This window comes from Proteiniborus ethanoligenes, from assembly GCF_900107485.1.
Classification (GTDB): domain Bacteria; phylum Bacillota; class Clostridia; order Tissierellales; family Proteiniboraceae; genus Proteiniborus; species Proteiniborus ethanoligenes.
The window spans coordinates 1-57,087 of sequence record NZ_FNQE01000026.1 but is presented as its reverse complement, the minus strand read 5'-3'; the positions used below and the strand labels follow the sequence as shown (position 1 = coordinate 57,087).

The following is a 57,087-nucleotide window of genomic DNA, read 5'->3' as shown; positions in this document are numbered from 1 at the left end:
AATAGAGTTAGAAAAAAGACTAGTTAAGAAAAAATTAAGAAGCTCAATACCAGAAAGTCTAGATAACATCCCATACATAAGTGATGGAAGAAGGAGCTGGCAAAGACAAATATTAAGAACAATGAGGGGTGCCTAAGATAGATTTAAACATCTCTTAAAATCAATAATGTGGAAGTTAAATCTATAATAACCAGAATCAACTATAAAATCATATAGTTTATTTATAGAGCCTAAATATTATCAAATAAAGTTAAGAGCTTTGAAATGAGATAATTACAGGCTACATCAAACAAGGGGAAAGTATAATTATTATTTTCCTACAAATTATTGACACGATCCAAAATATATTTAATCTTGACATAATTCGGCATAAGCTATAAAATGTTAAAAAGCAATGAATAGGACGAGTAAATCTTTTAAGGTCAAAAGAGATAGAAGTTCACCGGCTGAAAGACTTCTTTGATACAATAGATTGAAAACCACCTATGAGCTCAATCCTGAACAGAAATTATTAGGGATATGCGTATGCTGCGTTAAAGCAAAACCATGAAAATTAGGTGGATGCGAGAATACTTATACTCGTCCTTTTTGGACGAGTATTTTTTATATTCAATTATCTAAAATAGAGGAAAATAATAAAAACTGAGATAGCATTTGTGGAGCATGAACAATTTTAATTTATTAAGAAAAAATCATTTATATAACTACTATTATTTAAAAAATTATAGGGGGAGTACAAATTGGAAGTAATTGTAGCGAAATTTGGAGGTAGCTCCTTAGCAGATAGTAAACAATTTGCTAAAGTAAAAGATATTATTGAATCAAACAATAAAAGAAGGTATATAATACCTTCAGCACCTGGAAAGAGAAATGACAAAGATCATAAAATTACGGATTTATTGTACATGTGTTATCAGTTAGCTTCTCATGGATTAAATTTTGATGAAGTATATAAAATCATTGAAATTAGGTTTGAAGATATCTGCAGGGATCTTAGGCTAGATATTAATATCAATAAAATATTAAGGGATATAAAAGAAAAAATCCAGAATGGTGCTTCTAGGGATTATGCAGGGAGTAGAGGAGAATATTTAAATGCTATTATACTCTCAAAATATTTAGACTTTGAATTCATAGATGCTAAGGAATTAATTGTTTTTAATGAAAGTGATCAGTTTGATCCAGAAGCTACTCAAATAAGAGTTCAATCTAAATTAGAAGGAATTCCCAAGGCTGTTATTCCCGGCTTTTATGGTGCTAAGGAAAATGGCGAAATTATAACCTTTACTAGAGGAGGCTCCGATATAACAGGAGCTATAATAGCTAGAGGAATAAATTCCAAGCTCTATGAAAATTGGACAGATGTATCTGGTTTTCTAATGGCAGATCCTCGAATTGTTAATGCTCCTAAGCCTATTGAAATTATCACATATAAGGAGCTAAGAGAGCTTTCCTATATGGGAGCACCAGTGCTTCATGAAGAAGCTATATTTCCAGTAAAAAAAGCAGGCATACCTATTAATATAAAAAACACAAATTCCCCAAAGGAGCCAGGAACCATGATTGTAGATGATTTAACTCCTGTTAGCTCTACTGGGACCATAACTGGTATTGCAGGCAAAAAGGATTTTACTGTTATCTCTATTGAAAAGACATTAATGAGTTTAGAAAAAGATTTTTATAGGAAGCTAATAACTGTATTAGAAACAAATAATATTTTAATTGAGCATATGCCTTCAAGCATAGATTCCATTTCGCTTATAATTTCTAATACAGAGTTAAATTCTAAACTACAAAAGGTAATAGAAGAGATACGCATATACTGTAGGCCGGATTCTATAATATGCTATCCTAATATGGCTTTGATAGCAGTAGTAGGAAGAGGGATGATAAGGACTAAGGGAATATCTGCAAAGATATTCACAGCATTAGCTAACAAGGGAATAAATATTAGAATGATTACTCAAGGGTCAAGCGAATTAAATATAATAATTGGTATTGAAAATGCTGATTTTGACATGGCAATAGCTGCTATATATGAAGCTTTTGAAGATTAAAACAAGGAGGACTAAGCATGATAGGGATTGGCTTATTAGGTCTAGGGACAGTTGGAGCCGGTGTAGTTGAAATTTTAAATAAAAGACAGGAAGAATTAAAGGCCTTAACCGGAAAAGATATTGAAATAAAAAAAGTTTTAGTAAAGGATATAAATAAAAAAAGAGAAATAGATTTAGGGGAAAACATAATTACATCTGATTTTGAAGAAATAATAAATCATGAGGACATAAGTATAATTGTAGAATTAACTGGTGATTTAGAACAAAGCTATAGATATATTAAAAGAGCTTTAAATTCAGGTAGGGATGTGGTAACAGCGAATAAAGCGGTGGTTTCTAAACACTTTGAAGAGCTATCTAGCTCAGCTGCTGAAAAAAACCTAGGTTTTTTATATGAAGCTAGTGTTGGGGGAGGAATTCCTATATTAAAGCCCCTTCAGGAAGCCTTAACACTTAATAATATTACTGTGGTTCAGGGAATTTTAAATGGAACCTGTAATTATATTTTAACTAAAATGTTTTATGAAGGATTAGACTATGGTGAAGTACTTAAAACAGCACAAGAATTAGGATATGCAGAGGCAGATCCAACAGCAGATGTAGAAGGGTACGATACCTTGCGAAAGCTTAGAATTCTCGGAACCTTAGCCCTTCAAGGTGAAATTCGTGAGGAAGATATTTTGTTAGAAGGTATAAGTAAAATTACAGCCTTTGATATAGAACAGATAAAAAAGATGAAGTCCACAGTAAAGCTAATTGGTGAAGCTAAGGAGCTAGATGAGGGTTTTACGGCTGTAGTTCAGCCTACAATTATAAAAGAAGATTCTTACTTTGCCAATGTAAATATGGCATTTAACTCTGTAGTTTTTTCTGGAGATAATGTAGGAGAGTTAAAGTTTTATGGTTCAGGAGCTGGTAAGCTTCCAACAGCTAATGCAGTTTTAAGTGATGTAGTAGATATTATTATGGGCTCATATATAAAAAGAAACCCTCTAGGAGAAAGAAAACTTAAAAACTTAAATACAAGAATAAAGGGTGAATATTATTTAAGGATATCTTCACCTATAGAAGAAATCCTTAAAAATATTGAAAGTATTTCTAAGGAGCTATTGTCTACAAATGATAATATTGCACTTAGGACTAAGGAAATAGAATATATAGAGATAATTAAATTATTATCATCTTTAGGTGTGCATAGGGATAAATATTTTCTTGCTAGAATTCTTGAGTAAAGGAGAATAATATGAAATATATTAGCACTAGAGATAAAACAATTTCTATTTCATCAAGTGAAGGAATTATACAAGGGCTATCAAAGGAAGGGGGACTTTTTGTTCCAAGGAGCATACCTAAGCTAGATAATCTTATGGCTTTAAAAGAAATGGAATATAAAGGTCTAGCATATGTAATAATGAAGGAATTCTTTACTGACTTTGAAAACGATAGACTTAAAAATTGTATAGAAAAAGCATATGACAATAAATTTAGTACGGATCATATTGTACCAGTAATAAAGGCTGGAGATGCATTCTTTCTTGAACTCTTTCATGGACCAACCTTAGCCTTTAAGGATATGGCATTATCTATACTTCCTTATTTGCTAAAGGAGTCCATGAGGATAAATAATATACAAAAAGAAATAGCAATACTGACTGCTACCTCTGGAGATACAGGTAAAGCAGCATTAGAGGGCTTTGCTAATGTAAAAGGAATTAAGATAATTGTATTTTTCCCTGAATATGGTGTAAGTCAAGTGCAAAAAATGCAAATGCTTACTCAGGAAGGAAATAATACCTTTGTTGTAGGCATTAATGGGAACTTTGATGATGCTCAAGGTGGGGTAAAGGACATATTTAACAACAACCATTTTATAAATCTTCTTGGTAAAAACAACTATCTACTATCCTCTGCAAACTCAATTAATATTGGCAGATTAATACCACAAATAGTATATTATTTCCACGGCTATCTAACTCTTTTAAGGGAAAAAAGTATAAAGGAAAATGAAAAGATAAATATTGCAGTGCCTACAGGTAATTTTGGAAATATATTAGCTGCTTATTATGCAAAAGAAATGGGCTTACCAGTAAATAAGCTAATATGTGCGTCAAACGAAAACAATGTATTATCACAATTCATTGATACAGGTATATATGATAGGAGAAGAAGGCTTATTTTAACCTCATCTCCGTCTATGGATATATTACTGTCAAGTAATTTAGAAAGGCTTTTATTTCATTTAAGTGGAGGAGATAGTGTCTTAGTAAAGGATAAAATGGTTGAGCTTGCTGAACTAGGGTATTACAAGATGGATAATTTAGATTTAAGAGATTTTTATGGCTCCTATTCAACAGAAGAAGAAGTAGGCTTTGAAATAAATAAAATGTTTATGGATAATAACCATCTAATAGATCCACATACTGCAGTAGCATATAATGTATACCAAAAATATAAATCAGAAACTAATGATAATACAAAGACTATAATAGCTTCTACTGCTAGTCCCTTTAAATTTGGCGGAAAAGTTGTATCATCTATTGGCATAGATATAAATAATAAGGACGAGTTTGAAATAATAGAGAAATTAGGGAGCAAGACAAATGTTAAGATACCAAAAGCCATAGAAGATCTTAAAGACAAGGAAATAGCTCATAAGAACAATTGCGATAGAGAAGGTATGGAAGACATACTTAGAAAATTTTTAAAGGTAGGGATATAGTAAATGATAAATGTAAAAGTACCTGCCACAAGTGCAAATTTAGGACCAGGCTTTGATACATTAGGACTTGCTCTTAGTCTATATAATAGATTTTCATTTATAGAAACTTCAGAAGGGTTAGAAATAAATGGATGCAAGAACTACCATGCCAATGAAAACAATCTAGTATATACCTCAATGCTGAAAACCTTTGATATAATAGGATATAGACCTAGAGGTATAAGAATAGAAGCAGATACAGATATTCCTATTTCAAGAGGCTTGGGAAGTAGTGCTACATGTATTTTAGGAGGAGTTATTGGAGCCAATAAACTAGCCAATTCTCCTTTATCAAAAGATGAAATACTAGAAATAGCTACAGGGATAGAAGGTCATCCAGATAATATTGCCCCTGCGTTATTTGGAGGACTGGTTGCATCTGTTGTGGATAATAATAAAATATACTACAATAAAATTAATATAGCCAATGGAATTAAATTTGTAGCTCTAATTCCTGATTTCACCCTTTCTACGAGTAGTGCTAGAGAAGTGCTTCCTAAAAATATTTCTTATGAAGATGGAGTATATAATGTGGGAAGAGTAGCCTTACTCCTTTCGGCGTTTTCTAATGGAAGATTTGATTTGCTAAAGACCTCATTAGAAGATAGGCTTCATCAACCCTACAGAGGAAAATTAATTTTTGGCTTTGATGATATTATTGACAAATGCTATAATTTAGGCTGTTTAGGTGCATATATAAGTGGCGCAGGACCTACTTTAATGGCTATTGTATATAAGGTTGATGGGGATTTCAAAGTAAAAATAAAAGAATATCTTAATTCCAATAACTATAATTGGGATGTAAAGGAGCTATACTTAGATTTTAATGGAGCTATAGAATATTAACTGACATGTTTATTTTACTAGTATTTTCATGATATACTTTAGAAAAGGAATAGCCTGACTTAAAATAATTTACTCAAAATATTATAGTAAAATAATATTGGAGGTATGAAAATGGGTAGAAAAGTTTACAATGCAAATGGTATACCTGCAGTAGGGCCATACTCACATGCAGTAGAAGCAGGAGAATTAGTATATTTATCAGGACAAACGCCCAAAGGTTCAAGTTCAGAAGAAATAATGATAGGGGATATTGGTGCTCAAACTAAGCAATGCTTTGTTAACTTATTTGAGGTGCTAAAAGCAGCTAATCTTACACCAGATGATGTTATAAAAGTAAATGTATATCTAACAGATATGAACAATTTTGCTGCAATGAATGAAGTCTACCAAACTCAATTCAATAAACCTTATCCTGCAAGAACAACTATTGGAGTTTTAGCTTTACCTCTTGGGGCAGAGGTAGAAATTGAAATGATTGCGAAAAGGCCATAAAAAACAAATGAAAGGTTGATTAATAATGAATTTACTTTTTACACCACATAAAATAAAAAAAGTAGAATTAAAAAACAGGGTAGTATTACCACCGATGGTATGCTTTACATTTGCTGATGCGAATGGCTTTGTATCAGAAAAGAATATAAATCACTACGAAGCAATAGCTAAAGGTGGTGCTGGTTTAATTATAGTAGAAGCAACATGTATTAATAAAAATGGAAGACTATCCCCTGAACAGTTAGGGATTTGGTCTGATGATTACATAGAAGGCTTAAGTAAAATAGTCCAAGCCTGTCATAAGCATGGTGCAAAGGTTTTTATACAGCTTCATCATGCGGGGCTTAGAGTTTCTAAGGCAATCAATGAAGATACTATAACATCATCAGATTATGACGATGGTAAAATATCAGCTAGAGAGATGACAAAGGAAGAGATACAAACAATAAAAGAAGATTTTATTAATGGGGCTGTTAGAGCAGAAAAAGCTGGCTTTGATGGTATTGAATTTCATGGGGCTCATTCATATCTGTTTACACAATTTTTCTCTGAGAAGGTAAACAAAAGAACAGATGGATACGGTGGTAGTCTTGAAAACAGATTAAGATTTGTAAAGGAAGTTTTAGAAGGAGTCAAGCAAAAGGTTAATGAAGATTTTGTTGTTGGTATTAGGATGGGGTCTAATGAAAATGACTTAGAAACCAGTATTGAAATGGCAAAGAGATTTGAAGCTATGGGAATGGATTATTTGCATGTGTCTACAGGCTTTGATAACACAAAAATTAACGTAGAAATACCAGATAGTTTCCCTTGTAACTGGATAGTATATGGTGGAACAATAATAAAGGAGCATGTATCTATCCCAGTAATTGGAGTAAATTCAATAAAAACACCAGAGCAAGCTCAATATTTAATTCATAATAATTTATTAGATTTAGTAGCAATAGGTAGGGCTCATCTTGCAGACTATGACTTTACAAATCATGTAGAAGAAGGAGCTCCTATTATTGAATGCTTAGGATGCAGACCATGTAAATGGTTTACAAATGGAGATAATTGTCCTAGACATAGAAGTTAAAACAAATCTAAATATGTATTTTGTATGCTCCCTGTATAGAGGATGGAATTTTTTTACTGCCTCTTATGGGGAGCATATCAGCTTTAATAGAGAATATAATACATAGAGTAAAAACTGGCTTTTATAGAAGTTTTTAAAACGTTTTTAGATTTTACATATATATTATTTAAATATAGTTTTATATTTAGTACAATGGTTATAAACATAAATATAAAGTAGAATTTCAAAACATAAAATAGGGGGTTTTAGTATGGGATTAATAAAAGCACTTAGCTCAGCTATAGGAGGTTCTCTTGCAGATCAATGGCTAGAGATTATTGAACCAAATGATATGGGAGACAACACTGTATTTACATCGGGCGTAACCGTTAGAAAAGACGATAAAAGAGGGTCTAACAAAAAAGGTACGGAAAACACAGTTTCAAACGGGTCTATAATACATGTTTATCCTAATCAATTTATGATGCTAGTAGATGGTGGGAAAATAGTAGACTATACAGCAGAAGAAGGATATTACAAAGTAGATAATTCATCTTTACCATCATTATTTAATGGAAGCTTTAAAGATGCCTTGAAGGAATCCTTTCAACGCTTTAAATATGGCGGTGTCACTCCCACTGCACAGAAAGTGTATTATATTAATTTACAAGAAATAAAGGGGATAAAATTTGGCACACCTAATCCCTTAAATTATTTTGACAACTTCTATAATTCAGAGCTGTTTTTAAGGACCTATGGAACATATTCTATAAAGGTAACTGATCCAATACTATTCTTTAAGGAAGCCATACCTAAAAACGAAGAAAAGGTAGATATTCAAGATATAAACGAACAATATTTATCAGAATTCCTAGAAGCACTACAAGCTGCTATGAATCAAATGTCTGTTGATGGAATACGTATATCTCATGTTCCATCTAAGGGTAGAGAATTAAGCCAATACATGGCAAATATTTTAGATAATGATTGGAAGAGCACAAGAGGGATGGAAATTCAAGCCGTTGGTATAGCAAGTATTTCCTATGATGATGAATCTAAGGAGCTAATCAATATGAGAAATAAGGGAGCTATGCTAGGCGACCCATCTGTGCGTGAAGGATATGTACAGGGCTCTATTGCCAGAGGATTAGAATCTGCAGGCTCAAATCCAGGAGGAAGCGCCACTGCATTTATGGGTATGGGAATTGGAATGCAAAATGCAGGAGGCTTTATGGGTGCAGCATCTCAATCTAATCAAAATCAAATGGCCCAGCAGCAAAGCTCACAAACAGGAGCTAGCAGTACAACACAAGACAACTTAAAAGGAGAACATTGGTTTTGTACTAATTGTGGTGCAAAAAATTCAGGAAAGTTCTGCGGAGAATGCGGTACAAAAAGAGCTACCCCTTTACAATGCTCTAACTGCGGATACAAGCCAACAGGAGATGCTCCAAAGTTTTGTCCAGAATGTGGTACTAAGTTTTAGTCGGCTTTAACAATTAGGTAACTAGAAAAGGGGTGGGTCATGGCTACAAAAAGCTATAAATGTCCAGGCTGTGGTGCAGGAATACATTTTAAACCTGCAATACAAAAATTCAAATGCGACTTTTGCCTAAGTGAATATACTGAAGAAGAAATAAAGGACTTATATAAAGAAGAAGTAATAAGTAATCAAGAACAAGAGCACATGGACTCCCAGCACTTGTCTTCTTATGAATGTAACAGCTGTGGAGCAAAGGTAGTTACTGATGATACTACCTCAGCTACTTTTTGTTACTATTGCCATAATCCTGTTATTATATCAGATAGACTAAAGGGAGAATTTAAACCTAATAAGCTGATACCATTTACTATTGATAAAAAGAAGGCTAAGGAAAAGTTTTTAGAATGGGCTATGAAAAAAAGCTTTGTTCCTAGAGACTTCCGCAGTGAATCTCAACTAGAAAAAATCACAGGAATTTATTTACCCTATTGGTGGGCTGACTGCAAGGTAGATATAGACTATATTGGAGAAGGGCGAAATATTAGGATATGGCGCATCAAAGATAAAGAATATACAGAAACAAAAAAATATCAAATAGTTAGGAAAGGCCAGATAGATATTAATAATGTGGGAGAAGTAGCTTTTGCTAAAATAGAAAAAAGCTTATTAAATGGTATTTCTCCATATAATGAAAATGAAGCTAAGGAATTTTCTATGCCTTATCTTTCAGGCTTTTTTGCAGAGCAATATGATATAAGCAAGGAAGAAGTAGAGCCTAAGATTGAAGCACAGGTCAACGGATATTCAAGGAGCTTGTTGAATGAAACAATAAGTGGATTTAATTCAACATACGATATAAAAAGTCATATAAAAACAATTGATAAGAAGTGGAGCTATACGCTTCTGCCTACTTGGATATTAACTTATCTCTATAAAGGGAAAACCTATGTATATGCTGTAAATGGTCAAACTGGAAAATCTTTTGGAGAACTACCACTAAATAAAAGGAAACTGTTCAATGTATCCCTAGGAATTTTTGCAGCAACCTTTATCACTCTTTTAATAGGAGGGATAATTATATGGTAGGTACAGCTAAGAGGACGTTAATCAGTCTATTATGTATTGTGTTGTTCGTAACTGCACTTAACCCAATTATAGCCTTAGGATTAAAGCCATCAGTATATGATGAGGGAATGCTATTTACAGAAGAAGAAATTAAGGACCTAGAAGATAAAGCTAATAGTTTATCTAATAAATACAATATGGATATAGTTATCCTAACTACAAATGATGCTAAAGGAAAATCATCAAGAGAATATGCAGATGACTTCTTTGACTATGGAGGATTTGGAGTAGGAGAAAACTATGATGGGATATTGTTTTTAATAGATATGGATAATAGAGAAGTCTATATATCCACATCTGGAACAGGCATAAGTTATCTAACAGATGAAAGAAGAGAAAGAGTATTAGATAAGGTTTTCAATAGTGGTTTAGGTGATGGCAATTATTATGGTGCTACTATTGGATTTTTAGAAGAGACACAGTCGTTTCTTGAAAATGGAATACCATCAGGACAATATAACTATCCTGAGCCTGCTCCACGACCTAAAAACAGACTTACTTCTACGGACGTGATACTTAGCTTATTAGGAGGCTTAGTCTTTAGTAGTATTTTCTACTTTATAACTAGCTCAAGGTACAAAACACCAAAATCCGGCAATTCCTTTAGATTTAGAAATAATAGTATAGTTAATTTAGCACAAAAGGAAGATAAGCTAGTAGACACCTTCGTAACCTTTAGGACAATACCAAAGCCTACCAACACATCTGGTTCTTCTGGTGGGAGAAGCACTACTCATAGATCATCTAGTGGAAGAACACATGGTGGTGGTGGTAGAAAATTCTAATGATTATTTAAAGGAGGATGATATAGTGCTTGGCATTGGAATAGCTTTAGGAGTAACTTATGGAATTCTTTTCGATAATTTAGCATTAGGCATATCCTTTGGAGTTCTATTTGGAATAATTGCAGAAGGAATTAGAAGGAAAAGTCCAAACAAAAAGTCTAATGATAAAACCAATGATGGCCCAGATGATGATCAAAGCTAATTTCAAATCCTATGCAAGATTTAATTGCATAGGATTTTTAAATGTGAGTAAAACTAATGCTTTTAATATCTTAAAAATCATCTTTAAACAATTTTTCAACTGTATTCACATCATTAGTCATCTCTAAAGGACTTACAGCAGGACCTTCGAGAATTTTTCCTTCACAAGAAAACCGTGAGCCATGACAAGGACAGTCCCAGGACCTTTCGGCAGAGTTCCAGTTCAATTCACATCCCATGTGAGTACAAGTAGTATTTACTATGTGAAGCCTATTTTGTTCATCCTTATAAACGCCAGCCCTATCTCCTTTTACTTCAAATACCTTTCCTTCTCCAACTTCAACCTTTACATCCTGTGATAAGGGGGATAGTTTTCCCTTTAATAGATGCTTTGCCACATCTGCATTTTCTACTAAAAAGCTCTTTGCAGAAGCAGCAATAGTATTTCGTGATGGGTTATATACATCACTCCATGGACTTTCTCTCTTTACTATGAGATCTCTTAAGAGTAAGGAGGATGCAGTGCTATTTGTCATACCCCATTTTTGAAAGCCAGTAGCCACATATAGATTAGGCGTATTTGGGGTATAGTTTCCTACATAGGGTATGCCGTCTAAAGTCATACAATCCTGGGTAGACCATCTATAAGGAATATTTTCCACAGTAAATATATCCTCTGCAAAATCTATTAAAGCTTTATAGTGCTTATTCATATCTTCACCTTGACCAGTTTTGTGGTTCTCTCCAACTACAAGAATTAGCTCACCCTCTGGTGTACTTTGGTGTCTCAATGAGCGTGCTGGCTCTTCGGCATTTATATACATTCCTCCCGGATACTTTTCCTTTGCTCTAATTCCTATAATGTAGGATCTTTGGGTATAAATCCTTGCAAAATATAATCCATGCTTGTTATAAAAAGGATAGTGGGATGCAATAATTACTTTTTCTGCAGTTACTTTTTTTCCTTGAGAATCTGTAATAATGTAATTATCATTTTCTTCAATATCTACAGCTCTAGTCTCTTCGTATATTTTAACACCTTTGTCATGAACAACCTTTGCAAGAGAAATCAGATATTTAAGAGGGTGAAACTGGGCTTGATTTTGGAACTTAATTCCTCCCTTAATAGGTATAGGAAAAGGAATATCTTCTATATAAGAGGCTTCGATTCCCAAGGATGATGCTGCCTTCACTTCATTTTGAATTTTTTGTATATATTCATTACTTTCTGTATATATAAATGCATCTTGGAAAGTATAATCGCAATCTATATTGTTTTCTTCTGAAATTTTTTTAATTTCATGAATAGCTGATTCGTTAGCAGAAGCATATTGCTTCGCTAGTTCTGTTCCCATTTGACTTAGAATTTTATAATAAATAAGGCTATGCTGTGAGGTTATTTTTGCTGTTGTATGACCGGAAGTGCCATGACCTATACGATGAGCTTCAAGAACAGCAATGCTAAGGCCTTCCTTTTGCAATTGATATGCACACTGAATACCAGTTAGACCACCTCCAATTATAGCTATATCTACTTTTAAATCCTTGTCTAGGGTAGGATAATTTGTACTAGGTGAAGATTCAATCCAAAAAGAACTAGGAGATTTTTTAAAATTTAGCAAATTATCTGTATTCATATTGTTCCTCCAAATTTATACTTTTCTATAATTTATTCTCTACAAATGATACATAAAATATTCAAAGCATAGGGTAGATTCAAAAATTCAACGGAAAGAATACTGAAAATTGCAATAAACCTAAAATTGAATTGCATAACACTATAGGGAAAAGGTTTGCAAAATCAAAAAAAGCATATACAATTGATTGAGAAACACTGAGGCCATGCCACATCCTATTTATTTACATTAAATATTTGTTATTCCTAATATTTTCAAAAGTATATTATTTGAAATAAATTATTAAGAATATTGCAAAAATTATGTTGACAACATTATTTTATCGTGTTATATTATTGATTAATTATTAAAAAACTTCTAAGAGCATCTTAGAACATTTATAAATTAATATTTAAAAACTATGATGAAGAGCAAACTATCAAGAAAATCAATTACAGAGAGCTGGGCGAGCTGAGAACCAGTATTGATTAGGTAGGGAGCCATCACTTCGGAGTTATATGGCTGAATCTTTAGTAGGCTATACCGGTAAGCCCCGTTAAAAGGCTAGGGTTTTTGTAGGAGCTTAAGTTTAAAAATTCAACTTAAATCTATAGAACCTAGGGAGTTAATTATCGTGAGATAATTATAAAGTAGAGTGGTACCGCAATAAGAGCCTCTATATGTATTTGCTATACATGTAGAGGCTTTATTTTATATCTTTTCACAAAAGGGGGAGTTTTTTATGGATCAAAATGAAGATGGTATTATTAGGAGAAATGATATTGTAGTACTTAAATTTAAAAATAACTATAGTAGAGGTGTTTAAGAATGAATAAAAAATTATTGGTATTATTATCATCAGTTCTTGTGTTAAGTCTTTTTGTAGGATGTTCTTCGGGGACAGGAAGTAATTCAGATAAGATAAAGGTTGGTTTAAATTATGAGTTATCAGGTGGAGTTGCAACTTATGGGCAAGGTCTTGTAGAAGGTATTGAGCTAGGATTTGAAGAGATAAACAAAAACGGTGGGGTGCTTGGAAAGCAAATAGAGCCAGTTAAGGTAGATAATAAGTCAGAGGATACAGAAGCTGCTAACGTGTCAACAAGATTAGCAACCAGAGATAAGGTCGTTGCACTACTAGGACCTGCTACTTCTGGGAACACAAAGGCTGCATCGCCAGCAGCTATGCAAAATAAAATTCCTCTAATATCTGCTTCTGCTACTGCTGATGATATAACCATTGATAGCAATGGCAATGTAAGAGATTATATTTTTAAAACTTGCTTTAGCGATTCCTTTCAAGGTGTAATGATGGCAGAGTTTGCATACAATGATTTAGGCTTTAAAAATGCTGTAATATTAGGAGACTCGACAAGTGATTATGCTAAGGGGCTTTCTAAGAGCTTTAAAGAAACCTATACTGCATTAGGCGGGAAGGTTTTAAATGAAGAAGCATACCAAGCTAAAGATACTGACTTTAAAGCTGTTCTAACAAATATTAAAGGTTCAAACCCAGAAGTGTTATTTGTACCTGGATATTATGAAGAAGTAGGGCTTATTGTAAGACAAGCAAGAGAATTAGGATTAAATGTACCTATACTAGGTGCTGATGGATATGAATCACCAAAATTTGCTGAAATAGCAGGTAAGGAAGCCCTTGATAATGTTTATTATTCAAGCCATTATTCCTCAATGGATGATTCTCCAGAAGTAGTGAATTTTAGAGAAGGCTTTAAAGCTAAATATGGTAAAGAGCCAGATGCTTTCAATGCATTGGGATACGATTTAGCATACTTTTTGGCAGACTCTCTAGAAAGAGCTGGAGAAGCTAATTCTGAAAAGCTTAAAGAAGCTCTTGAAGCTACAAAAGATTTTAAAGGGGTTACAGGAGCATTCTCAATAGATGAAAATCATAACCCTGTAAAATCAGTTACAATAATCGAAATGAAAAATGGGGAACCTACTTTCTTAAAGAAATTAGATCCAAAATAAATAAAAAATCATAGGTAGTAGGGCTGATTTTCAGATCAGCCTCTGCACCTACATTAGATGGAAAGGGAGTGACGATTATGGAACAATTATTTCAACAGTTGATAAATGGAATATCACTTGGAGGGATATATGCACTAATAGCTTTAGGCTATACTATGGTATATGGAATAATAAACTTAATAAATTTTGCACATGGTGATATTTATATGGTTGGAGCATATGTTGGGTTTGCGTTAACGACCTTTTTGCATCTAGGATTTTTCCCTTCCTTACTTATATCTATGATAGTATGCAGTATACTTGGAATGATTATAGAGAAGGTTGCATACAAGCCTATACGAAATTCAACCAGAATAGCAGCACTTATAACAGCAATAAGTGTATCTTTATTTTTACAATATACTATGATGTATTTTGTAAGTCCACAAACTAGAACATTTCCTGAAGTTTTAGCAAGCAAAAGGCTAACCTTCTTTAATGGAAATGTTATTTTAGATGTTAAGAATATATATATTATTGTAATAACTGTTGTGTTGATGGTGGGCTTACAATATATTGTCCGTCATACTAAAATAGGTAAAGCTATGAGAGCAGTTTCCTTAGATAAAGAAGCCGCAGAGCTTATGGGGATAAATGTAAATAAAATCATATCCTATACCTTTGCGATAGGGTCAGCACTTGCAGGAGCGGCAGGAGTTCTTGTAGGGGTATATTATAATACTATTAACCCGCTTATGGGTGTAACTCCTGGGCTAAAGGCCTTTGTTGCAGCAGTATTAGGAGGAATAGGCATGATTCCTGGCGCGGTATTTGGTGGTTTCTTCCTTGGTATGACAGAAACTATGGTTAGCGCTTATGGCGGATCTGTTTTCAAAGATGCTGTTGCATTTGCAGTATTGATAATAGTTCTTTTAGTTAGACCAAATGGACTTTTAGGCAAGGCTACAAAAGAAAAGGTATAGGAGGGTAGAAGATGAAGAGGATTAGTAAGGGTAAGATTTTAACTTTTTTTGGTATCATTATGTTTTATATTGTTATTCAGCTACTTATTAATGTAGGAATTATTGACTCATATATACAATTAAATATTGTGCTTATAGGGATTAATATTATATTAGCTGTAGGATTAAATCTTATTACTGGATTTACAGGACAGTTCTCTCTAGGACATGCAGCGTTTATGTCTATAGGAGCATATACTTCAGCGATTTTGACTGCTAAACTAGGCCAGCCCTTTATAGTAGCAATATTTGCTTCAGGAATAACGGCAGCATTAGCTGGTGTGTTCATTGGTATTCCAACACTTAGACTGAAAGGTGATTATCTTGCCATAGCTACCTTAGGATTTGGTGAGATAATAAGAATTGTGGCATTAAATATAGATTATATTGGTGGAGCCATAGGCTTTAACGATATTCCTCAATATACTAACTGGAGCTGGGTATTTGCTATGACAGTAGTAACGGTAGTACTGATTAGACGTTTCATTAATTCCTACCATGGAAGAGCTTGTATTGCCATTAGAGAAGATGAAATAGCTGCTGAGGCCATGGGAATAAATACAACATACTATAAGATATTAGCATTTGCTATAGGAGCATTTTTTGCTGGAACTGCGGGAGCGCTTTATGCAAATTACTTTTATTTTATAAAACCTGATTCTTTTGGATTTATGAAGTCCATAGATATACTTGTTATAGTAGTCTTTGGAGGAATGGGTAGCATTGTAGGCTCCATAATAGGCGCTATAGCTCTATCTATAATTTCATTATTTCTTCAAAGCATACCTGAGCTTAGAATGGTAATTTATGCACTTATTCTGTTTGGAATAATGGTTTATAGACCGACTGGACTCATGGGCAATCAAAAGCTAAAAATATTTAGAAAGGGGGGCAAAAACAATGTCAGTGCTTAAGGTAAGTAATTTATCAAAAACCTTTGGGGGAATTAGAGCAGTTACAGATGTGAACTTGAGTATAGAAAAAGGAGAAATCATTGGCTTGATTGGCCCTAATGGAGCGGGGAAAACTACTTTTTTTAACTTGTTAACTGGAATTTATAATCCTACTTCTGGAGAAGTGGTTTATGACTTAAATAGAATAATTTCAACGAGAGATTTAAAACCATATAAAATCACCCATTATGGGATTGCAAGAACATTTCAAAATATAAGATTATTTCAAAACATGTCAGTGTTAGACAATGTGCTTATGGGATTTCACAATGGCTTAAAATATGGCATAGCATCAGCGCTGTTTAAGCTACCTTCCTATTATAAAACTGAAAAAAACACTTTTGAGGAGGCTTGTGTACTTCTTGATAAGTTTAATTTATTAGATAAAAAAGATGAGATTTCAAAAAATCTCTCCTATGGAGATCAAAGAAGACTTGAAATTGCAAGAGCTTTAGCTGCTAAACCAAAGCTTCTTCTTTTAGATGAACCTGCTGCAGGTATGAACCCTAAAGAAACAAAGGAGCTCAAAGAACTTATAACATGGATAAGAGAAGCCTTCGAATTAACTGTTATTGTTATTGAGCATGATATGTCTTTGGTTATGGAAATATGTGAAAGGATATTTGTGTTTGATTATGGAATATTAATTGCTAATGGTACACCAGAGGAAATTCAAAGAGATGAAAGGGTAATTAAGGCTTATCTAGGTGGTGAGGAACAATGCTAGAGCTTAAAGAAGTAAATGTATTTTATGGGGTAATACATGCGTTAAAGAACTTGAACATTAAAATAGAAGAAGGAGAAGTAGTAACTCTTATAGGTGCTAATGGGGCTGGTAAAAGCACTACTCTAAAAGCTATCTCCGGTATTCAAAAGCTTAAAAGTGGTGAAATAACACTAAATGGAGAGAGTATTAACAATGTAGGTGCACCTGATATCGTAAAGCTTGGCATATCACATGTACCAGAAGGAAGAAGAATATTCTCTAGAATGAGTGTAATGGAGAATCTTGAAATGGGAGCATTTACAAGAACCGATAAATCTGAAGTCAAAAAAGACTTTGAGAAGATTTTCTCCTTATTTCCTAGACTCTTGGAAAGAAAAGAACAAATGGCAGGAACTTTATCTGGAGGAGAACAACAAATGCTTGCCATAGGCAGAGGACTTATGTCTAGGCCTAAGCTTCTATTATTGGATGAACCCTCTATGGGTCTTGCGCCAATTATTGTAAAGGAGATATTTTCCATAATTAAGGAAATAAATAAAGCTGGAACAACAGTGTTGCTTGTAGAGCAAAATGCATATATGGCACTTAATGCTGCAGATAGAGCGTATATTATTAGAAATGGCGAAATCGAAATGCAGGGCGATGCAAAAACAATGCTACAGGATGAAAAAGTGAAGAAAGCTTATCTTGAAGGATAAAATAAACCTATGGTTAGCCATAGGTTTATTTTATCCTTCAAGTCTGGATTGCTAATAGATATAAGTAATAAATATTTAAAAGAAGGATTTCATGCAAGTATGTCGAAAATCTAGTATTATTGGCAAAAATAAGTATTTATTAAGGGGGAGTAATTTATGGAAGACAAAAAACTAAGGGAAGAATTAACCACCAAGTTTATTGAGCTAGGACAGTTAGCTCATCAATTAGCCAGAAATAATAGTATTCAGGATCAACAAGTAATAAAAATTTCAGATGAAATATGCCTTATTGACAAGAGAATACATGAAGCCAGCGGCAAATATGTACCTTCTAAAGAAGAGATGAGATGCCCAAGTTGCATGACATCATATGAAGATGGAGCAGTATTTTGTGGCAATTGTGGACAAAACATTAAAGAATTTTATGAATCCACTATTGAAAATTGTAAAACATGCAACTCTATAGTTAAGAAAGACTCAAATTATTGTGGTGTATGTGGTAGCAGACTAAATATTTAATAGGTGGTGAAATTAATGTACTGCAAATATTGTGGACAACATAATGCCAATGATCAGACTTATTGTCAAAACTGTGGCAGAATAATTAAATTAAATACAGCATCTTTAGAGAAAACCAGCATTAATGAAACTAAAGCTGCTTTCTGTAGGAAATGTGGTACGGCAGTATTAGATAGATATTGTATAGAGTGTGGCACCCTAGGTTATAACTTAATGTTAACTCATGAAACTAAATCAAAAGCAGTAGATATGTCTGATGCAATAGATGGACTAAAATCAAAACTACAAGACTCTCCTATTGCTGATATAAAAAGCGTAGATGATGTAAAAAACCTTGTCACATCTGTGCCAATATTTAAATCGTCATTAATATCCTCGTTGAAAATCTTAGGCATAGGACTATTAATTTCGCTAGTACTATTTTTTGCATTCACAAGAATAGAACCAGTACAAGAAATAATATATGAAATTGAAGATGCTGCTAATTATGGTTACCCAGAAGTCTCGAAGCTTAAGCCTAATTTTATTGATATGTTTAATCTTTCTTTACAATCTCCTATAAATATATCAGCAAATATTAAGGGGAATGATTATGGCGAAAAAATATCAATAGGGGCAAACATGATACTTTCTTTTAAACTGCTAATATTACTGTTGATTCCTATAATAGCAGTTGTTGTAGGTCAGTTAAAATTATTTAAAGATAAAAAAACTTCTAAAGAGAGTTTGCTGGAATATGGGCTGACTTCATTGATATTTAGCATATTTGTTAAGATAATTGCTGTAGTTAGTCAAAAATCTATAAAAATTAATGACCCTTACGATTATATGAATTTAAAATTAAGATTAGGATTTCATGATTTATGGAGTATTATTAGTGTATTTCTAATTATATTTGCATTGCATGTAATTATAAGTATGATAATAAAAAAAGACAATCCATTTGAAGCATTAAATATAAAACAATATCCAGACTTAGGCAATAGAATAAAAACTTACATTACATCTATGGGAATATTTACAGCTATTGTCTCAGCTGCAATGATATTGCTGACCATTATTTTCGCATTTAAAGAAGGGGCAGAAGTCAAGGATGTACTAATAATTATGCTGCTAGTATTACCATATGCATTTATTCATACATGGCTGTTTTCATTTGGCAATAACATGTCGGTTACATTTAAGGGTGTAAAAGGCATAGAGCCTGTAACTATGAATTTCTGGAAGACGTTTAAGGGTGTAAAGGAATTAAAGTATTACAGTGATAGTGCTATATGGGGCTATGTGTTTTTAATAATAGTATTTATCGGTTTAATATATGTTATATATAGAGTGGTAAAAGATATTGAAAAGGAAGATTATTTTAAAAAGCTTGGCTTTATTGCTGGAGCAATATCCATAATTAATATTATTTTATCCTATTTAGCTAGTTTTGGAGTAAGAATCAGCGGAAAGGGAGACGGAAGATATGGTATAGGAGATATGCTATATGAATTAGACCTTGATTTTTTAAGATATATTTCAAACTCAGGAGCGTTCAAGCAATCTTACACAATATTTAGTATAATAATCGTCACATTTATATGGGTATTTGCAATAGGGGCAATTATATATTTCTTTAGAGAAAATCATATATATTATAAAGTAAAGTCTTTCATAGAAGTACATATTACAAAATTAATGCTTGGGTATACAGCACTAATATTAGTATCATTTTACTTATTACAAACAAAGCTTTTTGAAGATATAATTGAAGTATTGATATATAGCATATTTCCGCTAGCTAGATTTTTATAGCCATAAAAGCATAACTGAAAAATATATTTAATTAGTTTGTAGTATCTCTAAGGGGATATTGTTATTAATAAATAAAAACAAGTGAGGTGCAGGGTTTTCCCTGGACCTCACTTGTTTTACTCTTATAATAGGCCTTTGTAACAAGTTCACATAAGATAAGCTTGCTATAAGGTAACTATTAACAAAAATAATTATTTTACTAGAAATAAGAGGATAAACATGGGTTCCAAGGTTGACATTTTCATCTAAATTGCTATAAAATTTAATTAACATAAGGAAGACATAGAAACTGAAAAATACTAAAATTAGCAAGAGCTATAGCAGGAAATCTAGAATATTTTTTTATAAAGCTTTAACAGAAACACAATTTTTTTTCAAACTCATCCTTGTAAATGGCATTAAATATTATATTTAAATTGTAGAAGGAGGTTAGTTATGTTAAGTAAATTTGATTATTTTAAACCGCAAAACCTTGAAGAAGCAATAGCGTACTTAAAGGAAAACCCAGGTACTAGAATTCTCGCTGGAGGCACCGACCTAATGATATTATTACGTAGAAACATAGAGATAGTTGATCATATTTTAGACATTAAATCCATCTCTGAAACAAAACGTATGGAATATACACCAGGTGAAGGCCTGTTTATTGGTGCTTCAATCACTGTAAATCAAGTAGCTGAATCAGAAATAATCCGTGAAAAATACGAGGCATTAGCACAAGCCGCTGATTCTCTAGCGTCTTATCAGTTAAGAAACCGTGCTACATTAGTAGGAAATATTTGTAATGCTTCTCCAGGTGCAGACTTATCAGGACCGCTTCTAATATTCAATTCAAAGGTTCATATCGCAGGCCCTAATGGAAATCGTACAGTAGAAATTGATAAATTTTTCACTGGGGTAAAAAGGACAGTTCTACAGCCAGATGAAATTGTTGTTGGTGTATCTATCCCAGATGTTGAAGAAGGAGATAAGAGTATATATCTTAAACAAGCTCGTATCAAGGGGCATGATTTAGGTATTGCAGGGGTGGCTATACGAATAACAGCAAGTAAAGAAGTATTTATTGGAATGTCTGCAGTAGCTCCAACACCTATAAGACTTACTAAGCTTGAAGAAATGATAGCTTCTAAGGAATTAACACCAGAGCTTGCTAATTGGGTAGAAGAAGAGCTGCGTAATCATATTCGTCCAATTTCAGACGTTCGTTCTTCTGCAGAGTATCGTCTACATGTATCTGGCGTACTTGCTAAGAAAGGCTTGACTCAGCTTTTAGAAAAGGGGGTTAATTAATATGTGTGAAAAACATAAAGGTAATTGCTTTGAGTATGTAGATTCAGGAATGCCGCCTGTAGCTGTAAACTGTATTGTAAATGGAGAAGAAGTTCATGAAATGGTTGATCCTACCATGACTTTATTGAATTTTCTGAATACTAAGCTAAAGCTTTTTGGTACAAAAGAAGGCTGTGGCGAAGGTGAATGTGGAGCATGTACTATAATAATGAATGGTAAGCCAGTTAACTCTTGCCTAGTATTAGCGGTTGAAGCTGAAGGAGCTAACATAATTACTGTAGAAGGTTTAGCTGGAGATAATGAAATATCTATTCTTCAACAAGAATTCATTGAGCATGACGCATTACAATGTGGATTTTGTACACCTGGTATGCTGATGTCAGCACGTGCTTTGCTTGATAGACAGTCTGAGCCAAGTGAAGAAGAAATCAGAGAAGCCCTTGCAGGCAACTTCTGCCGTTGTACAGGATACATTCCAATCATTAATGCTGTTAAATCAGCAGCTAAAAGGGAAAGGGAGGAGTTGAAATAATGAGTGAAAAACAATATAAACATATTGGTAAGTCCTACTCAAGAAAAGAAGCACAAGAAAAAGTAACGGGACAAGCAATTTATGTTCATGATATGGAGATTCCAGGGATGCTTCATGCAAAATGCTTACATTCTCCTTATGCTCATGCAGAAATCGTTTCTATTGATACGTCTGCTGCAGAGGCTCTCCCTGGGGTTAAGGCTGTTGTTACAGGAAAAGATGCCCCTTATAAAGTGGGCTTATATATGGTAGATAAAAACTTAATTGCAAGAGACAGAGTAAGATATCAAGGCGAAATTGTTGCAGCTGTTGCAGCTGTTGATGAGGCTACTGCTGAACGTGCTGTTTCTTTAATTAAGGTTGAATATAAAGAGTTACCAGCTGTACACACTATAGACGAATCCTTAGAAGGAAAGATTTTAGTTCATGAGGATCTTCACACATATGAACATATGGAAGGAGTTTTCTTCCCACAACCAAATACTAATATTGCAAGCTGGAACAGAACCTTAAAGGGCGATGTTAAAAAAGGATTTGAAGAAGCAGACTATATAATAGAGAATGAACTATCTGTGCCTGCAGTGGCGCACGTTCCAATGGAAACTCATGTTACTATAGCACAAGCAGATCCTTATTCAAATAAGGTTAAAATTTGGTCTTCAGCTCAATCACCTTTTGCTGTACGTCAATTACTAGCTAAATCATTAGGGATAGCTAAGAGTGATGTTCATGTTATTGTACCATATATCGGTGGTGGCTTTGGAGGAAAAGCGGGTATTCACCTTGAACCATTCGTTACTATTCTATCAAGAGCAGCTAAAGGACGTCCAGTTAAGCTAAAGGCTACTAGGGAAGAAGAATTTAATCTATTACCTACTCGTGCAGGCATGAGAACTAGGGTAAAAACTGGTGTTAAAAAGGATGGTACTATTACAGCCATGGAAGTTTACCATGACTGGGATAGCGGTGCATATGCAGATTATGGTGTAAACGTTGGTAAAACAGCAGTTTATTCTGGAGCAGGTCCATATGTAGTGCCTAACATAGAGCTACATTCTCGTACACTATATACTAACAAGGTTTTTAGTACTGCATATCGTGGATTTGGTCACTTAGAGACACATTGGGCAATAGAAAGACATATGGACATGATAGCACAAAAGCTAGAAATGGATCCATATGAGTTCAGGATGAAAAACTTACTTCGTCCAGGGACACATACTATAAGTGGAGAATTAATTTATGAATCTACTGGTAGTCCAGAGGATTGCTTAAATGCAGTTGTGAAAGAAATTGGCTGGACAGGACGAAAAACAGAAGAAGAACGTCAAAAAGAAATAAAAACTGGGAAAATTCGTGGCAAAGGCTTTGCTATGCTACAAAAAGCTCCAGCTATGCCTAGCTATACATCTACTGCAGCTATTATGCAAATGAATGAAGACGGACATGTAAAGGTTATGATCGGTGCTGTAGACATGGGGCAAGGTGCTAATACTATAATGGCTCAGGTTGCTGCTGAAGAACTAGGTATACCAGTTGAGAATGTTGAAGTTGTATGGGATGTAGATACAAACAAACATCCGTATGATTGGAACACAGTTGCTTCAAAATATACTTTCATGGGTGGTAATGCAGTTAAAAAGGCTGCAAGAAACATGGTACAACAAATGAAGGAAGTTGCAGCACAGGTACTAAGATGTCATCCGGATGAGTTAACACACGGTGATGGATATATTTATCATGTGCACCATACTGCAAGACGTATTCCATATACAAAGCTATCAATGGGTTATATGTATGAGAATGGTAATGGTATTGGTGGACCACTTATTTCCCATGGAGTTTATATGGCAAGTGGTTTAACAAACCCACATCCAGAAACAGGTCAAGGTAGACCAGGTCTAGTATGGACTTTCGGTGCACATGCAGTAGAGGTAGAAGTAGATGTTGAAACTGGAGAAGTTCATGTTTTAAGAGTTGTATCAGCATTTGATATTGGTCAAGTAATTAACAAAAAATTAGTTGATGGGCAAGTAATGGGTGGAATTCTACAAGGAATAGGCTCTGCTTTAGTTGAAGGATATAAGTTCAGCCCTGAAGGAAGACTATTAAATCCTTCATTTACAGATAATAAGATTCCTACAGCTAAGGATATTCCTGATGAAATTGTTCCGATATATATAGAAAATCCACAAACAGACGGACCTTATGGTGCTCGTGGTATCGGAGAGCATCCAATGATTTCTATACCATCTGCAATAGGAAATGCTCTATATGATGCATTAGGAATCAACTTTGATAGATTACCATTATCTCCGGAAAATGTTGCGCTTAAAATAGCAAACAGCAAGAAATAAGAGGTTAGTTATTTAAAATAAATTAAGGGTGCTGCTTTCTTTAAAATCTTAGATTGTTGGACTATAAAGATTTGCAGCACCTTTATAATTAAAGCTTTTATTTTTCAAGAATTAATTTAATTGCTATTACTATTTAGTAAATAGGAAATGGGGCGGTGGTTATAATAATGGATAGGGTAGAAGGGAGTAGAGAATCTATAAAAAGAGATTTAGCTGCTATTATAGTGGCTGCAGGCTATTCATCAAGAATGGAGGCTTTTAAGCCCTTGCTTCCCTTAGGTGAATCCACTGTTATAGAAAGTTCTATAAGTAGTTTTTTGGAAGCTGGAATTGAAAATACTATTGTAGTCGTTGGCTTCAAGGCTAATATGCTAAAGCCTATATTAGAACAAATGGATATTAAATGGGTGTATAATAAAAACTATAATGAGGGAATGTTTTCATCTATTGTTGCTGGAGTTAAATCCCTTCCTTCACATGTAAAGGGTTTTTTCTTATTGCCAGCAGATATTCCCATTGTAAGGCACCAAACAATAGATATACTTTCTCAAAACTATGACAAACATGATATTATATACCCTGTTTATAAAAATAGGCGAGGTCATCCTCCGTTAATATCTTCGAAATTATTTCCAGAGATTCTAAGGTTTGATGGGCAAGGTGGTTTAAAGGCATTATTAAAAAAACATAATGATAGTGCTCTTCATATTGAAGTTGATGATGAAGGAATACTATTAGATATGGATACATATGAGGATTATTTAATGATTTGCAAAAAATTAAAGGCCATATCAGAAAAACAACAAAAATTGCAAATGAAAGCTACCTAATTGTAGCTTTTTTTATTTTCAGAAGGAACAGGAGAGCTTTATTTTTATTTTTCATATAATATTAAATTGAATTTTATTATAAAATAGGGTAAATCTAATTTATAGTGAAAATAATAAGTGAAGGTAGGAAAGGAAACTCATGATGCGAATTAATAAATATATAAGCGATACAGGCATATGCTCCAGACGAGAAGCAGATAAAATGATTGTGGAGAAGCGAGTCACTATAAACAATAATTATGCTGAGTTAGGCAGTATAGTAGAACCAGGAGATATAGTTCTTGTAGATGGCAAGCCAATAGGTGAAAAAAAACAAGGGGTTTATATAGCTTTTAATAAACCAGTAGGCATTACATGTACTACTGAGAGGCATATTAAAGGAAATATAATAGATTTTATTAACTATCCAGAAAGAATATTCCCAATAGGAAGGCTAGATAAAGATTCACAAGGATTAATACTGCTAACAAATGATGGAGATATAGTTAATAAAATTTTAAGAGCAGAAAACAACAATGAAAAAGAATATATAGTTACTGTTGATAAGCCTATTACTCCTGAATTTGTAAAAGGAATGTCTAGTGGCGTAAAGATACTAGGCACAGTAACTAAGCAATGTAAAGTAACCCCATTAGATGATAGGGTGTTTAATATAATTCTCACACAGGGATTAAATCGTCAAATAAGACGAATGTGTCAAGCGTTTGGCTATAGAGTAGTTAAATTACAAAGAATAAGGATAATGAATATTAAGCTTGGGAAACTGAAGATAGGAACCTGGCGGAATCTAACTGATGATGAACTTAAAGGAGTAATGAAAAACTTTACAAAATCTTAAGGATATTCAATAAGCTAAATCAGAAATGGAATAATAATTTTATGCACTCAGCTTTATAAGAAATAATTCTTTATAGGCTGAGTGCCTTTTATTTTAGTTTTCACCCGATTATGCAGGACACAAAACAAAATATTGCAAAAAACAAAATATGCAAAATCATAAAGTGTTTAAACAAAACGGAGATGACCCTTACAAAGTAACTAATGGAACAAATTAACAAGCAAGTGCATTACTAAGACTAGAGTGATAATTGAAACAGGAAAACGATAACATGCAAAATTCAGAAAATTTTTTATTGACAGTAAAAAAGTCGAGCTATATAATAGCTATTATATTAAATTTCTCTAGAGAAGATTTTGAATAAATAAAGGAGGGTCTACATTATGAAGAAATTAACAAAATCATCAATTGTTTTATTAATTTTAACATTAGTTTTATCCTTATTCTTGTCTGGATGTGGACAAAGCAATTCAACTAAGGATTCTGCTAAAAAGTACTTAAGACTAGCAAAGGATGTTGAATTGGCAACTATGGATCAGCATATTGCTACAGATGAATTATCTTTTGAAACTATTTCTGCAACAATTGAAGGTTTATATACCTTAGATAAGGATGGAAATATAATTCCAGCAATAGCCTTATCAGAAGAAGTGAGCGATGATGGATTAACATATACTTTTAAGCTTAGAGAAAATGCAAAATGGTCAAATGGAGAGCCTGTAACTGCTAATGACTTTGTATTTAGCTGGAGGAGACTAGTAGATCCTAAAACTGCAAGTGAATATAACTTCATTATGGATGTAGCTGGTGTGAAAAATGCAAGCAAGATTGTAGAGGGAGAACTTCCAAAGGAAGAATTAGGAATAGAAGCTATAGATGATTATACTTTAAAGATTACCTTAGATAGACCAGTTCCATATTTTAAATCTCTTACTACCTTCGCATCATTTTTTCCGCTAAATGAGAAGTTTGTAACAGAAAAAGGAGATAAATACGCTCTTGAGCCAGAAAATTTACTTGCTAATGGACCTTTTAAAATGGTGGAATGGAACAAAGGGTACGGATATAAGCTAGATAAAAATTCATACTACTACGATGCTGAAAAAGTTAAAATTGATGGTATAGATTTTCGTATTATAAAAGATAACCAAACTGCGGCATTGAAATTTGAATCTAATGAATTAGATGTTGCAAAGATTTCATCGGAGCTTGTTGATAAATACAAATCAAGCCCAAGCTATAACCAAGTAGACGGTGGCTTCCTATGGTACATGTCATTTAATCACGAAAATGAAGTATTTAGCAATATTAATATTCGTAGAGCCTTTACACATGCCATAAACAAGGAGCATATTGCTATAAAAATACTCAATGATGGCTCTAGGCCAGCTGATTTCTTTATTCCAATAGGGTTGGCAACAGGCCCTGATGGGAAGGACTTCCGTGAAGATGGTACTACCTATGCTAAATATGACAAAGACCTAGCATTAGAATATTGGAACAAAGCAAAAGCAGAATTAGGAAAAGAGAATATTGAAGTTGAAATATTATTTGATGATGCAGAAACAATTAAGAAAATGTCGGAGTTCATCCAAGCTGAGCTTGAAACTAATTTACCAGGTTTAACTGTGAAGCTAAAAGCACAACCAAAGAAAAATCGTCTAGAGTTAATGCGTGGAGGAAACTTTGAAGCTGGAGTTACTCGTTGGGGTCCTGATTATGCTGACCCACTAACTTATCTAGAATTGTTCTTGACTGGCAGTTCTTCTAATACTCCAAATTATTCTAGCGAAGAGTACGACAATATTATATTTGATGTTAGTCGTGGTGAATTAGCAGGTGACCCAGAAAAAAGATGGGAAGCAATGAAAGAAGCAGAAAGAATTATATTAGAAAAAGATGCAATAGTTGCACCATTATTTCAGAGTGGTTATACTTTCTTAATCAATCCAAAGGTAAAGGGTATAGAAAGCCATACTGTTGGTACAACCTTTATTTATAAGAATGTAGAAATAAGTGAATAGATTTAGGCCATAGATTTGCAAATCTATGGCCTAAATTATAAAGAATTTATGACAGGTAGAAAGGAGTTGATTGATATGCTTAAATACATTCGAAAAAGATTAATTATTTCAATACTTACATTATTTATTATTCTAACGGTTCTCTTTCTATTACTAGAGCTAATGCCAGGTTCGCCATTTAACGATGAAAAGCTAAGCGATGAACAGCGTATAATGCTATATGAAAAATATGAGCTAGGTAAGCCCTTGTATATAAGATATATTTCATATTTAAAAAACGTCATACTGAAGGGTGATTTTGGGAACTCATACAGCATACAAAAAGATGCGGCTGTCTCTGATTTGTTAAAGAGCAGACTATCTATTTCCATAAAAATAGGTATACAATCTTTAATGCTAGGCTCCTTTATTGGACTTATACTTGGAATTGTTGCTGCAGTAAATAAGAACACAAAGTGGGATACTATTACTACGATTTTTGCAGTAATTGGCATATCAGTCCCCTCTTATGTATTCGCATTAGGCTTAAGTTATTTCTTAGGATACAAGTTAAAATTATTTCCCTTTACTTATGATATTTATCAATCCTTTAAGTCGAGCCTTCTTCCCACCATTGCATTATCTATGTTTGTAATTGCAACGGTAGCAAGATTTATGAGAACAGAGCTTGTAGAGGTTTTAGGGTCTGAGTACATTACATTGGCTGAGGCCAAGGGCTTGAAGATTAGGAAAGTAATTTTTAGGCATTCTGTAAGAAATGCACTTATACCAGTAATTACAGTTTTAGGGCCTATTACTGTAAGCTTGATGACAGGTTCTTTAGTTGTAGAAAGAATTTTCGGAATACCAGGAATTGGAGACCTATTAGTTACTGCAATTAGTGTAAATGATTTTAATGTAGTTATTTCAATAGCCTTTTTCTATAGTATGTTTTATATTTTGATGATGCTTATAATTGATATTTTATACGGAGTAATCGATCCTAGAATTCGTATAGCAAAGGGGGCTAATTAATTGGAAAACTTAAGACTTAGCTTTCGTGGAAACTCTTTTGAAAGAGTATTTAGGGATGAGAAAACGCAAAAGGATATAGTGTATGAGGGTGTAAGCTTTTGGAAGGATGTAAGCTTAAGATTTTATCAAAATAAAGGTGCCTTAATAGGATTTGTTTTAATAACAATAATTATCGCATTAGCTTTTATAGGACCTTATATGAACTCTCATACTTATAAAAGTATAAAAACAGAGCATATGAATCTTCCTCCTAGAATTCCAGTAATAGAAAAGCTTGGTATATTAGATGGAGAAATTGGAGGAGTAAACGTATACAAAGAAAAAGGACTTCACGATGTATATTACTGGTTTGGAACAGATAACTTAGGAAGAGATATATGGACAAGAGTTTGGGTTGGAACTCAAGTTTCCCTATATATCGCTCTTTTGGCTGTAATAATTGATATGCTTATTGGCATGAGCTATGGTCTTTTATCAGGCTATATTGGTGGGAAAGTAGATATATTTATGCAAAGATTTATAGAAATTTTAAGTGGTATTCCGAATTTAGTAGTAGTTACCTTATTTGTCATGGTATTAAATCCAGGAATACTTTCGATTTCTTTGGCATTAGTTATTACAGGCTGGATAGGTATGAGTAGAGTAGTACGCTCACAGGTATTGAAGCTAAAAGAGTTGGATTTTATTTTAGCATCAAGAACTTTAGGCTCAAGCACTCTAGACATAATTAGAAAGGATTTGTTTCCGAATATATTTGGACAAGTAATTATTATGAGCATGTTTTCAATTCCAAGTTCTATTTTTTATGAATCATTTTTAGCCTTTATAGGACTAGGGTTACAGCCACCAATGGCTTCTCTTGGAGTGCTAATTAACGATGGTTACAAATCTATTTTGATTTATCCGCATATCATTATGTTTCCAGTCATTGTATTAGCTATATTAATGCTAAGCTTCAACCTATTAGCTGATGGCCTAAGAGATGCTTTAGATCCAAAAATGAAAGAACATTAATAAGAAGTGGGTGGAATCATGAAAAAAATACTTGAAGTAAAAGATTTGCATGTATCTTTTAATACTCATAATGGAATAGTTAAAGCTATCCGAGGTGTTAGCTTTGATTTGTACAAGGGAGAGACACTAGCTATCGTAGGAGAAAGTGGCTCTGGGAAATCAGTGACAACTAAGGTGTTAATGGGCATACTTGCCAAGAATGAGGTTATAGAAAAAGGAGAAATACTATTTGAAGGCAAGGATTTGACAAAAATAAGTAACAAGGAAATAACAAATATTAGAGGAAAAGAAATAGCTATGATTTTTCAAGATCCTATGACATCATTAAATCCAACTATGACAGTAGGCTATCAAATAGCTGAAAGCATAATGGAGCATCAAAAGCTTAGTAAATCCCAAGCTAAGGAAAAAGCTATAGAGCTAATCCAGCTTGTTGGCATAAATGAGCCTGAAAAAAGATATAAGCAATATCCACATCAATTAAGTGGAGGTATGAGGCAAAGAATTGTAATCGCTATAGCACTTGCATGTAATCCAAAGATTCTCATTGCAGATGAACCAACTACTGCGCTAGATGTTACTATACAAGCACAAATATTAGATTTAATAAAGGAGATTCAAAATAAAATAGGACTATCTATTATCTTTATTACACATGATTTAGGAGTAGTTGCAAATATAGCAGATAGAGTAGCTATAATGTATGCAGGAAAAATTATTGAGTATGGAACCTCTGAGGAAATATTTTACCATCCACAGCACCCATATACATGGGGATTACTAGCTTCTGTTCCAGATATGGCAAATCAGCAAAATGAGTTATATGCAATCCCAGGAACACCGCCTAATATGCTATATCCACCTAAGGGAGATGCCTTTGCACTTAGAAGTGATTATGCTCTAAAGATTGACTTTGAAGAGGAACCTCCTTTCTTTAAAGTATCAGATACTCATTATGCAGCTACCTGGTTACTCCATGAAAAAGCACCTAAAATTCAGATGCCAAAGGTATTGAAGGATAGGATTGAAATGATGAAAAAGGAGGTAGCACTAAATGCCTGCTAATAAAGAAGTAATTTTAAGTGTAAAAAACTTAAAGCAGTATTTTAAACTAGACAGAAAAAACCTATTAAAAGCAGTAGATAATATATCATTTAATGTATACAGAGGTGAAACCTTTGGTCTTGTGGGAGAAAGCGGTTCAGGCAAATCTACAACTGGTAGAAGTATAATAAGGCTGTATAATCCAACAGCAGGGGAAGTTACCTTTTCAGGCAAAAAAATATCAGGACAAATAGATAGTGAGACTGAGAAAATGCTAAGAACAAAGATGCAGATGATATTTCAAGACCCGATGGCTTCGTTAAATCCTAGAAAAACAGTTTTAGACATAATTGCACAGGGTTTAGACATTCATAAGCTTTATAAAACAAAGGAGGAAAGAAAGGAAAAGGTATATAATATTTTAGAAACTGTTGGCTTATCTAGAGAACATGCTCACAGATATCCCCATGAATTTAGTGGGGGACAGAGACAAAGAATAGGTATAGCTAGAGCTTTAGTCCTTGAGCCAGATTTTATAATTGCAGATGAAGCCATAAGCGCCCTAGATGTTTCTATACAAGCTCAGGTAGTAAACCTATTAAAAAACCTGCAAAAAGAAAGAAATTTAACCTATATATTTATTGCACATGATTTATCAATGGTGAAATATATAAGCGATAAAATTGGAGTTATGCATTTGGGGAAGATGGTTGAGTTAGGGACAGCAGAATCCATATACAGCAATGCTACTCATCCCTATACTAAATCCTTACTATCAGCCATACCTTATCCCAATCCTATATTAGAAAGAACTAGGAAAAGAACTCATTATGATAAAAAAGATATAGATTATGAAAAAGGAGAATTTACTGAGATAGAAAAGGGACATTTTGTATTAGGAACTAAGGAAGAAATCAAAAAATGGACCTCCTAATTTCATATAAAAGTATTATAAAGGGTCATGGTTTTCTCATGTATGAACTGACCCCCATAAGTTAGACCTAAAAAATCTGACTTATGGGAGGTCACATCAGTACAAAGAAAGCTATGGCTCTTTTACATTTATCCCCAAAACTCAGGTTCTTTAATAAAATCAGAACGTATTGCTTTCTGTATAATTGTGAGATGAATCTTAGTATTATCAGTCCCCAGGCTAAAGGGAAATTTTGAGCTACAGCCCTCACATTGAATATACTCCTCATTACTTAGCTGCTCTCGGTTGTCAAATAGAAAAGGCCATACTCCATTTTCCTTACTCCAATCCTCTGTGAGAGGGGTATCTATTTTATATGTATATAAATAAGTAGCTTCTCTCTTCATTTCTAAATATTTTCCTTGGCATTTAGGGCATATCAAAGGACTATTTACATCCATAAACTACATTCCCTTCTATCAGTTTTATAGTATTATTTCCTTGATTAGAAAGATATATAATAAAGAATAAAATAATTATTTATTTTAAACTAAATCTAAATAATATATATAAATATTATTTTAAGAAATGATATAATTTATGTGAAAACATATTGATAGACTAATACATAAAGAAAGGAAGAAATAAAATGCTAAAAATAAATAATCTTTCTAAAACATATAAAGGTGGGAAAAAAGCAGTAGACAATCTTAGCTTAAATATTGAAAGGGGAGATATATATGGATTTATAGGCCATAATGGGGCAGGTAAGACCACAACTATAAAATGTGTTACTGGAATATTAGATTTTGATGAAGGAGATATCTTTATAGATGGCATTTCCATAAGAGAAAATCCAATAGAATGCAAAAAACTACTAGCGTATATTCCAGACAATCCTGATTTATATGAGAGTATGACGGGAATACAATATTTGAATTTTATTTCAGACATTTTTCGTATCTCTAAAGCAGATAGAGAAAGAAATATCGAAAAGTTTTCTAATTCATTTGAGTTAACAAAAAACTTAGGAGATTTAATATCATCATATTCTCATGGTATGAAGCAAAAGCTTGCTATTATCTCTGCGTTAATTCATGAGCCTAAGCTTTTGATTTTAGATGAGCCCTTTGTTGGATTAGATCCTAAGGCAGCTCACATTTTAAAGGAATACATGAAGGAAATGTGTCAAAAAGGTAGTGCTATATTTTTCTCTACTCATGTGCTAGAGGTTGCAGAAAAGCTCTGCAATAAAATTGCGATCATTAAAGATGGAAAGCTAATTGCTAGTGGAGAAACACAGAAAGTAAAAGGTGATAGCTCCCTTGAGAGAGTTTTTTTGGAGGTTACTGATAATGAACAATACTAAATTACTTATAAAAGCTAGTATTATTAATTCCTTTGGCTTAAATAAATTTTTAAAGGAGACCTCTAAATCTGAAAAAACAAAAATGATTTTTATAGGGATAGCTATTTTATGGGCATTCGTTGCCGTATTTGCTTCATCCTTTGCTTACTCTTATATGGTATCAGATGTTTTATTTCAGCTTGATGCATTAAACATACTGCTTGTTATAGCCTTTATAAATGTAAGTATAATTTCATTATTTATGAGTATATATAAGGCTTCAGGATATTTATTTTCATTTAAAGACTATGATTTACTCATGTCTTTACCAGTAAGCACATCACAGGTTCTTATTAGTAAGCTATTGCTACTTTATAGCTCTAATTTAATAGTATCTATAATAATAGGGTTACCACCATTGATTGTTTATGGAATAAAATCCTCAAGCACTTTTCTATACTATGTATTTGCACTTATAGCCATGTTTCTTATACCTTTTATTCCGCTTATTATAGGTTCAGGGCTATCTTTTATATTGGGAAAGATATCTACAAGATTTAAGTTTACAAATCTTATTATGATAATAGGCTCCTTTGCTTTAATTTTAATATTAATGCTAGGCTCCTTTTCAATCAATAATATATCAACAGAATTTATTCAAAGCTCTGCAGAGCTTATGGGCAGCATATCAAAGGCTTATTTTCCCATTGTATTTTTTGTTAACGCTTTAGAAAAATTAGAAGCACTTTCCTTACTTTTATTTATACTAAGTGCTTTAATCCCATTTGTTATTTTTCTTCTAATATTTGTAAATAGCTTTAAAAATATTAACTCTAAAATGAATGAGAGCTTTAAAGAGGCTAACTATAAGATGAGCTCATTAAAGGTATCTTCTTCATTAATAGCCTTATACAAAAAAGAAATTAATTTTTACTTTTCATCCTATATATATGTTGTTAACACAGGTATAGGTGTCATAATGATGACTATATTTACTATAAGCATGGCAATACTTGGTGAAGAAAAATTAGCTCAAGATTTAGAAATGCCTATGATAAGTCAATTTGTGGTTCCTGCTGCTATTGCTATTATGTCTTTATGTATATGCCTTACCTGTACAACTGCGTCTTCAATATCTCTCGAGGGGAAAAACATATGGATAGTAAAATCCTTACCTATAAAAATAATAGAAATTATAAAAAGCAAAATACTTGTCAATTTAACAGTTATTTTGCCCCTTTTGTTTGTTAATTCTCTGATTCTAGCAGTATCATTTAGGTTAACACTAATATCCTATATATTGTTTTTGGCTATACCGACGCTGTATGCTTTTTTAATCTCAATGACAGGGATAATAGTTAATCTGCACCTTCCAAAGCTAGAATGGAAATCTCATATGGTAGTTGTAAAGCAAAGTGCTAGTGTTGTTGTTACAATGCTGATAGGGATATTATCGGTGCTTATTCCTATATTTATATTTTATCTCACTGAACCTACAAATTTTAACGTTTTTTCATTCTATTTAACCATAGCTTTACTAATGGTGAATTTATTACTATGGTCTATTATTAAAGCTGAGGGAATAAAAATTTTCGCCAAGCTTTAACAATGTTTTTAACTAGTTTCCCAAACCTTGTTTATTGTGGTATTATTATATAAGTATATATTTATATGTAGTCGAAAAAAGAATTATACAATATCTTTAGTGATTCAACTTAAATATATGGTTAGGAAGGTAAAGTTTATATGACTGATATTGCTGCTAAAATAATACCTATACTTTTATTAATTTCATTGGGATGTTTTTTTAGGTATAAAAATACATTTAAACAAACTACTATTGATGAAGTAAAGAAACTAGTAATTGACATTGCATTTTCGGCAGTTTTATTTATAACCTTTTTGAATATGGAACTGAGGAAGGAGTATTTTTTAGTTTCAATTATCATATTTCTCATGTTGACCCTATTCTATTTTGCAGGAATAATGCTTAATATGATAAAGCTTATTAAACATTCCTTAATACCTTTTTTTTCATCTGGATTTGCTTTTGGTTTCCTAGGTATACCCCTATTTTCAACTATTTTTGGTGTTGAAAACCTAGGGAAGCTATCAATACTTGGTATTGGGCATGAGTTCTTCATATGGCTTTTGTTTTATACCCTTTTAAAAATAAAATTAGGAAATCAAAAATTTTCAGTGGAAACGGGAATACAAATTTTTAAATCTCCTGTTATAATTAGTATAACCTTAGGAATTATCTTAAATTTAACAGGACTTGGGACAAGCATTCATTACAATCCGATAGCAAAAGGCCTGTATACAACGATAGAGTATTTATCAAATTTATCTACTCCATTAATATTAATTATTATAGGCTATGGCTTAAGGTTTAATAAGAAATATATGAAGCAAAGCGTACTATTTATAATGATTAGATTTATAGTCATTCTGTCAATTGGATATTTTATGAAAATATTTGTTATAAATAAAATTGTTGCACCAGACTTAATGTTTGATTATGCATATTTTACTTTTTTAATATTACCATCTCCTCTTACACTGCCAATATTTGTTGGGGCTTCTAGCACACAAGAATATGAGGAATTGGCTAATAATACTGTTGTACTTAATACAGTAGTAAGTATTGTTATTTTTATCATATTTGTATTAACAATAAATATTTAATCAAATTGGTGTAGGTAGAATTTATTTCTACCTATCTTTTTATGCAAAAGAACTTGACACAATAAGCTTCAACAAAAGCTAACTTGCAGTGGAATCACAGAAGCTTTTGTGAGCATTTTAGATAATTCACATAAGAATACTATTAAAAAGAAGTAAAAACAAGATTATTAAAGTAAAGCTAGTAATAGAGTAAAAAAGTCATGAAGAAGCTATTTAATTTGACGGATTATTAAGGAAATCTAAGTTTGAGTATTTTCAATAAAATGTATAATATTAGAATATACTATATAAGTATAATAAAATAATAAAATTAGAGGTGTTTTTTAATGAACTCAAAAAGTTCTGACAGTGAAGATAGTGACAGTGATAATAATTGTGATAGCGAAGCACATAATAATTCAATATTAAAGCTATCACATTACAAGAAAGAGATAATGATTAATATTACAGATGAGAAAGGAGTAATTGGATACATTAGAGGTGTTTTACTGAATGTAGACAATATTCTTAGAGAATTAAAATCAGATGAAGTTTTAAAGGTTCTAGAATTTACTGATAAAGAAGAGGAGGAGGAAATCAAGACCTTTTATATCCAAGTATTATCAAAAGAAAATCGTAAGGATAATGCGTTTTATATTACAGAGCTTTTTATTGATAAGGAATATAGAGGTCAAGGAATAGGTAGAAAAATTTTCAAGCAGTTACCTCGATTTTTAAGTAAAAATATAAGTGAACCTGTATCTTGTATATATTTAATGCCTGGCCCCTTAGAAAGGATAAACGGGGAAGTTGAATATATAATGAATCCAAAAGATGAACAAATGATACTATTAAAGCATAAGCTTATAAGATTTTATGAATCAGTGGGATTTAAGAGGATTGGAGAAACTGATTTTTATTATAAGGAAAAGGTAAGTTAAATTAATCAGCCTATTCAGCATGAATAGGCTGATTAATTTTGTGAAATATAGTATAATAATAGACTATAAGTCTTATCTGCTTATTATATCAACTATTGAAATAAAATCAGGTATTTAATAACAAAAGGAGAGATGCAATTGAAAGACAAAAAAGAAACTATATTTACAAAACCATATATGATTATGATATTAGGACTTATAAGCTGTTTTTTATGGGGAAGTGCCTTTCCTTCAGTAAAGATAGGCTATAAACTATTTGATATTGGTGCTGAGGACACCTTTCAAAAAATAGTTTTTGCAGGATACAGATTTTTTATATCTTCAATTATGATATTTGTATTTTCATTAGTCACAGGAAGGACAATAAAAATTAAAAAAGAAGACATATCTAAGGTAGGCTTCCTAGGTCTTTTACAAACATCTATACAGTATGTATTTTTCTATATTGGTCTTTCAAATACTAGTGGTACAAAAGGTTCTATACTTGCTGCTACGACTACATTCTTTAGTGTAATATTAGCCCACTTTTTCTATGAGGAGGACAGACTAAATGCTAAAAGAATAATGGGAGTATTATTAGGCTTTGCAGGAGTAGTTATTGTAAATTTAAAGGGTGGAGCCTTTCAAGGTGGTTTTAGATTTACAGGAGAAGGGTTTATTATTATCTCTAGCCTAGTAGGCGCATTAGCAGGCATATACACTAAAAAAATAGCTAAAAACATATCACCCTTTGCCGTATCTGGCTATCAACTATTTTTAGGTTCATTGTTATTAATACTAGCAGGTTTTTTAGGGGGAGGAAGAGGACTAGTGCTCACTTCTAACAACTGGATGCTGCTATTATACTTAGGATTTATTTCTGCATGTGCCTTTACCTTATGGACAATTTTGTTAAGGTATAATGGAGTTGGGAAGGTTTCTATTTATAAGTTCTCTGTACCCTTGTTTGGAGTATTCTTATCATACATTTTCCTAGGGGAAAGACTTTTGGGGTTTAATGTAATAATATCAGTTATATTAGTTTCTGCTGGAATAATTTTAATAAACAAGGAATAAAAGAAGACTTTGACAAATTTCATTTAGGTCAAGCTCTATTATATTTAAAAATTAAAGTATAACTTTCCTATTCGTTATAAAAAAATCATAAATATATGTCTATAATGTGATAATATATTAGTAGAATAATGTGATTGCAATATGATGAAAAACAATTCAAATATTCTAAAATGTATATAAGGAGGAATATTCGTGGAAAGAGCAGTGGGTACAACCGCAAGAGGAATTAGAGCTCCTATTATAAAAGAGGGGGATGATTTAGTAAATATAGTAGTAGATTCTCTACTAAAAGCAATGAAAACAGAAAATTTTAGCATTAAAGATAGAGATGTAATAGGTATAACTGAATCTTTAGTAGCAAGAGCTCAGGGTAATTATGCTACAATACATGACATAGCATATGACATAAGTAGAAAATTTAAAGGCGATATAGCTGTACTTTTTCCAATATTAAGCAGAAATAGATTTTCTTTAATATTAAAGGGTATCGCTTTAAGTGGCAAAAAGGTTTATTTGTTTTTAAATTATCCATCAGATGAGGTGGGTAACCATATTATGGATGTCGATGTTATGGATGAACTAGGTGTTAATCCTTATACTGATATTTTAAGTGAAGAAAAGTATAGAGAGCTTTTTGGTGAAAAAGTAGAACATCCTTTTACAGGTATAGATTATGTAAGCTATTATGAAGGCATTTCATCAAATAATAATATAGAAATAATTTTAGCAAATGACCCAAGAGTGGCTTTAGACTATACTAAAGAAATATTAGTGGCTAATATTCATGAAAGAAAAAGAACAAAGAGAATTTTAAAAGATGCAGGAGCAGAAACTATATATGGTCTAGATGATATTTTAAATATATCTATTAATGGTAGTGGATTTAATCCGGATTATGGCTTGCTTGGTTCTAATACTGCTACAGAAGAAAAGGTAAAACTATTTCCTAAAGATTGTCAAGAATTAGTAACTAATATACAAAAAGCTATAAAGGATAAAACAGGCAAGCAGGTGGAAGTCATGGTGTATGGAGACGGAGCTTTTAAAGACCCGGCAGGTAAAATATGGGAGTTGGCTGACCCAGTAGTATCACCAGGCTATACTGATGGACTTAAAGGAACACCAAATGAAATAAAGCTAAAATATATTGCAGACAATGAGCTTAGCGAACTTAATGAAAATGAAAGAGAAGAAGCAATAAAACAGAAGATAAGAGAAAAAGAATCTAATTCAGCAGGTAAGGCCGAAACCTTAGGAACTACTCCTAGACAGCTAACAGATCTTTTAGGGAGTTTATGTGACCTTATAAGTGGAAGTGGAGACAAGGGTACTCCTATAGTACTTATACAAGGATATTTTGATAGCTATGCAGCAGAGTAATAGTTTACTCTGCTTTCTTTATGACTAACCAATGAGCGAGTCAAATTGTAGGTAGGCCCGCAACGAGTACCAACCTTATTGTAGGTTTATGACAAGAGTGTCCGTTAGGACCAAATTTATAATAGCGAGAGGGAACAAATAAATTTGTGTTGCGAGACTTTGATTTATTTATAATCAGGGTACACTAACAAATTTATTATCCTTAATATAAAATCTCCATAGAAAATCCCTTGCTTCTTCAGCATAATCTATACCTATCCTCTTTGTTTCTACTATATCAAAAGAAACTTCTTTTACAGAGCAAATATAAAGTCTATTTCCAGTTAAATCTTCACCATTTATATCCCTAGTTATTCCTAAGGCCTGACATAGTTTACCAGGCCCGTTAGTTAAAGCTATAATTTGAGAACCTTTCAATTTCTCATAGGGCTTATTAAATCTATTCAATGACATTGCTTCCAGACCTTCTATTGGCTCTAATCCCCTTATAAGAACTGCTTGGGCTATTTCTTTTTCTGCCGCCACTACATTAAAGCAATTATACATACCATAAATCAAATATACATATGCATGCCCTTCTTCTCCATACATGGCCTCTGTTCTAGGAGTTCTTCTACCATTATAGGTATGTGCCGCCTTATCATTAAAGCCCATATAAGCTTCTGTTTCTACTATTTTCCCTACTAACCTTTCAGAGTCAGTATTAAACACTAAATACTTACCTAATAAATCCTTCGCAAGAACTAAAGCGCTTTTATTGTAAAAACTTCGCTCCAATTTTTTCATAACATCACCTTCCTTAGGTACATTAATTTTTTTCTTTTGAATTTTAGACTAAAGACAATCTATATTAAAGAGTCTCAAAATTTGAAGGGAACCAGGGTTTTGAGACTTTGCTTACAAGGCAAGATTCTATTCCTTATATAATTATTATAGCATTTTGTAATTATAATATTAGTGAATTACCATAATCTAAATGGTATAATGATTAATGAACATAATAAAACCCTAATATTACTTGAGATTATAGGGAAAGGAGATATTTCTATGATTAAACTAAAGGGTATTGAAAAAATGAATGATAAACAAAGGCTAGACTATTTACTTCTGACTCTAGAAGGGCAATTAAGCTCTGAAAAAGATCCTCTAGCTAACCTTTCAAATGCTTCTGCACTTATATATGCTATTATAGATAGACTTAATTGGGCAGGGTTTTATTTGTTGAGGGGAGAAGAGCTAGTACTAGGTCCTTTTCAAGGGCTGCCAGCATGTAATAGAATTAAGCTTAGTGCAGGAGTATGTGGTGCGGCAGCAAGAACAAGAGAGACTCAAATTGTGCCAAATGTGCATAATTTCCCGGGACATATTGCCTGTGATTCAGCATCAAACTCTGAGCTGGTTGTTCCAATAGTAAAGGATAATAAGGTCTATGGAGTTCTTGATTTAGATAGTCCTGAATTTGATAGATTTACAGAGCTAGAAGGAGAATATTTTGAGAGATTTGTTGAAAAGCTTAATCAATACATAGATTGGAACAAAATATAATACAGAAAGTTTCTATCTAGTTATTAATAAACCCTTCCGTAATAATCATGCTGTTCAAAGCCACAGAGCTTATGAACAGTATGATTATTAAGAAGGGTTTTAATTTATTATTTTCTATTAGCCTTTTCTACAGTTAGCTTTTTTCCTTTTATTCTAAAGTTTTTTGATGGAGATAATACTTCATCAACATATTCATAAGGAATATCTACAAAAGAAAATTTATCAAATATATCTATAGCACCTATTAATTTACCGGAAAGACTAGTTCTAGATGCAATAGCCTCTACTATATGCTTTGGCTGTATTCTGTCTTTTCTACCCATGTTTACGAATAGTCTAACCATTCCTTTTTCCGCACCAGTATCTTCATAGTTATATGTATCAGCTTGAGAAAAATCATTTTTACTATTCTGAGTGACTAAAGTTTTTAATAATGCTGCTGCTATGTCTATAGTAGTTATATAGTTCTCTTGATTTTCTAGGTGAACATCTTCAAGAATTTTGTCAATATATCCTACATATTTGCCAAGATTATTTTTAGCTATAACATTTTTTAAGTCCTTTAATACATTGTTGACTTTACTTTCTTCAATATCAGATAGTGAAGGTGGCTTCATAAGAACTATTTTTGATTTAGTGTATCTTTGGATATCTTTTAATCTGTAAAATTCTCTTCCAGCTACAAAAGTATAAGCTACACCAGTTTTGCCAGCTCTACCAGTTCTACCAATTCTGTGAACATAATACTCTTCGTCATTAGGGATATCGTAGTTAAACACTGCTTCAACATTATCTACATCAATACCACGTGCAGCCACATCAGTAGCAACTAATATTTCAATAGACCCATTTCTAAATCTAGACATTACTCTGTCACGTTGTGATTGCTTCATATCTCCATGGAGTGCTTCAGCCATATATCCTCTAGATTGAAGACTGGAAGTAAGTTCATCTACTCGTTTTTTTGTGTTACAAAATACAAGAGACAGCTTTATACCCTCTTTATCAATTATTCTAGATAAAAGATCTAATTTTGATGCTTCCCTAACCTCCAAATAATATTGCTCAATATTTGGTACAGTAAGTTCTTTATGAACAGCCTTAACCAAAACTGCATCCTTTTGATATTTAGCTGTTAAATCCATTATTTCCTTAGACATAGTAGCAGAGAAAAGAATTGTTTGCCTTTCTTGTGGTACCTTCTCTAAAATCTCGTCAATATCTTCTCTAAATCCCATATTTAACATTTCATCTGCTTCATCTAAGATTACCATTTTTAAGTCTACAAGCTTAATAGTACGCCTTCTCATATGGTCCATCAATCTTCCTGGAGTTCCAATAATAATCTGTGGGCGTTTTTTTAACGCAGCTATTTGACGCTCGATAGGTTGACCACCATATACAGGTAATATTCTAATACCTTTTTTGTATTTTGATACTTCCTTTAATTCCTCAGATATTTGTATAGCTAATTCTCTAGTAGGAGATAAGATTAATGCTTGTATATTTTCATTACTTGGTTCTACCATTTCAATAGTAGGTATACCAAAAGCACATGTTTTTCCCGTACCAGTTTGAGCTTGACCTATAACATCCTTTCCATCCATTATATGAGGAATAGATTGAGATTGTATTGGTGTTGCCTCCTCAAATCCCATTTCACTTACTGCTTTTTCTATCTCTTTAGATAGATTTAATTCTCCAAAAACTAAATTCTTCATAATTCATTCCCTTTTCTCTATATTTTTATAACGAATAGGAAAGTTCTCCTTTGATTTATTTTAAAAGAACCTTCCGTCAATTAATAGTATAAACAAAAATCATATATAAAATAAGTATAATTAACTATTTTTTTCAAACTTCATGTTTAAACCATACTAATTATATTTGATTTCATTTACAATAGCAACAAAAATTATCACACTTTGTGTTTTCATAAATAAACCTTGCATATATAGTTATAAGTATATGTTATAATGTAATAGTAAAAAAAACAAACAAGAAATTCTTTTAGTAGTATTCAGGAATAGAAAATAATATTTAGCCCACCCAAATAAGGGTATAAAATATGATATACTATATTAATATTGCAATTTCACATAGAAAGTAGAGGTGGTTTAGATGAAGTTGTGTTCTATATGCAAAAAAAATGTTGCAGTTATGCTTACAACAAAAATAGAAAATGGGAAAACTGAAATTACTGGAATATGTATGGAATGTGCGAAAAAAATGGGACTTCCAGTTATAGACCAATTAATTGGGCAGATGAATATGAAACCTGAGGAGATTGAAAATATTACAAATCAAATGAATTCTATTCTTCAAAATATGGAGGATGGAGACTTTGAAAATATAGAATCAGAGAATCCTTTTTTAAGCATATTAAAAGATATTGTTCCAGATAAAAAGGAAGAATATGAGCCAAAGGCTAAAAGCATAGATTCTGAAATCAAGGAAAAAGATTCCAGTGCAAAAGCAGAGAAAAAACCTTCTAGAAAAAAGAAGAAATATTTAGATACCTATGGTACAAATTTAACAGATAAAGCAATGGACAAACAGATAGATAAAATAATAGGAAGAAATAGAGAAATAGATAGAGTTATTCAAATATTAAATAGAAGAACAAAAAATAACCCTGTGCTAATTGGTGAGCCTGGAGTTGGTAAAACTGCAATAGCAGAAGGCTTAGCAGTTAAAATAGTTGACAAACAAGTTCCAGCAAAGCTATTTGATGCAGAAATATATTTACTAGACTTAACGGCTATTGTAGCTGGAACTCAGTTTAGAGGCCAATTCGAAGGGCGTATGAAGGCTATTATTGATGAAGCAAAAGAGTTTGGGAATATAATATTAGTTATTGATGAAATTCATAATATTATGGGTGCTGGAGAAGTTCATGGAGGAGTTATGAATGCGGCTAATATTCTTAAGCCTTCACTTGCAAATGGAGAAATACAAGTTATAGGAACTACAACATTAGAAGAATATAGAAAGCATATAGAAAAGGATTCTGCATTAGAACGAAGATTTCAACCAGTTCTTGTTGAAGAGCCTACTATTGACGAAGCAATCGAAATATTAAAGGGAATAAAGGGATACTATGAAGATTATCATAAGGTTCAGATACCTGATGATGTCATAGATACAGCTGTTAGACTTTCTGAAAGATATATTTCCGATAGATTTTTGCCTGACAAAGCTATTGATGTAATTGATGAAGCGGGCTCAAGAGTAAACTTAAGAAATCAAGGATTTGTTGAGCTAGAGGTATTAAAGGAAGATTTAAAGAAGGTACAGGAGCTAAAAGAAGCTGCTGCTAATTCTGACAATTATGAAAAAGCAGCAGAATATAAAATGGAAGAGTATAGAATAGAGGATAAGATTAAGAAAATAGAAAAAGAATGCTGTGAAATCCAAGTAACCTTTGATGACATTGCTTATGTAATAGAAGCTTGGACTAAGATACCTGTACAGAGAATCACTAAAGAGGAAGCAGCTAAGCTTTTAAGCCTAGAAGATATCCTACACAAAAGAGTTGTTGGACAGCATGAAGCAATAGTGAGCTTGTCTAAGGCAATACGAAGAAACCGTTCAGGCTTTAGGAAAAAGAAAAAGCCAGCATCCTTCATATTTGTTGGACCTACGGGAGTAGGGAAAACAGAGCTTGCTAAGGCACTTGCCTGTGAACTTTTTGGTAGCGAAGAAGCAATGATACGTATAGACATGTCAGAATTTATGGAAAAACATACAGTATCAAAGCTTATAGGAGCACCTCCAGGATATATTGGCTATGATGAAGGAGGACAGCTAACTGAAAAGGTTAGAAGAAAACCATATTCCGTTATTTTATTAGATGAAATAGAAAAAGCACATCCAGATGTATTTAATATGCTTCTTCAAATATTAGAGGATGGGAGACTAACAGATAGTCAGGGTAGAACTGTTTTCTTTGAAAATACTGTTATTATCATGACATCCAATGCTGGAACGAGCTTTAACACAAGCACATTTGGATTTGCTGGAGATGGGTATGTAGCTTTAGAAAGCAGAGTAAATGACGCCTTAAAGCAAGCCTTTAGACCAGAGTTCTTAAACAGAGTAGATGAAACCATTGTATTTACGCATCTTTCTAATGAAGAACTACGTCAAATAGTAGATTTAATGCTTAAAGAAGTGGTTGGGGACGTAGAAGAAAAGGGCTTTAATCTCTATGTATCAGATGAGGCTAAGGATTTACTAGTTAAAAAAGGGTATGATCAGAAATATGGTGCTCGTCCATTAAGAAGAGCTATACAAAGATATATAGAAGATGAAATAGCAGAATTGTATTTAAAGGATAAATTTAAGGATGGATATACTATAAATATAGATGTAGAAGATGATAAGATAGTTGTAAAGTAAGCTGCTGAAAAATTCAGCAGTTTGTTTTTTAAAGACATAGCTTTTTACCTTGTAGTAGTAAATATATTATGGTAGAATTCAAAAAAACACATTAAAATTCATATAAGGAGAGTATGAATATTTATGAAAGAATATAGCATGTTTGACATATTAGGACCTATTATGGTAGGACCTTCTAGTTCACATACAGCAGGAGCAGCTAGGCTTGGAAAAGTTGCTAAATATATTGCAGGTGAAGATATCGAATCTGTAACCTTCTATCTTCATGGTTCTTTTGCTAAAACCTACAAGGGACATGGTACAGATAAAGCATTAGTAGCTGGAATTCTTGGTATGGAGCCATATGATGAAAGATTGAAAAGTTCATTACAAATAGCAGAGGAAAAAAATATTAAAGTTTCATTCCAGGAAGCGGACCTAGGGAATCAACATGAAAACACTGTAAAAATTGTATTTAATAAAAAAGAAGGAAGCAAAACGGAGGTCACAGGCTCATCTATAGGTGGAGGAAATATAATAATTACAAATGTAGATGGTTATAATGTTAAAATAACAGGAGATCATCCTACTCTAATTATTGTGCAAAATGATAAAAAAGGGATTATAAGCAGTGTTACTACATGCCTTTCACAAAACAATATTAATATAGGAATAATGAAGGTTAAAAGAAAGAAAAAGGGTGTAGAGGCTTCTATGATTATTGAAACAGATGATGAAATCACTGAAGAAGTAATATCTAAGCTGAATAGTATGGAGGATGTTATTTCTGTAAAAGTGATTAATCCAGTTAAGGAGAGGTGATAATGTGTATAACCATGGATACGAGCTACTTAAATTAGCAGAAGAACAAAATAGTAAAATATCTCAAATAGCAGTAAAGAGAGAATGTGAGCTTACTGAACTATCAGAATCAGAGTTAAGAGATAGGATGAAAAATGTTTTAGATGTAATGATAAATTCATCAACAAAGAGCATAGAAGAAGAAGTTAAATCAGTAGGTGGAATTATTGGAGGAGATGCAAAAAGAGTTGATATCTATAGGAAAAAGAGAAAAACAATTTGTGGTGATGTGATTAATAGAGCCATGGCTAGAGCCTTATCATGCTCAGAAGTTAATGCTGCAATGGGAAGGATATGTGCAGCTCCTACTGCTGGCTCCTGTGGCATTATTCCTGCTACTATTATTACTGTTGCAGAAGAGCTAGGATTAAACCAAGAAGCTATGATAGATGCTATGTTCACATCTGCAGGAATAGGGACTATAATAGCACAAAATGCTACGGTATCAGGTGCCGAAGGTGGTTGCCAAGCAGAGTGTGGTTCAGCAGCGGCTATGGCCGCAGCTGCTATAGTAGAAATGGCAGGTGGAACACCAGAAATGTGTCTTAATGGGGCTGCTATTGCTTTAAAAAATATTTTAGGCTTAGTATGTGATCCAATAGCTGGTCTTGTAGAAGCTCCTTGTGCCAAAAGAAATGCTTCTGGTGCTGCAAATGCAATGATTTCAGCAGACTTAGCATTAGCAGGAGTTAAGAGTATAATTCCATTTGATGAAGTAGTAGAAGCTATGTATAAAGTAGGTAGATCACTCCCTATAGAGTTAAGGGAGACTGCTTTAGGAGGACTAGCTGCAACAGAAACAGGAAAAATGATAAATAAAAGGATTTTTGGAGAGTAAAGGGATGACATTGATGAATAATAATAATAACATTAAAGTAGTAGTAGGCATGTCTGGAGGTGTAGATTCTTCAGTAGCTGCATATATATTGAAAGAGCAGGGATATGATGTATTAGGCATATTCATGAAAAACTGGGATGAATCTGATGAAAATGGAGTATGTACTGCAGAAAAAGATTATGAAGATGTGAGGAGAGTCTCTGCACAATTAGACATACCATACTATACAGTAAATTTTACAAAGGAATATTGGGACAGAGTATTTTCATATTTTCTTGAGGAATATAAAAAAGGAAGAACACCTAATCCGGATGTTATGTGTAATAAGGAAATAAAATTCAAAGCCTTTTTAGAATATGCCTTAAAGCTTGGCGCAGACTATATTGCAACAGGTCATTATGCTAGAGTAGATTATACAGATGGAGAGTATAAACTTTTAAGAGGAGTAGACAATAATAAAGATCAAACATATTTCCTATGTACATTAGGTCAATATCAATTATCAAAAAGTATGTTTCCTATTGGGCAGTTAGAAAAATCAGAGGTTAGAAGTATTGCAGAAGAACAAGGATTTGTAACTGCAGATAAAAAGGATAGTACGGGCATATGCTTTATAGGTGAAAGAAATTTTGACGAATTTTTAGACAAATATCTTCCTGCTCAACCTGGAGATATTATGTCTTTAGATGGTGAAGTATTAGGAAAGCATAGTGGATTGATGCATTACACATTAGGTCAAAGAAAAGGATTAGGCATAGGTGGCGTTGGCAGTGGGGAGCCATGGTTTGTTGCAGACAAGGATTTGGAAAAGAATATTCTATATGTTGTTCAAGGAGATAAACATCCTATGCTATATTCTAATGGACTTTTAGCTACTGACCTTCACTGGGTAAGTCATAGACCAAAGGCAGAAATCTTCAATTGCACTGCAAAATTCAGATATAGACAGCAGGACAATGAAGTAACAGTGTATTTAACTGGTGATAATACATGTAAGGTCATGTTTAAGAAGCCTCAAAAGGCTGTGACACCTGGTCAGGCAGTAGTATTCTACAATGGGGATGAATGTTTAGGTGGAGGAACAATTGACGAAATAATAAGAGAATAAAATAGACTTAAAATCATAATTAGAGGGAGATGATGAATTGAGTACGGTGCTTAATAATCTTGAACCAAAGGCTGTATTTAGTTTTTTTGAGGATTTAACTCAAATACCGAGATGCTCTGGAAATGAAAAGAGAGTAAGTGATTATTTAGTTGATTTTGCAAGAAAGCGTAAACTAGAAGTAATACAAGACGAAGCATTAAATGTTATTATAAAGAAGCCTGGAACTAAGGGATATGAAAATGCTCCAGTAGTGATTCTACAAGGACATATGGACATGGTTTGCGAAAAAAATAATGATACGGAGCATGATTTTTCTTCTGAACCATTGAAGCTGCGAATTGAAGATGACTTAGTCATGGCCACAGGCACTACATTAGGTGCAGATAATGGTATTGCAGTAGCTTATGCATTAGCTATTCTCGATTCAGATACAATTTCTCATCCACCATTAGAAGTCCTTATAACTACTGAAGAAGAAACTGGTATGGGTGGAGCAAATAACCTAGACCCTAATAATTTAAAAGGTAAGATATTAATAAATATGGACTCAGAGGAAGAGGGAACCCTATTAGTAAGCTGTGCAGGTGGAATAAAAAGTAGAATTAGTATACCTATTGAATGGGATAAACCATTAGAGGACTTAGTCCAGTACGAGCTAAGAGTTAGAGGATTAAAAGGCGGACATTCTGGAATAGATATTAATAAAGAGAGAGGTAACTCTAACAAGATTTTAGGTAGAATAATATACAATATATCCCAAAATAAGCCAATATACTTAGCTCAAATCAATGGTGGAGCAAAAATGAATGCCATACCAAGAGAAAGTGATGCAGTAGTATTAGTAAGTAGTAAGGACAAGGAAAGCTTTGAAAATGAAATAAAAGAGTGGAATAAGATAATCAGGCATGAATTAAAGGCAGTAGATCCAGATGTTACAGTTGAGCTAAATATGTCGAGCTCTAATTATGATAGGATATTCTCTAAGGAAACTATGGAAAAGGTTATAACGGCATTAGTGTTGATTCCTAATGGGGTTCAAACCATGAGCATGGAAATACAAGGTTTAGTTCAGAGTTCTACAAACTTAGGCGTTGTGACTACTAAAGAAAATGAAGTCATACTTGAAAACGCCATTAGAAGTTCAGTTAGAACATTGAAGCTAGATGTTGTCAGAAAGCTAGAGGCATTGGCTAAGCTAATCAACGCTAATATTGTAAATGATGGTGATTATCCTGCTTGGGAGTATAGAGAAGACTCATATATTAGACAGGTGTTTGTAAACTGCTATAAAAAAATCCATGGAAAAGAACCAAAAATCACAGCAATTCATGCAGGCCTTGAATGTGGACTATTTGATGAAAAACTGGATAATGTTGATATGATATCTTTAGGACCAAATATGTCTGATGTCCATACTCCAAATGAACGTTTAAGTATTTCATCAACTAGAAGAGTTTGGGAATATTTGCTAGAGGTATTGAAAGAGATTAAGTAGTATGAATAATTTTTAGTTTTTTTGCTAGAAACTATATACTAATATTAGTAAATAATATATTATAAGAGTATACATTACATATGTATAAATAATTTATAAAGGAGAATAAAAATATGACTGATAATAAACATAAAGATGGTTGTGGCTGTGATCACAATCATGATCATAATGACTGTGGGTGTGACCATGATCATATGGAAATAATGCATTTATCTTTAGATGATGGAACAGAAATGGAATGTCAGGTTGTAGGTATATTTGGTGTAGAAGATAAGGAGTACATAGCTCTTCTTCCATTAGATGAAGAAAGTGTTCTACTTTACGGCTACAATGAAACAGAAGAAGGAGTAGAACTGTTAAATATTGAAGATGATAGTGAATATGATCTTGTAGTAGAGGCTTTCTACGAGCTATTCAGTGATGACGAAGAATATGAAGATGATTATGATGAGGATGAAGAAGAATAATATATAAGAAATATAAGTACTTCGGGATAAAAACGAAGTACTTATATTTTATAACTATATGGAGGGATATAATATGACAAAGGAACAAGTTTTTGCAAAAGAGCTTATTGATTTTATATATGATAGCCCAAGTAATTTTCATGTAGTAGAAAATATAAAGGATAAGTTAAATAAAAAAGGCTTTAAAGAGCTTAATATTAGAGATAGATGGAATATAGAAAAGGGTGGTAAATATTATATAGTTAAAAATGGTACAGCCATTATATCCTTAGTAATAGGTCAAGGTGAAATAGAGGAAGATGGATTTAGAATAATAGGTGCCCATACAGATGCTCCAACCTTTAGAATAAAGCCAAGCCCAGAAATCCTTGTTGAAAATAATTATCTAAAGCTTAATGTAGAGGCCTACGGTGGTCCTATATTATCAACCTGGCTAGATAGACCCTTAGGCTTAGCAGGAAGAGTTTCCTTAAAAGCACAAAACCCACTATATCCAGCTACAAGACTTTTGAATATTAATAGACCAGTCCTTATAATACCTAATCTTGCTATACACATGAATAGAAAAGTAAATGAAGGAGTAGAGCTAAACAAGCAAAAGGATATGCTACCATTAGTATCCTTAATCAATGAAGAATTTTCAAAAAACAATTTTTTAATAAAATTAATAGCAAAAGAGTTAAATGTAGAAGCTGATGAAATAATAGATTTTGACATATTCCTATATGAATTTGAAAAAGGAAGCATTGTTGGATTAAATAATGATTTTATTTCATGTGGCAGGTTAGATGACCTAGCTATGGTACATGCTGGTATAGAGGCAATAGGAGAATGTAATCCATCAAATGCTACAAATGTAATGGTATGCTTTGATAATGAAGAAGTTGGAAGTAGCACAAAACAGGGAGCAGATTCCCCAATGCTTAGAACTGTACTAGAAAGAGTAGTATATGCACTTGGCAAAGATAAAGAGGATTTCTTTAGAGCATTATATAGTTCATTTATTATTTCTGCAGACATGGCCCATGCACTTCATCCAAATCACACAGACGTTCACGATCCTACAAACAGACCTATTATTAACAAAGGACCTGTAATAAAGATTAATGCAAATCAAGCATACACAACTGATAGCAATTCAAGTGCTGTTTACGAAATGATATGTGAAAAAGCAGAAATCCCTGTTCAAAAATTTGTGAATCGCTCTGATTTAAGAGGTGGCTCCACTATTGGACCAATTTCATCTACACATATTGATATTCCTTCTGTGGACATAGGTAACCCAATGCTTTCAATGCATTCCATAAGAGAATTAGGAGGAGTATTAGATCATTATTACATTAAAAAATCCTTTGATGAGTTTTATAAGATATAACTGTTTTTTGGCTTATGTAAAGCAAAGGGTGATTTAAATGTCTATTATAACAAAAATTGAACGGCAAAAAAAGAATATTAGAAGATATTCAATTTATCTAGACCAGGAGTATTCTTTTTCTGTCAGTGAAGATACATTAATAAAGCTAGGGTTAAAAAAAGACATGATTGTTGATAGAAATCAAATAGACAATATTTTAAAGCAAGAGGATAATAACGCCTGTAAATCCTATGGGCTAAAATTATTAGGACACAGAGCTAGAAGCGAGAGAGAAATTAGAGATAAGATGTTTAGTAAGGGATATTGCCAAGAACATATTGAGGATGCTATAAAATATTTAAAAGAATTTAAGTACATTGATGATGAAGAATATGCAAAAATCTATATAAAAGATAGAATGAACAGTAAAAAGCTAGGGCATAAACGAATTAAATATGAGCTGTACCAAAAAGGTATTGATAAAACCCTAATCCAAGATAAAATAAATAAGCTTGTTAATGATGATGAAGAATACGAAAGAGCTTTAGAAACAGCTCAAAGAAAAATGAATACCTCTTATAAAAATGATGATAACCAATCAGCCTATAGAAAGCTGGGCGGATTTCTTCAAAGAAAAGGATTTTCAATGGATACTATTATTAAGGTATTAAACAAAGTACTAAAAAGTCAGGATTATGATTAGCATTAAAGGCAAGGTGATAATGTGAAGTACAAGCTTGTAGCTATTGATTTAGATGGAACTTTGCTCACAGAGAAAAAATCAGTACCATCAGAAAATGCAAAGGTATTAAAAGCCTTATCGGATAAGGGCATTGAAATAGTAATTGCAACTGGAAGGCGATATTGGTCAGCTAGGCATTTTATGGAGCAAATAGGCTTAGAATTAATAGTGGTTGCAAACAATGGCTCAATTTTAAGAAATATGAAAGACGATAGCTTAATTTTACAAAAGTATTTAGATAAAGATGATTTTTATACACTTATAAAAGAAGGAAGAAAGAGAAACTTATTTCCAATTATTCATGCAGACCATTTTGACCAAGATTATGACATAATAATAGAGCTAGATAAACAGGATGAAAAATATTCTTCATATCTACATGATATACCCGATAGATATAAAACAATTGAGGATTTACTCCTATACGAAAACCCTAGGGTTTTATCAGTAGTATTCCCTGGAGAGCTAAATAGGCTAAAGGAATTTTATGATGCTCTTAATATGTATTATGATGAAAAGTATTGCTCCCATATATTGACTAGCCTAACTAAAGTTGGACCCATATTGGAAATAATGGGGCCACTAGGGTCTAAATGGAAAACTCTACTTGATTATGCTAAGAAAAAAGGAATAAAAAAAGAAGAAATAATAGCCATTGGTGACGATGACAATGATATAGAAATGATAAAGAATGCAGGGTTAGGAATAGGTATGAAAAACGCATCCCCGGGAGTTAAACAGGTAGCAGATATAATAACAGACAAAACAAATGATGAGCACGGAGTAGGACATATTTTAACTAAAATATTTAATCTCTAGACAAAGAATCATAATAATTGAGAATACCTGAATAATTATTTGGATAACCTAATATATTTTACTAAAGATTAAAACGGGGGGAGTGGCTATGAAAATATTAACAAGTATTGCTTCCATTTTACTTATAATAGGAGCAATCAACTGGGGACTTGTTGGATTGTTTAACTTAGATTTAGTAGAAGCCGTATTTAGAGGAAGAGATACAGCTGCTGCAAGAATAATATATTCTCTTGTAGGGCTGGCAGGAGTTTACACAATCCTATATTTACTCTTTTAAATTGCAATGAGCAACTTTAGTTATCCGAAAGGACAAAGCTTCAAAGCGTACATCTAAAGCTATAAAATCAAATTTTAAAGAATACTTTGAGGCTTTGTTAATATTTTAAAAAGTCTTACCAAAAATATAACCTCGTTTAATAGACATGAGGTTATATTTTTGATAGTATGAAAATGTATATGGCTTGGCATCATACATATATAAATAAGATGAAAAAAGGAGAGTACATTTAGATGAAAGAGACTAAAGTATTAGCTGTAGTAAATGGTAAAGAAATTACAGAACAGCAAGTAGAATTATTTTTACAAAGCTTAGCACCGCAAGTCGCTGCACAATTTAGCGATAAAGAAGGGAAAACAAAGCTTTTAGAAGAGCTTATAAATCAAGAATTATTTTATTTAGATGCTGTAGATAATAAGCTGGAAAATGAGGAGGACTTCGTAAAGGAGTTTAATCATGTTAAGGAAAACCTATTGAAGCAATATGCAGTTGCTAAAATATTAAATGGTATAACTGCTACAGAAGAAGAAATTAAAGATTATTATGAGAAATATAAAGATATGTTTAAAAAGCCTGAAAGTGTCAAAGCAAGCCATATATTAGTTAATGATGAGGAGCAAGCTTTAAATATAATATCAGAGATTAATAAAGGATTGACATTTGCAGAAGCTGCAAAAGAATACTCTACTTGTCCTTCAAAAGCTAATGGTGGAGATCTTGGATATTTCACTAAAGGTAAAATGGTTCCAGAGTTTGAGTCTGCAGCATTTTCAATGGATAAGGATGAAATAAGCCAACCAGTTAAAACTCAATTTGGCTATCATATTATACTAGTAACAGATAAAAAGGAAGCTTCTGAAAGTAATTTAGATGAAATAAGAGGCGAATTAGAAAGACAGATTATAATCACTAAGCAAAATGATGCTTATAAAAATAAAGTACAGGAATTAAACAATAAATATAAAGTTATAATTCAATAGTAAACACTTAGGAGGAAGCTCCTCCTTTTAAAGGAAGGATTAACTATGGAAGAAAGAAATTTCTATAGAGTATATTCAGATTATCTTAGAGAAAAATACGGTACTAAGGTATATAAATTACCTGTAAACTTACCTATTACATGCCCAAATAGAGACGGCTGCCTTGGATATGGAGGATGTATTTTTTGTGGGGAAGAAGGAGCAGGATTTGAAAATCTATCTAACACTATTCCAGTAAAAGAGCAGCTAGAAAAGAACATGGAATATATTAAAGCTAAATACAAGGCTGAAAAATTCATAGCCTATTTTCAAAATTTCTCTAACACATATATGAGTTTATCTCATTTTAAAAAATATATTAAGGATGCTATAATAGACCATATAGTAGAGATAAGTATTTCTACAAGGCCGGATTGTATATCAGATGTGTATCTAGAGTTTCTTGCCCAAATAAGTGAAGAGCATAATATCAATATAACTATCGAGCTTGGATTGCAAACTGTTAATTATCATACATTAAAAACAATAAACAGGGGACATTCTCTAGCAGAATTTATAGACAGTGTATTAAGAATTAAAAAATACGGATTTCGTACCTGTGCCCATATTATACTGAACTTACCCTGGGATAGTATGGAGGATGTAATCGAATGTGCTAAAATATTGTCAGCTCTTTTTGTTGAGGAAATAAAACTTCATTCCTTATATGTAGTTGAGAATACTGTATTAGGAGAAATGTACAAGGAAGGCAAAGTAGGTTTATTGTCTAAAGAAGAATATATAAATAGAGCAATAACTTTTTTAGAATATCTTCATCCTGATATAATAATGCAAAGAATAATAGGCAGAGCACCAGAAGAAAATACTCTTTTTGTAAATTGGAATACGAGCTGGTGGAAAATAAGAGATGAAATAATCCAAGAGATGTGCAGACGAGGAACACAGCAAGGAGTAAAGTGCAATTATCTTAATGGCAGGGCACTCAAAAATATTATGGAATAGTTTGAAAATTTTGAAGGATTTTAGATTTAATTGTAGAATTCTCTTAGTAAGAACTATTAATAATATTTAGGAGGAGATTATGATGGTATCTTTAGTTTGTGGTAGACAAGGCGTTGGAAAAACTAGAAAAATGGTTGACCTAGCTAATGAAGATATTAAGCTATGTAATGGTGATGTTGTGTTTATCGATGCAGATAATAGACAAACATTACAAATTAATTATAAAGTAAGATTTGTTAATGCCATGGATTTCAATATTAAAAATATTGATATGTTCCATGGCTTTTTACGTGGAATAATAAGTAACAATTATGACATTGAAAAAATATACATAGATAGACTATTAAGTATTATAGAATTATCCGAAAATGAGATTTTAGATATTATAGGGGAGCTAGAGAAAATTGGGAATAAATATAATGTTGATTTTGTATTAAGTATTAGCAGAGATAAATTAGAAATTCCTGAAGAGCTACATCAATATGTGATTTTTTCATAAATATTAAGGCTGAACTTTTGTTCAGCTTTTACTTTTGTAATTATAGTTTTTAAGTACAATATAATATATAATTATATATTATATTATTGCAATGGAGGAAGCCATGAGAAGAAGAAAGAAAATAGGAGCAAAAGAAGAATTATTAGAGTTAGAGCATATGCTAATATTGAATCCCGAAGAAAATAAAGGAAATTGGAAGGAGACCCTAGGCAATGAGAGGATACATTTAGAGCTTGGCACAGGAAGAGGACAGTTTATTAATACACTTGCAGAAAAGCATAGGGATATATTTTTTATTGGAGTAGAAATTAAAGAAGAAATACTGTTAGATGCAGTAAAGAAATCTATAGATAGAGAACTAAGCAATGTAAAATATTTATGGTTCGATATAAATGAAATTCTTTCTATTTTTCATGAAAACGAAATAGAAAGACTATATATTAATTTCTGTGATCCCTGGCCTAAAACAAGGCATAGCAAAAGAAGGCTCACTCACAGAAAATTCTTAGAGAAGTATAAAAGAATATTAAAGTCAAATGGAGAGATACATTTTAAAACTGATGGAGAAGAATTATTTGAGTTCTCATTAAATGAGATGCTAGACATGGACTATAAATTAAAAGATGTAAGTTTGAACCTATATAGGGATAAAGAAACAAATACTGTTAAAACAGAATATGAAGAAAAATTCATGAGTCAAGGGAAACCTATATATAGATTAGTAGCAAGGAATTATAAATAAATTGTTTATAGGCAGAAAAGAATTCTGCCTATAAGTTTACTTGAGTGAAGGAGAAAATGTTGCACAGTCTGTTTCTTCAGTTGAGCTTGCATTCCTTGGCTGAATCTCTATCTGCGCTGCACTACAGTAATCCCCTTGAGCATAATAGTGACAAGTGTTAACTACACATTTAACACCATTTAAAGGTTTGTTTGTTTTTTCAACTCTCATTAATTATTCCTCCTTAAAGTAATATTAACTCATTTATTATTGTGTGAAAAATAATCATAAATATTCAGCCTTTAGAATATTTTTGATCTTAGTGTAAAATAATTGTAGGAAAAAATATAAAAAGAATAGCCCCATATGTTATGATGGAAGTGTCAAAGCAACACACCAAAACACAGAGGAGGCTATTCTTATGAATACAATTATACACGAAATAGTAGAAAAAATCACCCTGGATATGAAAAATAATTTAGAGGACCTAATATTAGATAGTAAAGACATTTCTCATTTCATCATAAATACAGGAAAATCCCTAGATGAAATAGGAGTTAAAATAGTGAAGGAAGCTCTAGAAATGCTTGATGAGACCATTAGGGAGTCAAGCACTAGAAAAAAGGAATACTACATTCAAAGAA

At 32.6% G+C, this 57,087-nt stretch carries 54 protein-coding genes and 1 other annotated feature; of the genes, 49 read left to right on the top strand and 5 right to left on the bottom strand.

Annotated elements, in window-relative coordinates:
• Positions 1-740 precede the first annotated feature (740 nt).
• From BLV37_RS11205 to BLV37_RS11160, 10 genes are all read left to right on the top strand, one after another.
• Complete coding sequence (locus BLV37_RS11205; protein WP_091731429.1) at positions 741-2,057, top strand: aspartate kinase; 1,317 nt, start codon at positions 741-743, stop codon at positions 2,055-2,057.
• Between the two features lie 17 nt (positions 2,058-2,074).
• A complete protein-coding gene (locus BLV37_RS11200; protein ID WP_091731427.1) occupies positions 2,075-3,289 on the top strand; it encodes a homoserine dehydrogenase in 1,215 nt (404 codons plus the stop codon).
• An 11-nt stretch (positions 3,290-3,300) separates the two neighbouring features.
• Positions 3,301-4,776: a threonine synthase gene (thrC, locus tag BLV37_RS11195; RefSeq protein ID WP_091731424.1), complete on the top strand. Its 1,476-nt coding sequence runs from the start codon at positions 3,301-3,303 to the stop codon at positions 4,774-4,776.
• A 3-nt stretch (positions 4,777-4,779) separates the two neighbouring features.
• Positions 4,780-5,661 (top strand): homoserine kinase, encoded by an 882-nt coding sequence (thrB, locus tag BLV37_RS11190; RefSeq protein ID WP_091731421.1) that lies wholly within the window; start codon positions 4,780-4,782, stop codon positions 5,659-5,661.
• Positions 5,662-5,772: 111 nt separating this feature from the next.
• The gene (locus BLV37_RS11185) at positions 5,773-6,153 is read left to right on the top strand and encodes a RidA family protein (RefSeq protein ID WP_091731418.1); all 381 of its coding nucleotides are present in this window, start codon (positions 5,773-5,775) and stop codon (positions 6,151-6,153) included.
• Between the two features lie 25 nt (positions 6,154-6,178).
• Positions 6,179-7,231: an NADH:flavin oxidoreductase gene (locus BLV37_RS11180; protein WP_091731415.1), complete on the top strand. Its 1,053-nt coding sequence runs from the start codon at positions 6,179-6,181 to the stop codon at positions 7,229-7,231.
• 250 nt (positions 7,232-7,481) lie between these two features.
• Entirely contained in the window at positions 7,482-8,696 is a 1,215-nt protein-coding gene (locus BLV37_RS11175; protein WP_091731413.1) for an SPFH domain-containing protein, read from the top strand.
• A 39-nt stretch (positions 8,697-8,735) separates the two neighbouring features.
• A complete protein-coding gene (locus BLV37_RS11170; protein WP_091731410.1) occupies positions 8,736-9,779 on the top strand; it encodes a TFIIB-type zinc ribbon-containing protein in 1,044 nt (347 codons plus the stop codon).
• Positions 9,773-10,603, top strand: coding sequence for a TPM domain-containing protein (locus BLV37_RS11165; protein WP_091731407.1), 831 nt, complete (start codon positions 9,773-9,775; stop codon positions 10,601-10,603). The genes BLV37_RS11170 and BLV37_RS11165 overlap by 7 nt, the downstream gene beginning before the upstream one ends.
• The gene (locus BLV37_RS11160; protein WP_208975260.1) at positions 10,566-10,805 is read left to right on the top strand and encodes a glycine zipper domain-containing protein; all 240 of its coding nucleotides are present in this window, start codon (positions 10,566-10,568) and stop codon (positions 10,803-10,805) included. Before BLV37_RS11165 ends, BLV37_RS11160 begins: the two co-directional genes overlap by 38 nt.
• 70 nt (positions 10,806-10,875) lie before the next feature.
• On the opposite strand, the gene BLV37_RS11155 is transcribed toward BLV37_RS11160, so the two are convergent.
• Positions 10,876-12,441: an FAD-dependent oxidoreductase gene (locus tag BLV37_RS11155; RefSeq protein WP_091731402.1), complete on the bottom strand. Its 1,566-nt coding sequence runs from the start codon at positions 12,439-12,441 to the stop codon at positions 10,876-10,878.
• Positions 12,442-12,832: 391 nt separating this feature from the next.
• Positions 12,833-13,101: a binding site (T-box leader), on the top strand.
• 147 nt (positions 13,102-13,248) lie between these two features.
• Here BLV37_RS11155 and BLV37_RS11150 point away from each other — a divergent pair.
• The 17 genes from BLV37_RS11150 to BLV37_RS11070 all read left to right on the top strand — a co-directional run bounded on the left by BLV37_RS11150 (position 13,249) and on the right by BLV37_RS11070 (position 31,984).
• Positions 13,249-14,412, top strand: coding sequence for an ABC transporter substrate-binding protein (locus BLV37_RS11150; protein ID WP_091731399.1), 1,164 nt, complete (start codon positions 13,249-13,251; stop codon positions 14,410-14,412).
• A gap of 77 nt (positions 14,413-14,489) precedes the next feature.
• Positions 14,490-15,374 carry a branched-chain amino acid ABC transporter permease gene (locus BLV37_RS11145; protein ID WP_091731397.1) on the top strand — a complete coding sequence of 295 codons (885 nt, stop codon included), beginning with the start codon at positions 14,490-14,492 and terminating at the stop codon, positions 15,372-15,374.
• An 11-nt stretch (positions 15,375-15,385) separates the two neighbouring features.
• Entirely contained in the window at positions 15,386-16,327 is a 942-nt protein-coding gene (locus tag BLV37_RS11140) for a branched-chain amino acid ABC transporter permease (RefSeq protein ID WP_091731394.1), read from the top strand.
• Positions 16,314-17,093 carry an ABC transporter ATP-binding protein gene (locus BLV37_RS11135; RefSeq protein WP_091731391.1) on the top strand — a complete coding sequence of 260 codons (780 nt, stop codon included), beginning with the start codon at positions 16,314-16,316 and terminating at the stop codon, positions 17,091-17,093. The genes BLV37_RS11140 and BLV37_RS11135 overlap by 14 nt, the downstream gene beginning before the upstream one ends.
• A complete protein-coding gene (locus BLV37_RS11130) occupies positions 17,087-17,791 on the top strand; it encodes an ABC transporter ATP-binding protein (RefSeq protein ID WP_091731389.1) in 705 nt (234 codons plus the stop codon). Before BLV37_RS11135 ends, BLV37_RS11130 begins: the two co-directional genes overlap by 7 nt.
• A 156-nt stretch (positions 17,792-17,947) precedes the next feature.
• Positions 17,948-18,310: a zinc ribbon domain-containing protein gene (locus BLV37_RS11125; protein WP_091731386.1), complete on the top strand. Its 363-nt coding sequence runs from the start codon at positions 17,948-17,950 to the stop codon at positions 18,308-18,310.
• A gap of 15 nt (positions 18,311-18,325) precedes the next feature.
• Complete coding sequence (locus BLV37_RS11120) at positions 18,326-20,107, top strand: zinc ribbon domain-containing protein (RefSeq protein ID WP_091731383.1); 1,782 nt, start codon at positions 18,326-18,328, stop codon at positions 20,105-20,107.
• 435 nt (positions 20,108-20,542) lie between these two features.
• Complete coding sequence (locus BLV37_RS11115; protein ID WP_091731381.1) at positions 20,543-21,397, top strand: FAD binding domain-containing protein; 855 nt, start codon at positions 20,543-20,545, stop codon at positions 21,395-21,397.
• A 1-nt stretch (position 21,398) separates the two neighbouring features.
• Positions 21,399-21,929 (top strand): (2Fe-2S)-binding protein, encoded by a 531-nt coding sequence (locus BLV37_RS11110; RefSeq protein ID WP_091731378.1) that lies wholly within the window; start codon positions 21,399-21,401, stop codon positions 21,927-21,929.
• Positions 21,929-24,286: a xanthine dehydrogenase family protein molybdopterin-binding subunit gene (locus BLV37_RS11105; RefSeq protein WP_091731376.1), complete on the top strand. Its 2,358-nt coding sequence runs from the start codon at positions 21,929-21,931 to the stop codon at positions 24,284-24,286. The genes BLV37_RS11110 and BLV37_RS11105 overlap by 1 nt, the downstream gene beginning before the upstream one ends.
• Before the next feature lie 167 nt (positions 24,287-24,453).
• On the top strand, positions 24,454-25,116 hold the full coding sequence (locus BLV37_RS11100; RefSeq protein WP_091731373.1) for a nucleotidyltransferase family protein: 663 nt from the start codon (positions 24,454-24,456) through the stop codon (positions 25,114-25,116).
• A gap of 139 nt (positions 25,117-25,255) precedes the next feature.
• Complete coding sequence (gene rluF, locus BLV37_RS11095) at positions 25,256-25,954, top strand: 23S rRNA pseudouridine(2604) synthase RluF (protein WP_342026618.1); 699 nt, start codon at positions 25,256-25,258, stop codon at positions 25,952-25,954.
• A 383-nt stretch (positions 25,955-26,337) separates the two neighbouring features.
• Entirely contained in the window at positions 26,338-27,978 is a 1,641-nt protein-coding gene (locus tag BLV37_RS11090) for a peptide ABC transporter substrate-binding protein (RefSeq protein WP_091731370.1), read from the top strand.
• A gap of 75 nt (positions 27,979-28,053) precedes the next feature.
• Complete coding sequence (locus BLV37_RS11085) at positions 28,054-28,992, top strand: ABC transporter permease (RefSeq protein ID WP_091731365.1); 939 nt, start codon at positions 28,054-28,056, stop codon at positions 28,990-28,992.
• Positions 28,993-30,006: an oligopeptide ABC transporter permease gene (opp3C, locus tag BLV37_RS11080; RefSeq protein WP_091731363.1), complete on the top strand. Its 1,014-nt coding sequence runs from the start codon at positions 28,993-28,995 to the stop codon at positions 30,004-30,006.
• Between the two features lie 18 nt (positions 30,007-30,024).
• On the top strand, positions 30,025-31,071 hold the full coding sequence (locus BLV37_RS11075; RefSeq protein WP_091731360.1) for an ABC transporter ATP-binding protein: 1,047 nt from the start codon (positions 30,025-30,027) through the stop codon (positions 31,069-31,071).
• Entirely contained in the window at positions 31,061-31,984 is a 924-nt protein-coding gene (locus tag BLV37_RS11070) for an ABC transporter ATP-binding protein (RefSeq protein WP_091731358.1), read from the top strand. Before BLV37_RS11075 ends, BLV37_RS11070 begins: the two co-directional genes overlap by 11 nt.
• 128 nt (positions 31,985-32,112) lie before the next feature.
• Here the strand turns inward: BLV37_RS11070 and BLV37_RS11065 are convergent, their stop codons facing one another.
• The gene (locus BLV37_RS11065) at positions 32,113-32,424 is read right to left on the bottom strand and encodes a hypothetical protein (protein ID WP_091731355.1); all 312 of its coding nucleotides are present in this window, start codon (positions 32,422-32,424) and stop codon (positions 32,113-32,115) included.
• A gap of 188 nt (positions 32,425-32,612) precedes the next feature.
• Between BLV37_RS11065 and BLV37_RS11060 the strand changes: the two genes are divergently transcribed.
• The 6 genes from BLV37_RS11060 to BLV37_RS11035 all read left to right on the top strand — a co-directional run bounded on the left by BLV37_RS11060 (position 32,613) and on the right by BLV37_RS11035 (position 39,355).
• Complete coding sequence (locus BLV37_RS11060) at positions 32,613-33,332, top strand: ABC transporter ATP-binding protein (RefSeq protein ID WP_091731353.1); 720 nt, start codon at positions 32,613-32,615, stop codon at positions 33,330-33,332.
• Positions 33,319-34,917 (top strand): ABC transporter permease, encoded by a 1,599-nt coding sequence (locus BLV37_RS11055; protein WP_091731350.1) that lies wholly within the window; start codon positions 33,319-33,321, stop codon positions 34,915-34,917. Before BLV37_RS11060 ends, BLV37_RS11055 begins: the two co-directional genes overlap by 14 nt.
• A gap of 140 nt (positions 34,918-35,057) precedes the next feature.
• A complete protein-coding gene (locus tag BLV37_RS11050) occupies positions 35,058-35,999 on the top strand; it encodes an AEC family transporter (protein WP_091731347.1) in 942 nt (313 codons plus the stop codon).
• Between the two features lie 326 nt (positions 36,000-36,325).
• Positions 36,326-36,919: a GNAT family N-acetyltransferase gene (locus BLV37_RS11045; protein WP_091731344.1), complete on the top strand. Its 594-nt coding sequence runs from the start codon at positions 36,326-36,328 to the stop codon at positions 36,917-36,919.
• Between the two features lie 138 nt (positions 36,920-37,057).
• The gene (locus BLV37_RS11040; protein ID WP_176967962.1) at positions 37,058-37,975 is read left to right on the top strand and encodes a DMT family transporter; all 918 of its coding nucleotides are present in this window, start codon (positions 37,058-37,060) and stop codon (positions 37,973-37,975) included.
• A 192-nt stretch (positions 37,976-38,167) separates the two neighbouring features.
• Positions 38,168-39,355, top strand: a complete 1,188-nt coding sequence (locus BLV37_RS11035) for a coenzyme F420-0:L-glutamate ligase (protein WP_091731339.1) — start codon at positions 38,168-38,170, stop codon at positions 39,353-39,355.
• Between the two features lie 174 nt (positions 39,356-39,529).
• On the opposite strand, the gene BLV37_RS11030 is transcribed toward BLV37_RS11035, so the two are convergent.
• A complete protein-coding gene (locus BLV37_RS11030; protein WP_091731337.1) occupies positions 39,530-40,141 on the bottom strand; it encodes a DNA-3-methyladenine glycosylase in 612 nt (203 codons plus the stop codon).
• Between the two features lie 261 nt (positions 40,142-40,402).
• Here BLV37_RS11030 and BLV37_RS11025 point away from each other — a divergent pair, with 261 nt between their 5' ends.
• Positions 40,403-40,900 (top strand): GAF domain-containing protein, encoded by a 498-nt coding sequence (locus BLV37_RS11025; protein ID WP_091731334.1) that lies wholly within the window; start codon positions 40,403-40,405, stop codon positions 40,898-40,900.
• Positions 40,901-41,007: 107 nt separating this feature from the next.
• On the opposite strand, the gene BLV37_RS11020 is transcribed toward BLV37_RS11025, so the two are convergent.
• Positions 41,008-42,621, bottom strand: a complete 1,614-nt coding sequence (locus BLV37_RS11020; RefSeq protein WP_091731331.1) for a DEAD/DEAH box helicase — start codon at positions 42,619-42,621, stop codon at positions 41,008-41,010.
• 400 nt (positions 42,622-43,021) lie between these two features.
• Between BLV37_RS11020 and BLV37_RS11015 the strand changes: the two genes are divergently transcribed.
• From BLV37_RS11015 to trmB, 14 genes are all read left to right on the top strand, one after another.
• Positions 43,022-45,301 carry an ATP-dependent Clp protease ATP-binding subunit gene (locus BLV37_RS11015; RefSeq protein ID WP_091731329.1) on the top strand — a complete coding sequence of 760 codons (2,280 nt, stop codon included), beginning with the start codon at positions 43,022-43,024 and terminating at the stop codon, positions 45,299-45,301.
• Between the two features lie 123 nt (positions 45,302-45,424).
• Positions 45,425-46,102: an L-serine ammonia-lyase, iron-sulfur-dependent subunit beta gene (sdaAB, locus tag BLV37_RS11010; protein ID WP_091731326.1), complete on the top strand. Its 678-nt coding sequence runs from the start codon at positions 45,425-45,427 to the stop codon at positions 46,100-46,102.
• A gap of 4 nt (positions 46,103-46,106) precedes the next feature.
• Positions 46,107-46,979: an L-serine ammonia-lyase, iron-sulfur-dependent, subunit alpha gene (sdaAA, locus tag BLV37_RS11005; RefSeq protein ID WP_091731324.1), complete on the top strand. Its 873-nt coding sequence runs from the start codon at positions 46,107-46,109 to the stop codon at positions 46,977-46,979.
• A gap of 4 nt (positions 46,980-46,983) precedes the next feature.
• Positions 46,984-48,087, top strand: a complete 1,104-nt coding sequence (gene mnmA, locus BLV37_RS11000; protein WP_280140142.1) for a tRNA 2-thiouridine(34) synthase MnmA — start codon at positions 46,984-46,986, stop codon at positions 48,085-48,087.
• 46 nt (positions 48,088-48,133) lie between these two features.
• Positions 48,134-49,582: an aminoacyl-histidine dipeptidase gene (locus tag BLV37_RS10995; protein WP_342026619.1), complete on the top strand. Its 1,449-nt coding sequence runs from the start codon at positions 48,134-48,136 to the stop codon at positions 49,580-49,582.
• A gap of 113 nt (positions 49,583-49,695) precedes the next feature.
• Positions 49,696-50,049 (top strand): DUF1292 domain-containing protein, encoded by a 354-nt coding sequence (locus tag BLV37_RS10990; RefSeq protein ID WP_091731320.1) that lies wholly within the window; start codon positions 49,696-49,698, stop codon positions 50,047-50,049.
• Positions 50,050-50,122: 73 nt separating this feature from the next.
• Positions 50,123-51,424 carry a M18 family aminopeptidase gene (locus tag BLV37_RS10985; RefSeq protein ID WP_091731317.1) on the top strand — a complete coding sequence of 434 codons (1,302 nt, stop codon included), beginning with the start codon at positions 50,123-50,125 and terminating at the stop codon, positions 51,422-51,424.
• A gap of 37 nt (positions 51,425-51,461) precedes the next feature.
• Positions 51,462-52,106 carry a regulatory protein RecX gene (locus BLV37_RS10980; protein ID WP_091731314.1) on the top strand — a complete coding sequence of 215 codons (645 nt, stop codon included), beginning with the start codon at positions 51,462-51,464 and terminating at the stop codon, positions 52,104-52,106.
• A gap of 21 nt (positions 52,107-52,127) precedes the next feature.
• Entirely contained in the window at positions 52,128-52,964 is an 837-nt protein-coding gene (locus BLV37_RS10975; RefSeq protein ID WP_091731311.1) for an HAD family hydrolase, read from the top strand.
• 88 nt (positions 52,965-53,052) lie between these two features.
• Entirely contained in the window at positions 53,053-53,241 is a 189-nt protein-coding gene (locus tag BLV37_RS10970) for a DUF378 domain-containing protein (RefSeq protein WP_091731308.1), read from the top strand.
• A 233-nt stretch (positions 53,242-53,474) separates the two neighbouring features.
• The gene (locus tag BLV37_RS10965) at positions 53,475-54,221 is read left to right on the top strand and encodes a peptidylprolyl isomerase (protein ID WP_091731306.1); all 747 of its coding nucleotides are present in this window, start codon (positions 53,475-53,477) and stop codon (positions 54,219-54,221) included.
• A 45-nt stretch (positions 54,222-54,266) separates the two neighbouring features.
• The gene (gene mnmL / locus BLV37_RS10960; protein ID WP_091731302.1) at positions 54,267-55,223 is read left to right on the top strand and encodes a tRNA modification radical SAM protein MnmL/YtqA; all 957 of its coding nucleotides are present in this window, start codon (positions 54,267-54,269) and stop codon (positions 55,221-55,223) included.
• 82 nt (positions 55,224-55,305) lie between these two features.
• Positions 55,306-55,722, top strand: a complete 417-nt coding sequence (locus BLV37_RS10955) for a hypothetical protein (protein ID WP_091731300.1) — start codon at positions 55,306-55,308, stop codon at positions 55,720-55,722.
• Between the two features lie 103 nt (positions 55,723-55,825).
• Positions 55,826-56,464, top strand: coding sequence for a tRNA (guanosine(46)-N7)-methyltransferase TrmB (gene trmB, locus BLV37_RS10950; protein WP_091731297.1), 639 nt, complete (start codon positions 55,826-55,828; stop codon positions 56,462-56,464).
• A 36-nt stretch (positions 56,465-56,500) separates the two neighbouring features.
• Here the strand turns inward: trmB and BLV37_RS10945 are convergent, their stop codons facing one another.
• On the bottom strand, positions 56,501-56,674 hold the full coding sequence (locus tag BLV37_RS10945) for a DUF1540 domain-containing protein (RefSeq protein WP_091731294.1): 174 nt from the start codon (positions 56,672-56,674) through the stop codon (positions 56,501-56,503).
• A gap of 190 nt (positions 56,675-56,864) precedes the next feature.
• Between BLV37_RS10945 and BLV37_RS10940 the strand changes: the two genes are divergently transcribed.
• On the top strand, positions 56,865-57,087 hold a 223-nt coding region (locus BLV37_RS10940; RefSeq protein ID WP_208975258.1), incomplete at its 3' end, for a hypothetical protein.

Coding starts and splice junctions, on each gene's coding strand:
- BLV37_RS11200 (WP_091731427.1), top strand. CDS start 2,075: ATGATAGGGATTGGCTTATTAGGTCTAGGGACAGTTGGAGCCGGTGTA.
- thrC (WP_091731424.1), top strand. CDS start 3,301: ATGAAATATATTAGCACTAGAGATAAAACAATTTCTATTTCATCAAGT.
- thrB (WP_091731421.1), top strand. CDS start 4,780: ATGATAAATGTAAAAGTACCTGCCACAAGTGCAAATTTAGGACCAGGC.
- BLV37_RS11185 (WP_091731418.1), top strand. CDS start 5,773: ATGGGTAGAAAAGTTTACAATGCAAATGGTATACCTGCAGTAGGGCCA.
- BLV37_RS11180 (WP_091731415.1), top strand. CDS start 6,179: ATGAATTTACTTTTTACACCACATAAAATAAAAAAAGTAGAATTAAAA.
- BLV37_RS11175 (WP_091731413.1), top strand. CDS start 7,482: ATGGGATTAATAAAAGCACTTAGCTCAGCTATAGGAGGTTCTCTTGCA.
- BLV37_RS11170 (WP_091731410.1), top strand. CDS start 8,736: ATGGCTACAAAAAGCTATAAATGTCCAGGCTGTGGTGCAGGAATACAT.
- BLV37_RS11165 (WP_091731407.1), top strand. CDS start 9,773: ATGGTAGGTACAGCTAAGAGGACGTTAATCAGTCTATTATGTATTGTG.
- BLV37_RS11155 (WP_091731402.1), bottom strand. CDS start 12,441: ATGAATACAGATAATTTGCTAAATTTTAAAAAATCTCCTAGTTCTTTT.
- BLV37_RS11150 (WP_091731399.1), top strand. CDS start 13,249: ATGAATAAAAAATTATTGGTATTATTATCATCAGTTCTTGTGTTAAGT.
- BLV37_RS11145 (WP_091731397.1), top strand. CDS start 14,490: ATGGAACAATTATTTCAACAGTTGATAAATGGAATATCACTTGGAGGG.
- BLV37_RS11140 (WP_091731394.1), top strand. CDS start 15,386: ATGAAGAGGATTAGTAAGGGTAAGATTTTAACTTTTTTTGGTATCATT.
- BLV37_RS11135 (WP_091731391.1), top strand. CDS start 16,314: ATGTCAGTGCTTAAGGTAAGTAATTTATCAAAAACCTTTGGGGGAATT.
- BLV37_RS11130 (WP_091731389.1), top strand. CDS start 17,087: ATGCTAGAGCTTAAAGAAGTAAATGTATTTTATGGGGTAATACATGCG.
- BLV37_RS11125 (WP_091731386.1), top strand. CDS start 17,948: ATGGAAGACAAAAAACTAAGGGAAGAATTAACCACCAAGTTTATTGAG.
- BLV37_RS11120 (WP_091731383.1), top strand. CDS start 18,326: ATGTACTGCAAATATTGTGGACAACATAATGCCAATGATCAGACTTAT.
- BLV37_RS11115 (WP_091731381.1), top strand. CDS start 20,543: ATGTTAAGTAAATTTGATTATTTTAAACCGCAAAACCTTGAAGAAGCA.
- BLV37_RS11110 (WP_091731378.1), top strand. CDS start 21,399: ATGTGTGAAAAACATAAAGGTAATTGCTTTGAGTATGTAGATTCAGGA.
- BLV37_RS11105 (WP_091731376.1), top strand. CDS start 21,929: ATGAGTGAAAAACAATATAAACATATTGGTAAGTCCTACTCAAGAAAA.
- BLV37_RS11100 (WP_091731373.1), top strand. CDS start 24,454: ATGGATAGGGTAGAAGGGAGTAGAGAATCTATAAAAAGAGATTTAGCT.
- rluF (WP_342026618.1), top strand. CDS start 25,256: ATGATGCGAATTAATAAATATATAAGCGATACAGGCATATGCTCCAGA.
- BLV37_RS11090 (WP_091731370.1), top strand. CDS start 26,338: ATGAAGAAATTAACAAAATCATCAATTGTTTTATTAATTTTAACATTA.
- BLV37_RS11085 (WP_091731365.1), top strand. CDS start 28,054: ATGCTTAAATACATTCGAAAAAGATTAATTATTTCAATACTTACATTA.
- BLV37_RS11075 (WP_091731360.1), top strand. CDS start 30,025: ATGAAAAAAATACTTGAAGTAAAAGATTTGCATGTATCTTTTAATACT.
- BLV37_RS11070 (WP_091731358.1), top strand. CDS start 31,061: ATGCCTGCTAATAAAGAAGTAATTTTAAGTGTAAAAAACTTAAAGCAG.
- BLV37_RS11065 (WP_091731355.1), bottom strand. CDS start 32,424: ATGGATGTAAATAGTCCTTTGATATGCCCTAAATGCCAAGGAAAATAT.
- BLV37_RS11060 (WP_091731353.1), top strand. CDS start 32,613: ATGCTAAAAATAAATAATCTTTCTAAAACATATAAAGGTGGGAAAAAA.
- BLV37_RS11055 (WP_091731350.1), top strand. CDS start 33,319: ATGAACAATACTAAATTACTTATAAAAGCTAGTATTATTAATTCCTTT.
- BLV37_RS11050 (WP_091731347.1), top strand. CDS start 35,058: ATGACTGATATTGCTGCTAAAATAATACCTATACTTTTATTAATTTCA.
- BLV37_RS11045 (WP_091731344.1), top strand. CDS start 36,326: ATGAACTCAAAAAGTTCTGACAGTGAAGATAGTGACAGTGATAATAAT.
- BLV37_RS11030 (WP_091731337.1), bottom strand. CDS start 40,141: ATGAAAAAATTGGAGCGAAGTTTTTACAATAAAAGCGCTTTAGTTCTT.
- BLV37_RS11025 (WP_091731334.1), top strand. CDS start 40,403: ATGATTAAACTAAAGGGTATTGAAAAAATGAATGATAAACAAAGGCTA.
- BLV37_RS11020 (WP_091731331.1), bottom strand. CDS start 42,621: ATGAAGAATTTAGTTTTTGGAGAATTAAATCTATCTAAAGAGATAGAA.
- BLV37_RS11015 (WP_091731329.1), top strand. CDS start 43,022: ATGAAGTTGTGTTCTATATGCAAAAAAAATGTTGCAGTTATGCTTACA.
- sdaAB (WP_091731326.1), top strand. CDS start 45,425: ATGAAAGAATATAGCATGTTTGACATATTAGGACCTATTATGGTAGGA.
- mnmA (WP_280140142.1), top strand. CDS start 46,984: ATGACATTGATGAATAATAATAATAACATTAAAGTAGTAGTAGGCATG.
- BLV37_RS10990 (WP_091731320.1), top strand. CDS start 49,696: ATGACTGATAATAAACATAAAGATGGTTGTGGCTGTGATCACAATCAT.
- BLV37_RS10985 (WP_091731317.1), top strand. CDS start 50,123: ATGACAAAGGAACAAGTTTTTGCAAAAGAGCTTATTGATTTTATATAT.
- BLV37_RS10980 (WP_091731314.1), top strand. CDS start 51,462: ATGTCTATTATAACAAAAATTGAACGGCAAAAAAAGAATATTAGAAGA.
- BLV37_RS10970 (WP_091731308.1), top strand. CDS start 53,053: ATGAAAATATTAACAAGTATTGCTTCCATTTTACTTATAATAGGAGCA.
- BLV37_RS10965 (WP_091731306.1), top strand. CDS start 53,475: ATGAAAGAGACTAAAGTATTAGCTGTAGTAAATGGTAAAGAAATTACA.
- mnmL (WP_091731302.1), top strand. CDS start 54,267: ATGGAAGAAAGAAATTTCTATAGAGTATATTCAGATTATCTTAGAGAA.
- BLV37_RS10955 (WP_091731300.1), top strand. CDS start 55,306: ATGGTATCTTTAGTTTGTGGTAGACAAGGCGTTGGAAAAACTAGAAAA.
- trmB (WP_091731297.1), top strand. CDS start 55,826: ATGAGAAGAAGAAAGAAAATAGGAGCAAAAGAAGAATTATTAGAGTTA.
- BLV37_RS10945 (WP_091731294.1), bottom strand. CDS start 56,674: ATGAGAGTTGAAAAAACAAACAAACCTTTAAATGGTGTTAAATGTGTA.